Annotated in this window: 57 protein-coding genes and 2 tRNA genes (1 of these 59 cut by a window edge); 33 read left to right on the forward strand and 26 right to left on the reverse strand. The window is 62.4% G+C overall.

All coding sequences use genetic code 11. The features are described 5' to 3' along the window. Positions 1-704: 704 nt before the first annotated feature. From ABFX23_RS04120 to ABFX23_RS04140, 5 genes are all read left to right on the forward strand, one after another. The gene (locus ABFX23_RS04120; RefSeq protein WP_346031852.1) at positions 705-1,004 is read left to right on the forward strand and encodes a hypothetical protein; all 300 of its coding nucleotides are present in this window, start codon (positions 705-707) and stop codon (positions 1,002-1,004) included. A 173-nt stretch (positions 1,005-1,177) separates the two neighbouring features. Further along, positions 1,178-1,456: a hypothetical protein gene (locus ABFX23_RS04125; RefSeq protein ID WP_346031853.1), complete on the forward strand. Its 279-nt coding sequence runs from the start codon at positions 1,178-1,180 to the stop codon at positions 1,454-1,456. Beyond that, positions 1,453-2,412 carry a DUF7146 domain-containing protein gene (locus ABFX23_RS04130; protein ID WP_346031854.1) on the forward strand — a complete coding sequence of 320 codons (960 nt, stop codon included), beginning with the start codon at positions 1,453-1,455 and terminating at the stop codon, positions 2,410-2,412. Before ABFX23_RS04125 ends, ABFX23_RS04130 begins: the two co-directional genes overlap by 4 nt. Further along, the gene (locus ABFX23_RS04135) at positions 2,409-3,938 is read left to right on the forward strand and encodes a YfjI family protein (protein ID WP_346031855.1); all 1,530 of its coding nucleotides are present in this window, start codon (positions 2,409-2,411) and stop codon (positions 3,936-3,938) included. Before ABFX23_RS04130 ends, ABFX23_RS04135 begins: the two co-directional genes overlap by 4 nt. Positions 3,939-4,090: 152 nt before the next feature. Further along, positions 4,091-4,417: a hypothetical protein gene (locus tag ABFX23_RS04140; protein WP_346031856.1), complete on the forward strand. Its 327-nt coding sequence runs from the start codon at positions 4,091-4,093 to the stop codon at positions 4,415-4,417. A 324-nt stretch (positions 4,418-4,741) separates the two neighbouring features. Here ABFX23_RS04140 and ABFX23_RS04145 read toward each other — a convergent pair whose 3' ends face one another. Genes ABFX23_RS04145 through ABFX23_RS04155 form a run of 3 tightly spaced genes read right to left on the reverse strand, consistent with a single transcriptional unit; the run spans position 4,742 to position 5,795 of the window. After that, on the reverse strand, positions 4,742-5,032 hold the full coding sequence (locus ABFX23_RS04145) for a hypothetical protein (RefSeq protein ID WP_346031857.1): 291 nt from the start codon (positions 5,030-5,032) through the stop codon (positions 4,742-4,744). Between the two features lie 2 nt (positions 5,033-5,034). Then, entirely contained in the window at positions 5,035-5,454 is a 420-nt protein-coding gene (locus ABFX23_RS04150) for a twin-arginine translocation signal domain-containing protein (protein WP_346031858.1), read from the reverse strand. Continuing rightward, on the reverse strand, positions 5,451-5,795 hold the full coding sequence (locus ABFX23_RS04155) for a hypothetical protein (RefSeq protein WP_346031859.1): 345 nt from the start codon (positions 5,793-5,795) through the stop codon (positions 5,451-5,453). The genes ABFX23_RS04150 and ABFX23_RS04155 overlap by 4 nt, the downstream gene beginning before the upstream one ends. A 151-nt stretch (positions 5,796-5,946) precedes the next feature. Here ABFX23_RS04155 and ABFX23_RS04160 point away from each other — a divergent pair, with 151 nt between their 5' ends. Genes ABFX23_RS04160 through ABFX23_RS04170 form a run of 3 tightly spaced genes read left to right on the forward strand, consistent with a single transcriptional unit; the run spans position 5,947 to position 6,916 of the window. Further along, positions 5,947-6,165 carry a helix-turn-helix domain-containing protein gene (locus tag ABFX23_RS04160; protein WP_346031860.1) on the forward strand — a complete coding sequence of 73 codons (219 nt, stop codon included), beginning with the start codon at positions 5,947-5,949 and terminating at the stop codon, positions 6,163-6,165. After that, positions 6,165-6,716, forward strand: coding sequence for a hypothetical protein (locus tag ABFX23_RS04165; RefSeq protein WP_346031861.1), 552 nt, complete (start codon positions 6,165-6,167; stop codon positions 6,714-6,716). Before ABFX23_RS04160 ends, ABFX23_RS04165 begins: the two co-directional genes overlap by 1 nt. Beyond that, positions 6,716-6,916, forward strand: a complete 201-nt coding sequence (locus ABFX23_RS04170) for a hypothetical protein (protein ID WP_346031862.1) — start codon at positions 6,716-6,718, stop codon at positions 6,914-6,916. The genes ABFX23_RS04165 and ABFX23_RS04170 overlap by 1 nt, the downstream gene beginning before the upstream one ends. A 217-nt stretch (positions 6,917-7,133) precedes the next feature. Here the strand turns inward: ABFX23_RS04170 and ABFX23_RS04175 are convergent, their stop codons facing one another. Both ABFX23_RS04175 and ABFX23_RS04180 read right to left on the reverse strand, forming a co-directional pair. Next, entirely contained in the window at positions 7,134-7,313 is a 180-nt protein-coding gene (locus tag ABFX23_RS04175; RefSeq protein ID WP_346031863.1) for a hypothetical protein, read from the reverse strand. A gap of 374 nt (positions 7,314-7,687) precedes the next feature. After that, a complete protein-coding gene (locus ABFX23_RS04180) occupies positions 7,688-8,122 on the reverse strand; it encodes a PilZ domain-containing protein (protein WP_346031864.1) in 435 nt (144 codons plus the stop codon). Positions 8,123-8,382: 260 nt separating this feature from the next. On the opposite strand from ABFX23_RS04180, the gene ABFX23_RS17740 reads away from it, so the two are divergent. From ABFX23_RS17740 to ABFX23_RS04210, 7 genes are all read left to right on the forward strand, one after another. Continuing rightward, a complete protein-coding gene (locus tag ABFX23_RS17740) occupies positions 8,383-8,514 on the forward strand; it encodes a plasmid mobilization protein (protein ID WP_428831644.1) in 132 nt (43 codons plus the stop codon). Further along, positions 8,511-8,804: a hypothetical protein gene (locus ABFX23_RS04185; RefSeq protein WP_346031865.1), complete on the forward strand. Its 294-nt coding sequence runs from the start codon at positions 8,511-8,513 to the stop codon at positions 8,802-8,804. Before ABFX23_RS17740 ends, ABFX23_RS04185 begins: the two co-directional genes overlap by 4 nt. Positions 8,805-8,903: 99 nt before the next feature. Continuing rightward, positions 8,904-9,230 (forward strand): hypothetical protein, encoded by a 327-nt coding sequence (locus tag ABFX23_RS04190; protein WP_346031866.1) that lies wholly within the window; start codon positions 8,904-8,906, stop codon positions 9,228-9,230. Further along, positions 9,224-10,201 (forward strand): hypothetical protein, encoded by a 978-nt coding sequence (locus ABFX23_RS04195; protein WP_346031867.1) that lies wholly within the window; start codon positions 9,224-9,226, stop codon positions 10,199-10,201. The genes ABFX23_RS04190 and ABFX23_RS04195 overlap by 7 nt, the downstream gene beginning before the upstream one ends. Further along, positions 10,198-14,721, forward strand: a complete 4,524-nt coding sequence (locus ABFX23_RS04200) for a thermonuclease family protein (protein WP_346031868.1) — start codon at positions 10,198-10,200, stop codon at positions 14,719-14,721. The genes ABFX23_RS04195 and ABFX23_RS04200 overlap by 4 nt, the downstream gene beginning before the upstream one ends. Further along, entirely contained in the window at positions 14,721-15,155 is a 435-nt protein-coding gene (locus tag ABFX23_RS04205; RefSeq protein ID WP_346031869.1) for a hypothetical protein, read from the forward strand. Before ABFX23_RS04200 ends, ABFX23_RS04205 begins: the two co-directional genes overlap by 1 nt. 193 nt (positions 15,156-15,348) lie before the next feature. Continuing rightward, positions 15,349-15,561: a hypothetical protein gene (locus tag ABFX23_RS04210; protein WP_346031870.1), complete on the forward strand. Its 213-nt coding sequence runs from the start codon at positions 15,349-15,351 to the stop codon at positions 15,559-15,561. Between the two features lie 899 nt (positions 15,562-16,460). Here ABFX23_RS04210 and ABFX23_RS04215 read toward each other — a convergent pair. Next, positions 16,461-16,536, reverse strand: a tRNA-Thr gene (locus ABFX23_RS04215). Positions 16,537-16,597: 61 nt separating this feature from the next. Then, positions 16,598-16,671 (reverse strand) — tRNA-Cys (locus ABFX23_RS04220). Positions 16,672-16,805: 134 nt separating this feature from the next. On the opposite strand from ABFX23_RS04220, the gene ABFX23_RS04225 reads away from it, so the two are divergent. After that, complete coding sequence (locus tag ABFX23_RS04225) at positions 16,806-18,287, forward strand: FAD-dependent oxidoreductase (protein WP_346031871.1); 1,482 nt, start codon at positions 16,806-16,808, stop codon at positions 18,285-18,287. A 111-nt stretch (positions 18,288-18,398) separates the two neighbouring features. Beyond that, positions 18,399-18,692 carry a PilZ domain-containing protein gene (locus ABFX23_RS04230; RefSeq protein ID WP_346031872.1) on the forward strand — a complete coding sequence of 98 codons (294 nt, stop codon included), beginning with the start codon at positions 18,399-18,401 and terminating at the stop codon, positions 18,690-18,692. A 10-nt stretch (positions 18,693-18,702) separates the two neighbouring features. Here the strand turns inward: ABFX23_RS04230 and ABFX23_RS04235 are convergent, their stop codons facing one another. From ABFX23_RS04235 to ABFX23_RS04250, 4 genes are all read right to left on the reverse strand, one after another. Further along, positions 18,703-20,364 (reverse strand): dihydroxy-acid dehydratase domain-containing protein, encoded by a 1,662-nt coding sequence (locus ABFX23_RS04235; protein ID WP_346031873.1) that lies wholly within the window; start codon positions 20,362-20,364, stop codon positions 18,703-18,705. Positions 20,365-20,374: 10 nt separating this feature from the next. After that, positions 20,375-21,820 carry an MFS transporter gene (locus ABFX23_RS04240; protein WP_346031874.1) on the reverse strand — a complete coding sequence of 482 codons (1,446 nt, stop codon included), beginning with the start codon at positions 21,818-21,820 and terminating at the stop codon, positions 20,375-20,377. An 86-nt stretch (positions 21,821-21,906) separates the two neighbouring features. Next, complete coding sequence (locus ABFX23_RS04245; protein ID WP_346031875.1) at positions 21,907-22,632, reverse strand: winged helix-turn-helix transcriptional regulator; 726 nt, start codon at positions 22,630-22,632, stop codon at positions 21,907-21,909. A 107-nt stretch (positions 22,633-22,739) separates the two neighbouring features. Continuing rightward, positions 22,740-23,939 carry an LL-diaminopimelate aminotransferase gene (locus tag ABFX23_RS04250; RefSeq protein WP_346031876.1) on the reverse strand — a complete coding sequence of 400 codons (1,200 nt, stop codon included), beginning with the start codon at positions 23,937-23,939 and terminating at the stop codon, positions 22,740-22,742. Positions 23,940-24,086: 147 nt separating this feature from the next. Between ABFX23_RS04250 and ABFX23_RS04255 the strand changes: the two genes are divergently transcribed. The 6 genes from ABFX23_RS04255 to ABFX23_RS04280 all read left to right on the forward strand — a co-directional run bounded on the left by ABFX23_RS04255 (position 24,087) and on the right by ABFX23_RS04280 (position 30,403). Beyond that, positions 24,087-25,952: a PHA/PHB synthase family protein gene (locus ABFX23_RS04255; RefSeq protein WP_346031877.1), complete on the forward strand. Its 1,866-nt coding sequence runs from the start codon at positions 24,087-24,089 to the stop codon at positions 25,950-25,952. Positions 25,953-26,110: 158 nt separating this feature from the next. Continuing rightward, the gene (locus ABFX23_RS04260) at positions 26,111-26,845 is read left to right on the forward strand and encodes a phasin family protein (protein ID WP_346031878.1); all 735 of its coding nucleotides are present in this window, start codon (positions 26,111-26,113) and stop codon (positions 26,843-26,845) included. 177 nt (positions 26,846-27,022) lie between these two features. Continuing rightward, positions 27,023-27,409, forward strand: coding sequence for an ATP-dependent Clp protease adapter ClpS (clpS, locus tag ABFX23_RS04265; RefSeq protein ID WP_346031945.1), 387 nt, complete (start codon positions 27,023-27,025; stop codon positions 27,407-27,409). A 108-nt stretch (positions 27,410-27,517) separates the two neighbouring features. Further along, positions 27,518-28,795, forward strand: a complete 1,278-nt coding sequence (locus tag ABFX23_RS04270) for an LptF/LptG family permease (RefSeq protein WP_428831645.1) — start codon at positions 27,518-27,520, stop codon at positions 28,793-28,795. Then, a complete protein-coding gene (lptG, locus tag ABFX23_RS04275; RefSeq protein ID WP_346031879.1) occupies positions 28,785-29,882 on the forward strand; it encodes an LPS export ABC transporter permease LptG in 1,098 nt (365 codons plus the stop codon). Before ABFX23_RS04270 ends, lptG begins: the two co-directional genes overlap by 11 nt. Continuing rightward, entirely contained in the window at positions 29,879-30,403 is a 525-nt protein-coding gene (locus tag ABFX23_RS04280; RefSeq protein WP_346031880.1) for a GNAT family N-acetyltransferase, read from the forward strand. The genes lptG and ABFX23_RS04280 overlap by 4 nt, the downstream gene beginning before the upstream one ends. Positions 30,404-30,406: 3 nt before the next feature. Here ABFX23_RS04280 and ABFX23_RS04285 read toward each other — a convergent pair whose 3' ends face one another. Next, positions 30,407-31,498: a fatty acid desaturase family protein gene (locus tag ABFX23_RS04285; RefSeq protein WP_346031881.1), complete on the reverse strand. Its 1,092-nt coding sequence runs from the start codon at positions 31,496-31,498 to the stop codon at positions 30,407-30,409. Between the two features lie 149 nt (positions 31,499-31,647). Here ABFX23_RS04285 and ABFX23_RS04290 point away from each other — a divergent pair, with 149 nt between their 5' ends. The 3 genes from ABFX23_RS04290 (at position 31,648) to ABFX23_RS04300 (ending at position 34,518) form a co-directional block, all read left to right on the forward strand. Further along, positions 31,648-32,802, forward strand: a complete 1,155-nt coding sequence (locus ABFX23_RS04290) for an N-acetyltransferase (protein WP_346031882.1) — start codon at positions 31,648-31,650, stop codon at positions 32,800-32,802. Between the two features lie 100 nt (positions 32,803-32,902). Further along, positions 32,903-33,346, forward strand: a complete 444-nt coding sequence (locus tag ABFX23_RS04295; RefSeq protein ID WP_346031883.1) for a response regulator — start codon at positions 32,903-32,905, stop codon at positions 33,344-33,346. 377 nt (positions 33,347-33,723) lie between these two features. Next, a complete protein-coding gene (locus ABFX23_RS04300; protein ID WP_346031884.1) occupies positions 33,724-34,518 on the forward strand; it encodes a response regulator in 795 nt (264 codons plus the stop codon). A 10-nt stretch (positions 34,519-34,528) separates the two neighbouring features. On the opposite strand, the gene ABFX23_RS04305 is transcribed toward ABFX23_RS04300, so the two are convergent. The 10 genes from ABFX23_RS04305 to ABFX23_RS04350 form a co-directional block, all read right to left on the reverse strand. Next, the gene (locus ABFX23_RS04305; protein ID WP_346031885.1) at positions 34,529-35,923 is read right to left on the reverse strand and encodes an MATE family efflux transporter; all 1,395 of its coding nucleotides are present in this window, start codon (positions 35,921-35,923) and stop codon (positions 34,529-34,531) included. Positions 35,924-35,976: 53 nt separating this feature from the next. Next, the gene (locus ABFX23_RS04310; RefSeq protein WP_346031886.1) at positions 35,977-36,978 is read right to left on the reverse strand and encodes an alcohol dehydrogenase catalytic domain-containing protein; all 1,002 of its coding nucleotides are present in this window, start codon (positions 36,976-36,978) and stop codon (positions 35,977-35,979) included. A gap of 5 nt (positions 36,979-36,983) precedes the next feature. Continuing rightward, positions 36,984-37,862, reverse strand: coding sequence for an MBL fold metallo-hydrolase (locus ABFX23_RS04315; protein WP_346031887.1), 879 nt, complete (start codon positions 37,860-37,862; stop codon positions 36,984-36,986). A 46-nt stretch (positions 37,863-37,908) separates the two neighbouring features. Beyond that, positions 37,909-39,027, reverse strand: coding sequence for an NAD(P)-dependent alcohol dehydrogenase (locus ABFX23_RS04320; protein ID WP_346031888.1), 1,119 nt, complete (start codon positions 39,025-39,027; stop codon positions 37,909-37,911). A 51-nt stretch (positions 39,028-39,078) separates the two neighbouring features. After that, on the reverse strand, positions 39,079-39,942 hold the full coding sequence (locus ABFX23_RS04325; RefSeq protein ID WP_346031889.1) for an SDR family NAD(P)-dependent oxidoreductase: 864 nt from the start codon (positions 39,940-39,942) through the stop codon (positions 39,079-39,081). A gap of 52 nt (positions 39,943-39,994) precedes the next feature. Further along, entirely contained in the window at positions 39,995-40,552 is a 558-nt protein-coding gene (locus tag ABFX23_RS04330; protein ID WP_346031890.1) for a 2,4'-dihydroxyacetophenone dioxygenase family protein, read from the reverse strand. 53 nt (positions 40,553-40,605) lie between these two features. Next, on the reverse strand, positions 40,606-41,145 hold the full coding sequence (locus ABFX23_RS04335; protein WP_346031891.1) for a 2,4'-dihydroxyacetophenone dioxygenase family protein: 540 nt from the start codon (positions 41,143-41,145) through the stop codon (positions 40,606-40,608). Positions 41,146-41,220: 75 nt separating this feature from the next. Then, positions 41,221-42,849, reverse strand: coding sequence for a flavin-containing monooxygenase (locus ABFX23_RS04340; protein ID WP_346031892.1), 1,629 nt, complete (start codon positions 42,847-42,849; stop codon positions 41,221-41,223). Continuing rightward, complete coding sequence (locus ABFX23_RS04345; RefSeq protein ID WP_346031893.1) at positions 42,846-43,736, reverse strand: alpha/beta hydrolase fold domain-containing protein; 891 nt, start codon at positions 43,734-43,736, stop codon at positions 42,846-42,848. Before ABFX23_RS04345 ends, ABFX23_RS04340 begins: the two co-directional genes overlap by 4 nt. A gap of 11 nt (positions 43,737-43,747) precedes the next feature. After that, positions 43,748-45,088: an MFS transporter gene (locus ABFX23_RS04350; RefSeq protein ID WP_346031894.1), complete on the reverse strand. Its 1,341-nt coding sequence runs from the start codon at positions 45,086-45,088 to the stop codon at positions 43,748-43,750. Between the two features lie 118 nt (positions 45,089-45,206). On the opposite strand from ABFX23_RS04350, the gene ABFX23_RS04355 reads away from it, so the two are divergent. Beyond that, the gene (locus tag ABFX23_RS04355) at positions 45,207-45,965 is read left to right on the forward strand and encodes a class II aldolase/adducin family protein (RefSeq protein ID WP_346031895.1); all 759 of its coding nucleotides are present in this window, start codon (positions 45,207-45,209) and stop codon (positions 45,963-45,965) included. Between the two features lie 16 nt (positions 45,966-45,981). Beyond that, positions 45,982-46,545, forward strand: a complete 564-nt coding sequence (locus ABFX23_RS04360; RefSeq protein ID WP_346031896.1) for a (2Fe-2S)-binding protein — start codon at positions 45,982-45,984, stop codon at positions 46,543-46,545. A gap of 7 nt (positions 46,546-46,552) precedes the next feature. Here ABFX23_RS04360 and ABFX23_RS04365 read toward each other — a convergent pair whose 3' ends face one another. Continuing rightward, positions 46,553-48,679: a TonB-dependent receptor gene (locus tag ABFX23_RS04365; protein ID WP_346031897.1), complete on the reverse strand. Its 2,127-nt coding sequence runs from the start codon at positions 48,677-48,679 to the stop codon at positions 46,553-46,555. A gap of 131 nt (positions 48,680-48,810) precedes the next feature. On the opposite strand from ABFX23_RS04365, the gene arsC reads away from it, so the two are divergent. Beyond that, a complete protein-coding gene (arsC, locus tag ABFX23_RS04370) occupies positions 48,811-49,155 on the forward strand; it encodes an arsenate reductase (glutaredoxin) (RefSeq protein WP_346031898.1) in 345 nt (114 codons plus the stop codon). 3 nt (positions 49,156-49,158) lie between these two features. Here the strand turns inward: arsC and ABFX23_RS04375 are convergent, their stop codons facing one another. Continuing rightward, a complete protein-coding gene (locus tag ABFX23_RS04375) occupies positions 49,159-50,022 on the reverse strand; it encodes a hypothetical protein (protein WP_346031899.1) in 864 nt (287 codons plus the stop codon). 40 nt (positions 50,023-50,062) lie between these two features. Between ABFX23_RS04375 and lipB the strand changes: the two genes are divergently transcribed. The 3 genes from lipB to ABFX23_RS04390 are packed head-to-tail and all read left to right on the forward strand — an operon-like array spanning position 50,063 to position 51,967. After that, a complete protein-coding gene (gene lipB, locus ABFX23_RS04380) occupies positions 50,063-50,737 on the forward strand; it encodes a lipoyl(octanoyl) transferase LipB (protein ID WP_346031900.1) in 675 nt (224 codons plus the stop codon). Between the two features lie 3 nt (positions 50,738-50,740). Further along, positions 50,741-51,037, forward strand: coding sequence for a hypothetical protein (locus tag ABFX23_RS04385; protein ID WP_346031901.1), 297 nt, complete (start codon positions 50,741-50,743; stop codon positions 51,035-51,037). Between the two features lie 9 nt (positions 51,038-51,046). Then, positions 51,047-51,967: a DMT family transporter gene (locus ABFX23_RS04390; RefSeq protein WP_346031902.1), complete on the forward strand. Its 921-nt coding sequence runs from the start codon at positions 51,047-51,049 to the stop codon at positions 51,965-51,967. A 1-nt stretch (position 51,968) separates the two neighbouring features. Here ABFX23_RS04390 and ABFX23_RS04395 read toward each other — a convergent pair whose 3' ends face one another. Next, positions 51,969-53,303 (reverse strand): DUF2254 domain-containing protein, encoded by a 1,335-nt coding sequence (locus ABFX23_RS04395; RefSeq protein ID WP_346031903.1) that lies wholly within the window; start codon positions 53,301-53,303, stop codon positions 51,969-51,971. A gap of 42 nt (positions 53,304-53,345) precedes the next feature. Continuing rightward, positions 53,346-54,332: a quinolinate synthase NadA gene (gene nadA, locus ABFX23_RS04400; protein WP_346031904.1), complete on the reverse strand. Its 987-nt coding sequence runs from the start codon at positions 54,330-54,332 to the stop codon at positions 53,346-53,348. 213 nt (positions 54,333-54,545) lie between these two features. On the opposite strand from nadA, the gene ABFX23_RS04405 reads away from it, so the two are divergent. Beyond that, positions 54,546-55,990: the 5' portion of a BCCT family transporter gene (locus ABFX23_RS04405; protein WP_346031905.1), read on the forward strand. Its footprint extends 256 nt past the window's final position; only the first 1,445 of its 1,701 coding nucleotides appear in the window; it begins with the start codon at positions 54,546-54,548; its stop codon lies off the right edge, out of view.

The raw sequence follows: 55,990 nt of genomic DNA on the forward strand, positions 1-55,990 counted from the left end.
TCAATCCGAGACGAGGCCCACACTCCGCTGATCTACGCCGCGAGTTGTGCCAAATGTTCTGACGACGGACACTAAGTTCGATCAGGCTATGATTGATTGCGGGGTGAGAGATGCGCAATCTAGGTCCCTCGAGATCCTGCGGCGAGATGGACTTCGCCATTGGGAGAACTCCTATGAGGGAGAAGAAGCCAGAGAAGACCTAGGTTTCAGTCTAGCAACCAACCGCAAACTTTCCGGTGATCCCGATCCCGATGATGTGCCGCGCGGCTATGATCTTGAATTGCGGTCCTATGCTACTCGGGATTACGTGTATGCGGTCGTCTCCCGCTGGGCCTCCTGGTACTATCAGGTCCAGATTAGTCCCCGGCGCGTCCGAGCCTGCTGGGGCGAATACCGGCGTTTCCAGAGAGAAACTTGATTTCTGGCACGGTTCAAATCCCAGCGAATCCCCGCTGATAATCATGCTTCCCGAAGGTCCATTATGGTGATGGGCCGGACGGAGATGCATGGTGAAAAAACTACATACAGAAGAGCAGGAAGCTGCCCGAATTGGGCTTGCCCCGAAAACACTAGCGAACCAGCGGTGCAAAGGCGACGGACCTCCATTTCTCAAGCTTGGCCGCTTGGTCCGTTACGACCCAGAAATGACTGATGCGTGGTTAGCTGAACACGTTCGCAATTCCACATCGGAAGCGGTGTGAATAATGGGCGCTCTCGCAAGGGGAACGCTCCCTGAAAAGCGCAGGGGCCGCAACACGCTTAGCGTGCGCGACCCCCAAATCGAACGCATCCTTGGCGGGCTTGCAATCGAGGCGCAAGATATAGCGTCTGTTCGTCTTTTTGGCAATCAATTGCTGGCCTCGGTCCGTCGCTTCAACGCTGGGCGCGAAGTGATCCAGGGTAATCGCCGGATCAGCAAGCGCGAAGCGGAAAGCATCTGGCGGCAACAGGTGGTTCGCAAGCCGAACGCCTTGGCAGCACGTTGGAATGGAGGGCAGGCATGAACTCTCCCTTCAAGCCAACGCAAGCCGCAATAGAGGCCGCACGGCCAACCGCTGTGCGCTGTGGTCTGACGCACGTTTCCGTTGCCCCTTTCGGTAATGGCTGGTCTGCGGTGTCATGGTCGCCAAAGAGCGGGCCTGATCCCCTCTGTCTGCCGCGACCGTATGACCTGGCCGTGGATCATGCGCGGGCCTTCGTCGCACTGCGTCCCCTTCGCTGTGTCCTCGACCTGCCGGATGGACTGGGCGATCTAGAGGGCCGTGGCCTTATCCACGTAGAGGCGAACGACAAGGCGATTGAAGTCGTCCACGAAAGCGCGAGCGGCAGTAGCTTCGCAATCCTGCACCGCTTCATGCTGGGCAACGAAAAGCGCGCCCTCCTGTTCGCCCTCGATAAGCTGCCGGAATATCCGAACCGCAAGGGTGCCAGCCGCCTTGGGAGGGTGTCGGTATGATGGACTTCAATCAAAGGGTCTATCGTGGCACCCGGCAGCAATTCCAGCCGCTCGACCTCGATGCAATCCGCGCTCAATACCCGCTCCCCGATGTGGTGGTGGGTGCCGGGGCGAAGCTTAGGCGGGCTGGGAGTGAATGGAAGTGCTGCTGTCCGTTACATCACGAACGCACGCCTTCATTCACCATCTACAGTGGCGGCGAACGCTTCTATTGCTTCGGGTGCGGTGCTGGCGGCGACGTGCTGGATTTTGTCCAGGCGTGGCACGGTGTCGGTCTGCGTGAAGCTGCGGCGCTGCTGGGTGAAGGTGAATTGCCCTCGGTGTCGCTTCCACCCCTGCCTGCGAATGACACAAACGACCGTTCGGACGAAGCCTTGGCGATTTGGCGCGCCGCTGGATCTGTCGACGGCACGCCAGCCGAAACCTACTTGCGCTGGCGCGGTATCACGATTGAACCGCCGCCCTCCCTGCGTTTCGCAGTACTTCCTTACGGAAAGAGCGGCCCGGACCTGCCTTGCCTCGTCTGCTGCGTGTCGTCGCCGGAAGGCCCGTTGCAGGGCATTCAAAGGGTCTATCTGGCTCCCAATGGCAGAGGGAAGGCTGACGTTCCGAAAGCCAAGCTATCGCTCGGCCCGGTCGGTGGCGGTGCGATCCGACTGGCCCCCCTCGATGGCGGCGAACTGGTGGCCGTTGCTGGGCCGGAGGAAGGGCTGACGCTGCTGCAATGCCTGTCCCGCCCTGTGTGGGCTGTCACTGGCGATGTGATGCTGCCTAAGCTGCGTTTCCCTGCCGAAGTGCAGCAAGTGGCTATCGGGGGCGACAATGACGCCTCCGGGCGCTCGGCGGTAGCCAAAGCTGCCAGCGCCTTCGCTCAACGTGGCCTTACCGTGCGGACGTTCTTTCCGCGCGAGGGACACAAGGACTTCAATTCAGAACTTATGGAGGCCGCGCAATGACGGCTCAATCAATACAATCGCGCTTCGATGAAGGCGAACGGATCAACATCTGGTCGGTACCAGATATGTCGGTGCTGAACGCTGGGCGTCGGTCGCCTGTGCCGATGCCTACAGGCCTGTTCGGTGAAGCCTTCTCCCTGCTGGCAGATATTGCGGAAGGCACCAGCACGCCGCCCGATTATCCTGCGCTTGCTTTCCTGTCGTCCTGCGCCAGCCTGATCGGCGGAAAACGCCGTGTTCGCCCTTACGCAACATCGCCTTGGTCTGAACCCTGCATCTTGTGGGTCGGCGTGGTTGGTGATCCCAGCTCGCGCAAATCCCCGGCTCTCGATGTGGTGACGGAACCTCTCCGGGCAATCGAGCGTGACCATGCCGAAAGCCACCAGTCCGCAATTCGGAATTGGCAGGAGCGGACAGAGTGCGCGAAGGCTGCAAAGAAGAACTGGCAGGACAAGCTGGCGAAGGCCGTCAAAGATGGCCTGCCTTCGCCGCCGATGCCGGATGATGCAGAGGAACCGCAAGAACCTGTGCGTCGTCGCACGGTCATAATGGACGCAACGCCGGAAGCGGTCGGGGCGATCCTGGAGGGTAATCCGCAAGGAACACTGCATTTCCGTGATGAATTGGCCGGATGGTTCAGTTCCTTCAATCGCTATAGCTCCGGTGGGGATCGGGAGTTCTGGCTAGAAGCCTATGGCGGTCGGCCTTACACGATTGATCGCAAGACTTCTGCCAAGGGGCCGATTATTGTTCCCTTCAACGGAATCACTGTCTGCGGAGGCATACAACCTGCCAAGTTGGCCGATGCGCTGCTGTCGTCCCCTGACGATGGCCTTGTTGCCCGGTTCCTGTGGGCGTGGCCTGACAAGCTGGGCGTGGTGCGTCGTCCCCGGCAAGCTGCCGACATGGGGGCGCTTGAAGGAGTCTATCGTCGTCTCGATGGCCTTTCGTGGGGACAGGATAGCGAAGGAAGGCAATCGCATATCACGCTGCCCCTTTCCGACCATGCGGCCGATATTTTCGAGCGCTGGCAACAGGACAATGCCGCGCTTGATGACGACGCCTCGGCGCTGTTCAAATCCTTTGTCGGGAAAATGGATGGCACGGTTCTGCGGCTGGCGCTGGTGTCCGAGTTGATGGCGTGGGCATGGGATGGCGATGCAGAGCCGCGCGAAGTGTCGGCGGAGTCCCTTATCGCTGCGGCTGAATGGGTGGACGATTACGCCAAGCCAATGTCGGAGCGTGTCTATGGGGACGCGGCATTGCCGAAGGTGGAGCGCAACGCTTCGATCCTCGCCCGCTATATCGTCAAGCGAGGCTTCGATAGGATCAACCTGCGGACATTGAAGCGCGCCCCTCACAAGACAAGCCTTCCCGGCCTTCGGTCTAGCGAAGTGATGAACGCGACCGTGGAATATCTTGTCGATGCTGGGTGGTTGATGCCTGACCTTTCGAGGGATGGAGAGACGCCCGGAAGGCAGCGCCTAGATTATCTCGTCAATCCGGCTGTGCATGGGGCTGCATGATGGGCTGGCGTGAATATGCTGAAAGCGTCCAGCAGGGCCGGGACAATAGGGACAATAGGGACAAAAGCCCCCTTCCGGCACCTATTGTCCCTAACGTCCCTAATGTCCCAAGGGTGGTTGCCGATAGTCTTGCGAGGGATTGGTCTCGGGCGTTGACCCAGGTCGATCCGTGCCAGCCGCGCGGGGGAATTGATCCGGCCCGTTGGAAGCGCCTGCATGAGCAATCGCTGTGGTGGCTCGGTAACTACGGGGAACAGGCTGCGCGTGATGGCTGGGGCACTGGCGATGTGTTCGGGCTGCGCGTCGGCTATGAGCGGCGCGGCGGTCTGATTGACCAATTGGAAAACAGCCGTGCGCTTGTGATGGAAGGCGGGCGGGCAAGTTGGCGAACCTATGGGGTCAGGTTCACGTATGCCGCTGGTGCCTATCCTGACTTACCCGCGTGGTGGAGACTAGCTGCCCGTGATGATAGCCTTTGATCCAATTGAGTTTCCGGAGAAGGTCGATAAAGAGCAATGAGAAGGCGTGCTTTCCACTCGACCCGTAAGGTGCGCCTTCGCCTTCCACTCCCGAGAAATTGGCGGGCGTAAGCGCCTCAGTAACTATTTGAAGTTACGCAGGCTGCGGGGCGTCGATACCCCAGGTTTCCCTGGCTCCCCCTGATCTTCATCGACGCCCCAACCTCTTATCAGATCGGACAATTGGTGGCGCGCCTTTGGGAAGCACCTTCATTCACTGTCGGACAAATAAAAGGGGCCGCAACCATCACTGGCGCGGCCCCTATCGGTGTGGCAAAGTTGGAATTAGCGGCCAGCCCACTCGCCAGCGTCGGATATTTCACAGCCCGGCCCCACATACACCCTGCCGTGCATTGCGAAGGTGTTGGAGCCTGTGTTGCTTTCATCCTCGTCGCATTGCCCGGCTGGGTCGTCGTCTTCCATGTCCTCCGCTGGGGCGTCCAACTGGTCCAGGTGGTCAATCAGTCTTTCCGCGAGAGATTCCAGCGCATCGCGGGAAAGGTGCGGGATAGCCTGACCGATAAGGGTGAGAGGGGGGAGGGCTTGCGCCCCTCCCGCGTTTGGTTGTGTCGCCATGTTCACGCCTCCAGCGAACGGAGTGCGGCGAGCAACAGGCGGACATTCCAATCAAAGTCCGGGTCGTCCTGCTCGAAGGCGGCAAGGTTGCGTGTAGCAATCAGCTCGTCCTGCCGAAGCGTTTCCAGCGAGTGAGCCAGTGCAATCCAAAGCTGGATGGCTGCTCCATCCTTCGTTGCTGCCTTGGCTCTGCGTATGTCTTCCTCTGCCTTATCGACTAACTGCCACAGGCGATTTTCCTCCCGGGTGTCCCACTCGTCATAGGAAACCGGAAGCACATTGATTGCGGTGCGGGCTGCAACCCAGCGTTCCCATGCTTCGAGAATGCCTGCGTCTGCATCTGCCGCAATAGCTTTGCCGGGGATGGTAAGGGAGGCCGCTGCGACGGCGCTCCCGGTGATGAAGTTACGGCGGTCAGTCATGCTCGCACTCCCGGAAATGCTGCGGTCTGCGCATCGCAAACCAATTGCTCGACAATCTGGGGTGCCAGCCACCAACCTTGCACGATTTCCTCATCCCGAAAGACGCGAAGCTTGATGAGCAATTCGCGGCTGTCCTTGGCGGGGTGAAGCAGGAAGGCGTTCAGGGCGTCGCAATTAGCTTGGCAAAGCTGATCGCTTACCTCCTGCGGCAGGTCGTTACCCACGTTGTCAGGGGCATAGAGCGCCATATCCCATTTAGCTTTGGCGTGCTTCAATGCGGCGAAGAGGATATCGAACTCGTCGGGATTGGTTGCGGTCTCGTCTTTGGGTAGGGTGTCCATAGTCGTGCCCTCGCTAGTAGGGTTTCGATTAGCGGCGGGTGGAAAGGTAGTAGCTTCCGCTCGCCGCGCCTCGGCCTCATGCCTTGGCTGATAGTTTTCTAACAGCCGTACAGATTGACAGTCAAGCCCCTCTGTTATATTTCTATCACCTATGAATGGAAAGCAATGCAAGATGGCGCGGGTCGGCCTTGGCCTATCGCCGCAGGAATTGGCTTCGCGGGCGGGTGTTCACTACATCACGTTGCGGCGGCTTGAGGCTGGCGAAAGTGTTTCGGAAGACACGCGCGATAAGATTGAAGGGGCGTTGTCCGATGCTGGTGCGACCTTCTCCAAGCGCGGCGGCAGAATCGGCGCGACGGTGCCTGAATAATGGCGCTCCCCGATGATTACACCGATACCCTTGCCAAGCTGGGCGAGGCGTTTGCTGCATACGAAACTGCGACCGGTGTGCGGGCAGTTCTAGTTGGTGGCGCGGCGGCTGCTGTTTTGACAGATGGAGAGTTCATGTCGGCGGACTTCGACGTTCTGGCCGCGAACGATATTGCGTTCACCGAGGCGATGGAGGGCGCGGGTTTCGAGCATGACAAACTGGCCGGTCATGGTGATGGTGGCTGGTTCCATCCTTCCCAGCCGCGATACGTTGTGGAGCAGGTCTCTGGACGCTATTTTGATGGTCGAGGCGATAAAGGTCGTTGCCTACAGATGCGGGTTCGTGAAGGCTCTACGGTGGTGCTTCCAGCCGTGGAGGACATTATTGCGGATCGTCTGGGGCAGCATGAAGTTTCGCAAGGTGATGCGTCCATGTTGGAGCAAGCGAGGGCGCTCTATACGATTGCGCAGGATTTAGATGTTAAGTATCTGGTGCGCCGAATTTTGGAAGAGTCTGGCAATCCGGCCCTTTTGGGACTATCTAGAGACTGATGAAGACGCTTGAACTCAACAGCTACCTTGCAGGCGTAAAGGCGCGCAAGGCTGCGCTCGGCCTCGATGAAGGGGCGGAGGCTGTTGACGCGCGCCGCAACAAGGGCGGGCGACGTAGCGCCTCCAAGCGCGCGCTCCTCCGTAAGGCCGAGAAGCGGGCGAAGGCGGCTAAGGTCGCTCCTGTTCCTAGCTATTATTGATGCAATTCGGGGATGGCTTGACGCCTGTTTGGGCGCTGGTTGGCATCCTTGGAGCGATAACAACTGTGGCATGGTTGCGCGCTGCATCTGCGCTTGAAAAACACGGTTTTCAATCCGCTCACACCAATATCACGCTGCGCAATGCCGCTGCGGGCACTGCCCTTACACTCGGTCTCGCCAGCTTCCTTTTGATCGTGCCTCCGCTCGCGCTTTTGTTTTAGCGCCCGTCTTGCTCTCGTAAGGCCAGGACAATTTCAGGGCACAGGTTGCGCAACTCGATCAGCGCAAGATACGCCTCGCCTCTCACCTGAAATAGACCGTTATGAACCCCGGCCTCGGGGAAAGCCTTGCACCTGTCGAAAGCGTTTTGGACGCGGTGGGCTAGGTCTTTGCTCATGCCCCGCCATGAACGAACAGGGAACGAATGCGCAAGCGGAAATTCTTGGCTGCGGGGGTGGGGCGCCGATGAAGAACAGGGGAACCAGGTGGACCTGGGGGATCGACGCCCCAGAACCGTAATGCCGCGATTCGATTAACAAATCTTTGAAACAAATCGGTTTCGGGCGCAATCGGCGCTAGGCATACAGGATCACCGCTGAAAGCATCACCACATGCACTGCAAGTGTTATCGCAAACCCTCTATCCATTCTGCAACTCCGACTTTTGCGCTCTGGAGTAGCGGCAACTCGTGAACAAAAAGGTTTCGCGGTAGAGAGGTCCTGAGAGGTAAGGTTTTCTGCGGGGGAATGATATCGCGGACAGCCTATGCGATCATCGTAGGCTGTGCTCCGTGCGGATATTCTCCAGCACGGCGGGATGAAGCGGGTTCTCGAATTTGAGGCCCACAAAATTCTGACGCCGCCACCTGATAACGGCTCCAATGGGTCCAACGGTTCCAATCTTGATTGTCACTATTGACCCCGGTTTTGCATGGGAGAGGTCTTCCACTCTGCATCCGCGCGTCGAGAGGTCGAAAATAGTCACTTCGCGGCTGCCATGAGAGCCATACATCCGTCCGATCAAGGTCACATCGAACCTTGGTTCGTCTCGCTCCGCCTGCGCACCGTCCTGTTGAACTGAGGCGTGCTCCGCATTGGGGGATAGAGCTGACTGAGCCTCGGACACCGGTGGTTTTTTGTGAGGATGAAGCTCGTTGAACAATTTTTCCGCGACCACCCAGAAATTTTGCTCGCTGCCAAGGTTCACGGCTGGACGCCCATTCAACCAACACGCCCATACCTCTCCGTCTCTGGATACAAGGAAAGGGTCGTCGTTCATCGGGCAAGGCAACCTAAGCTAGCAAGTTTGGGGCGAAGCTGTGAAATAGCACCACGAGCCCCAAGTTCTACCCCCAGTACGCGAAAGCCATTCACGGAGGTCCCTAAAACCTCAAGCGAGGTTGACTTTTTCGTTTCGATGTGTTACTGACGCGGCACCTATCGTCGTGATGACAGAAAGGCCGACACATGAACACGGAACACATCACGTTCCGGGCAAGTCCCGTCCTCGCTGCCGCCCTTTATTCGCGGGCGCAGGAGGCGGGTTGCTCCGTCTCCGAATATCTCCGCAGCATGGCGCGTGATCGGGTGGGGCTTTGACCGCCACCGCATCCTTGCGGCCCGAACCTTCGCTCGGTGAAATACTGGGCGAGGCGCTTCGCACTGCGCCATTAGTCGATGACTTCACCTTTCGCGGGGCACAGGTGCTTGCCCGCGATCTGGCCGAGCGGCTGGGCGTCCTCGAAGGCGACGTTTTCAACGCGCTCTGCACCATCCCCGACAGCATGCTTCCGCTGCTTCGCTCCCCTGATGGCTGGGCAGTGCTGGCCAGCTTCATCGCTGCCGACTTCGGCACGGCGTTGAACAGTTTTGCTCCCTCGATCCATTAGGAGAGCACCGTGCCTAAAGAACCTACTGCGTTCGGACTGCTCGCCATGGCCGCTAGAGGCGACCTCCAAGCACAGCGAGAACTTGCCCACCGTGCCGCATTGGAAGCCGTCAATCCCGATAGCAAAGCCGATCCCATGGTTTGCCTGATTGAAGCGGCCTTGTTCGCCAGGATGGCCGCTGCTCATGGCGAGACGCAAGACCAAGGTCATTTCATATCGATTACCTCGATGATGTGCATGCTGGAGGGAGAAGATTCCACATGCGCGCCGGTCGCGGAAGCTATCGCGCGCCTCGCAATCGCGGCTGATGCTGGCAGTGATTACGCCTCGGACATGCTGCCAGGGCTTGCCGAGCAAATGACACCTGAACTGATGGCGCAAGCGAAGGAATTGCAGCGCCAGATTACTGGAGAGAACCAATGCTGAGCGCGTCCAAGCTTCCTAAAAAGAACCTACTTGCAGCGCCCCCCGTGCCTGCCGTTGGCCGGGGCTTGTTACCCAATCCGATGGCGATGCAGAAGCAACCGCTCGGTCTGTTCGGCAATGTTTCGCACTCGATTGGCGATGAGGCGCGGAACATGCCAGCATCGACTAAGCCCCCAGAAGGGGCAATGGCAATCTCTGCTCCAGCAAGTCGGCCTGTCCCCAATCAGCAAGGCGGTTTTGACTACGAGGCTGCGCGAGCTAGGTTGATGCCGCAACAGCGTGAACCCAGCGACCTCCAACGGATTGCCTCAATCCTGATGCCAGCCCTTGCCTCACTTGCAGGCGATCAAGAAGGCGCGCAACGCATCATCGACAACATGCAATATCAGCGCAGACTGCGTGCCGAACAGGAACGGTATGCAGAGAACACGCTATTGGGATGGGAGCGCGACGATTACGAAGCGCAGCGCGATGCTGACCTACGAGCTTCTTCGCCGTTTACTATCGGGCGGGATCGGCTGCGCTTTGATCCACAGACCAACAGCACCACAACCATCTACGACGGCTCTGAAGACTTCGAACTCTATGCGCAGGAACTAGGCCTTGAACCGGGGACGCCCGAGTATTTCAAAGCTGTGGAAGATTACGTTCTGCGCTCTTCGGGGCCGTCTGCTCACGAACGCGACATGAGCCTGGATGATCACCGCACAGGCAACGACCGCTCGCTAGAAGCCTACAGATATGGCAATCGCCTTGGACTGGAGGGCGTGCGTCAGAACAATCGACTCCAGCTTCGCAACACGCCTCAAGCCCGCTCCGCGCCTACCCGCTCGGGTGGTCGTTCGCGCAGTACTTCCAGCGGGGCACGCGGCTTTGGCCGTGCGGTGGTGCGTGCTGGTGAACCTACTGCGACCGGTGCGAACGGCGAGACGCTCGTTGTCCGTGGCGGTGAGTGGGTGCCAGCCGAGTGAGCGGCCGCCTGCCTCCATTGCCGGTCGGTGCAAAACTGAATGGCGGTCTGCCGCCGTTACCTAGCGGTGCTAAGCTTAACACGGGCGGCATTGGCTTCGACCGCGCTGCACGCTCTCGCCCTGTGTTGGGCGAGCCTGTAGATGGCGACACAATCCGCAGGGATGGGGGCAATGTGCGTTTATGGGGCATCGACGCGCCGGAACTCGATCAACCGGGTTGGACGCCGCAAGGTGAGCGTGTGCCTGTCGGGGAGGTGTCGCGCGATGCCTTGGCGGCATATCTGGCGCAGGGCACGCCACTCATGGGCGATACCGCTATGGAGTCCTGGGGACGTCCAGTTGCTCCGGTGACGGTCGATGGCAGGGACGTAGGCCAAGACATGCTTCGCTTTGGCAACGCTTTTGCTGCGCCAGATTACCTGTCGGCGGACCCGGAACGCCGCTTCGACTATGTAGGCGCAGAGCGGCTGGCACGGCTCAATCGGCTGGGTGTGCATGGCGTGCAGACGCCGGACCCTGCCGAATATCGGGCGATGAATGCAGAGGAACGCCGCTATCTTGAAGGCGAGAGCACACGGCGCGAGCTGCTTCCCGAACAGCAGGTGCGTGGGCATTCGTGGTTCAATGAAACGCCTTTCGAGGGGCTGACGCCGGAAGGGCGGGACCAATGGCTAGGCATCCTGCGCAGCGGCTCGGCAGCCGAGATTGCGGCCACCGCGCGCGAACTCGGTTTTACCATCGATGAAGACCGCAACCGCGATTGGGTGGCGTGGCGCGACAAGGAACGTGCGGAAGGCCGGGAACCTCCCATTGGTGACAGGGTGCTTTACGAGCGCGAGGCTCCGCGCCCCCTGATTGATGGCGGTGGCGGTATGACGGGCGCTGGCGTGCGCAGCTTCGTGGACGGCTTCGTTCTTGAGGGGCTGGGCGAGGCTGGCGCTGTAGTTGATACGCTAGGCGGCACTGGGGGGCGGGAAAACATCTTCAACAGTGATCGCCGCTTTGCCGACATTTGGCACAATAACAATGATCAGAACGCCGCAATCCTAGGCTATGACGAGGCGAGCTATCCGGGTACCTCGATGGCGACCGGGATCGCTGGCGGGCTGACTTCGGGCTTTGTCCTCCCATACTCTCAAGGTCTGCGTGCCCGGAACCTAGCAACCTATGGCGGTGCCTATGGGGCCGGGGCTGGCTTCCTCGGCACAGACGGGACGCTTGCGGACCGGCTGACGGGCGCAGCTATTGGGACTGCGGTGGGCGCTGTTGCTGACCCTGCTCTAGCTAAGGGCCTCGATCTGGCTGCGCCGTTCGTCGCGCGTGGTGCTCGTTCTGTTTCGGATCGGGTGACAGGTCGCCGGGTAGCTGAAGGAACCGGAAGCGAAGCGGCGAACAACAACGCCCCTGACTTTGTGCAGTCTGACCTGCCCCCGCTGCCCCCCGGTGCAACTCTCAACGTTCGTCCGATGGCAATGGATGGGGATGCGCTGCCTAGCGTTCAGAGTGACATTCCGCGGCCCCAACGCCTCGACCAGCCGCTAGATGATTCTGCGCGCCGGGAGATTGCAGAGATGGTCAATCCCCGCGACGTTCTGCCAATCCCCTCCAATCGCGTCGATGGGGTAGAAGAAGCGGCGCAGGTGGATGCGGGCCGCTATGTCGAAGCCACGGCACCGGATGAACGCGGGGCGCTTGAGCGTCGCACGGTGCGTAACATCATGGGCCGCGATGTGCCGAAGGTTGGTCCGATTGATCTTGTCGGATGGCAGCGCCTGCGTGGTGGGCTGCGCGATGAAAACGGCGAACTCGCCAGCTTGGGAATCTTGAATAACGCGCCGCGCCGGGGGATGGATTTCGTCGGGCAGGAAATGCGCTTCGGACCGATGCTGGCCGACGATGGCATGACGCTTGATGATGCTGCGTTCGCCGCTTGGGAAGAAGGCTATTTCCCGGAACTGGCAGAGCGGCCCGATGTGAACACGTTCCTGGAGGCGCTTGGGGAAACCTATAACGGCGGCTCCGGCCGCCGCTTCCACGTTGACGACTTCCCGGAACTGGATGCCTACTATGGCAGGCAGACCGAACGCCTAGACCTCGAACGGCAGCAGGCGGAAAGCAATGTGCCGATTTATTCGGACAGAAGTGTTGCGGCTGGGGGCGATCAGCCTTTTCCGCCTGTTGAAGCCTATGAGGAATGGCCGTCCGATGCGATTGAGCGCGTGGGCAATATCGACGTTACGCGCCTCGATACACCGCAGGACATTCGCCGCGCTCTGAAGACTTCCCACAATGCGTTGGGCGGCTTTGATGCTGCGACACGCGGGCGGATTACCCAAGCCGAAACAGAACGCCTGGCATCCGAACTGAACATGACGGCGGACCAACTGCTCAAGCGGCGCAAAGGGCAGGCGTTCAATGCAGAGGAAGCCTTGGCCGCGCGTCGTATCTTGGCGAAGTCTGGCAACGAGCTGGTGAACGCTGCACGCCGCATACGGCAGATGGGCGATGAACCCGGCAGCGAGGCGTTGGCAGAGTTTCGTCACAAGTGGATGCGGCACGTAGCGATTCAGGAACAAGTGGCCGGCATGACTGCGGAAGCGGGGCGTGTGCTGCAACAATTCCGGCAGGCAGCGAACAGCCGGGAAGTGCGCGGCGATGTGCTGGACGCTCTTGTTCGTGGCGGTGGCGGATCGGATCGTCTGACAGAAGCGGCGGACCTCATTCTTGAGGCGGCGGAAACGTCACCGGGCAAATTCAACGCCTTTGTCGAGCAGGCAGCGAAGCCCAAATGGCGCGACAAAATTTCAGAGCTCTACATCAATATGCTGCTCTCCAATCCGCCTACGCACGTGGTCAACATGGTGAGCAACACGCTCACCTCTATGGCGCAGATTCCCGAATATGCGACCGGGGCGGCTATCGGTGCTGCGCGCCGCGCTGTGATGGGGGATCGGGCGAAAGAGTCAATCCGGGCAAGCGAAGTCGGGGCGCGTTCGATCGGTCTAATTCAGGGGGCCAAGGAAGGGGCCCGCTTGTTTGCGCGCGCCCTTCGCTCTGGTGAGCCTGACGACTTTTCGAGCAAGGTGGAAGGCGACCAATACAACGCTATCAGGGGACTGAAGGGCGAAGTGATCCGGGTGCCTACGCGCCTGCTCACGGCGGAAGATCAGTTCTTCAAAGGCGTTGCGCGCCGAATGGAATTGAACGGGCAGGCCGCACGCATTGCCAGCCGTGAGGGCTTAAAGGGCGATGCGTGGGACGCACGCGTTGCCGAATTGAGCGCGAACCCGACCGATGAAATGCTGCAACGTTCGTTGGATTACGGGAAATATCTCACGTTCCAGACCAAGCTGGGCGAGTTCGGTTCGTCGGTGTCTCGCATTACCGCGACCAACCTTCCGGCGAAGGTGATTGTCCCCTTTGTCCGCACGCCTATCAATCTGCTTAAGTTTGCAACGGAACGCTCCATTGCCGCGCCGCTGCTGAAAGAATGGCGGGCAGACTTCCGGGCAGGTGGTGAGCGCCGGGACTTGGCCGTTGCAAAGATGCTGCTCGGCACTGGCTTTGCCGCTGTCATGTATGAAGCGGCGCTTGATGGCCGAATTACTGGAGCCGCGCCGCCTGACCCTGCGAAAGCTCGGTTGATGTATGCGGACGGCTGGCAACCCTACTCGATCCGGGTAGGCGACCGCTGGATTTCCTATTCTCGCCTAGATCCATTCTCCACCACGATAGGCGTCGCAGCGGACATGGCGACGCTGCCGGAGAACCTGACAGAACGGCAACAGGACGATAAGGCGACAATGCTGGTGGCCTCGATCATGGGGAACCTTGCCAGCAAGACTTGGCTGTCTGGTGTGTCTGCTTTCGTCGAAGGCTTGAGCGATCCGGGTCGGTATGCCGACAATTGGTTGCAGCGCACGGCTGGGGCCTTTGCCGTCCCCGCTGGTGTCGCTGGTGTGGCGAGAGTGATCGATCCGGTATCGCGTGAGCGTGAAACAGTAGGCGATGCAATACAGGCCCGCGTGCCGGGTATGTCCAGCGATCTCATGCCGCGCCGCGATGTGTTCGGGGAGCCTATCGAATTTGACAGCCTCGGCCCGGACATGGTGTCGCCGTTCTGGCAATCGCAGGCGCAGGACGATCCTGTTGTTTCGGAAATGCTGCGCATCGGAAAGAGCGTTAGCGCGCCCGGTCGGCAATACACTGAAGACGGCGAAAGGGTGGACTACACGCCGCAGGAATATGACCGCTACTCGGAGATTGCAGGTCGCCTGACCTATAACGCCCTGCTCGGTGAGATCGCCTCGCCGCAATGGGAACACATGACGGACAAGCAGCGCCACAAGGCTGCTAGCGACGCGATCCGGGAAGCAAGGGCAACGGCGCGGGGTGTGCTGGACGATATGTCCTATTCCTTGCCTGAACGCGGGGAGATTCCTTCAGACCTCCCAGCCTTGCCGCCCGGTGCCAGGATGAACGGTTTGCCACCTCTCCCAGCTGGGGCGAGGTTGAACTGATGGCGAAGGCACCGAAAAATAGCGGGCGGAAAACGGACGGGACATTTGCTCCGGGCAATGCGCTGGGCGGGCGCAAGCCGGGTTCGCTAAACAAGACGACGATGGCGGTTCGGGAACTGCTGGACGGGGAAGCCGAGAGCCTAACGCGCAAGGCTATCGACCTCGCTCTAACGGGCGACGGGCCTGCGCTGCGCCTGTGTCTGGATCGTATCGCGCCGCCACGGAAGGACACGCCAATCGAGTTTAAACTTCCGCCCATTGAGACAATCGAGGACGCGGCGAAGGCGTCGGCTGCGCTGCTGGCTGCGGTCGCTGCCGGGGAAGTGACCCCCGATGAAGCCGGACGCGTCATGGCCTTGCTGACAGCGCACAAGCAGCTTGTGGAGAGCGGGGAACTGGAAGCGCGCATTGCAGCACTTGAGGCCAAGCAATGAGATTGAAGGGTCGTGTCGAAAAGCTGGAGCAGGTGCGACCTCACGCTGCCCTGTCTCAATCTGCACGCCGCTGGCTGGGCATTACACTCACGCCAGCCGAGAATGCGCAAGCGGATCGGGAGGAAACGGAAGCCTTGCCCTTCGATCCCGTGGCGGTGGCAAATGATCCCAACCTATCAGCGGAGGTAAAGGCATGGCTTCTACAAGCATGAGCAAGCGGGTCGCCGCACTGGAAGGCGCTCGGGGCGTCTTTCGCGGTCCTGCGATCTGGGTGCTGCGCCAAGCAGGCGAAACTACGGCGGAAGCAATCGCTCGCTATGAGGCAGAGCACGGGCCGCGCCTGCCCGGCCAGTTGGTCATAATCTGGCAGCCGGTAAGCCCAAGGCCCGAGCAATGCGCAGCTTGAGAAACCGGGTGCAAGCATTGGAAGACCCGCTAGGTGGGAAAAGGCTGCCTGCGTGGAAAGACGCCAATTTCAAGCCGTGGAACCGCGTCATTCAGCATCTAGGCCAGACAGAGGCGGAAGCAGTCGCAGCATATGAAGCCGAGAGCGGGCTGATGGGCGACGACAACCGAATCCTTCGAGTGATTATCAGGAAGTCGGGTAGTCGCCGCAATGCCTAACGTCCCTATTGTCCCTTTTGTCCCGCCTGCCTTTCTTGAGGGCGACGACGATCTGGCGGAAGGCTGGACTGATTGGGATGGGGGGACTGGCAAGAGCTTCAAAGCCCGCTGCTATAGAAAAACCCCACCAAGCTATTCGGACCAAAGTGCAGATCCGTGGGCTTTGCAGCTTACCCACTTCCGGAACCTTCACCTCCATCGAGAGCCAATTGGGTCGGGAGGGGAAAGGGATTGCCTTCGGTACAAAGTGATAGAGTGCGGGGATAGAAGCTATCCGCTTCTTACTTATCTGATTTCCGATCAGGAAAAGTACTACTCTGGACAGGATTACCTAAAGTCATTCTTTGATATCTATACGAAGATTTCAAATTTCGCGAAGCGCGTCGCCCGTTCCGCTCACATCAGTTGCGATTATCCAAAAGTCACATTCCCCAAGGCGGGGGAGCGATAATAGACTTACCGGCCGTTCAAGAGTGCCAATATCGTGGGTCGCAGCGACACCCGACGGAACCTCCAATTACTTCAGTGGTCGGCATTTGGCCTGTTGAGGGGCTTTTGGAATGTCGAAACATCCAGTTCGAGTTTCGGAAAGTGCTCTTCGTGCTATCTATGTGATTGCTAGCGCCGATTAGGGCCTATACGCAAAATGCGCGAATAGCGCTCAAACCCGCGGAAATGCTGTGGTGCCGCTTACAGGACTCGAACCTGTGACCCCATCATTACGAATGATGTGCTCTACCAACTGAGCTAAAGCGGCGATCCAGCGCTGCCCCTTAGTGCCGCCATCGCCGTTGGGCAACGGGGAACTGCGGGGAAGGTGGAGGCCCGAGCCGGAATCGAACCGGCGTGCAAGGATTTGCAGTCCTCTGCGTAACCACTCCGCCATCGGGCCGGAGCCGCGGCAAGTAGCGAGTCGTTTCCCCATGTGCAACGGTTTCTTGGCGAATACGGTCCAGCGTCGGTCTGGACGAAGTCAACAAGTGTAGTCTAGGCACAGCCTCACGTTCCAGATGGAAGGATTAGCCCGTGGCCGACGACAAGCCGAAAATGCAGCGGATCGAGGGGCACAAGGAAGAACGCTTCCTCGGCTCCGACGTCTTTTCCAGCGACAGCCGTAACCTGCCCCCGCCCAACGGGAGCGGAACGGTGCGGGAAGACGCTCGTGACATCGACATCTATCACAAGTGCGACGTGGCTGTGATTGGCGGCGGCCCGGCCGGCTGCGCTGCGGCCTGGGCTGCGGCCAAGGCGGGGGCGGACGTGTGCCTGCTGGAGCGGTACAATTGCCTCGGCGGGCTTTCCACGGGCGGCCTCGTCATGTGGATCGACCGCATGACCGATTGGCAGGGCAACCACGTAATCCAGGGCTATGCCCGCCACTTCATCGACCGCATGCCGCCCGAAGGCGTGGCGGGGCCTCCGCGAGAGGATTGGGGCAGCGCCGATCCAGTCAAGGCTGGATACTGGGGGCAGCGAACCACGGCTTTCCACGGCATCGTGCAATGGGCACCCACGCTGGATCCCGAACGGATGAAGCTCAACAACCAGGAAATGCTGCTGGAGGCGGGCGTCCGCATTGTCTTCCACGCCTGGGCTGCGCGTCCGCTGGTGGAGGACGGGAAGGCCAAGGGTGCGATCTTCGAAAGCAAGATGGGTCGCCACGCGCTGATGGCGAAAGTGGTGATCGACACCACCGGCGATGGGGACATGTTCGCCCGCGCCGGCGCCGAGTACGAGGACGATATCGAGGAAGGCGATGTCCACCACTCGATGAACACCGGGTGGGTGCTGGGCGGAGTGGACATGGACCGCTGGATCGACTGGAAAGTCCACCATCCCGACGAGCTTCGCCAATTCATGGAGCGTGGGCGCGAGGAGCTGGGCTACTTCCAGACGCCATATGTCAGCTGGCGGCCCGATATCGCACTGTTCCTTGGTCCCCGCCAGAGCGGGCTTTCCGCGCTGGATGTGGACGATCAGACCGAAGTGGAAATTCGCAGCCACCGGCTGATGGAGGGGCACTGCCAGTTCTTCCGCCGCCACGCGCCGGGCTTCGAGAACGTCTATTCCCTGCAAAGCGCCAGCCAACTGGGCGTGCGCCACACGCGGCGGCTGGCAGGTGTGGGCAAGGTGTTGCGCAGTCACTGGGCGGAGTCCGACCCACTGCCCGACGAGATCGGTGTTTCACCGTCGCTCAGCCCCAAGTTCCCCGTGGTCTCGGTCGGCTATGGCTCGCTCGTACCGCGCACCCTTGACGGCCTCCTGGTGGGCGGACGGCACATCAGTTGCGATGCCAACAGCCACGGCTTCATGCGCGAAATCCCGCAATGCTGGCTGACCGGGCAGGCGGCTGGCGTGGGTGCAGCCCTGGCGGCAGACCAGGGGGTGCAACCGCGCGAGGTAGATGTGGATGCCATTCGCAAGGTGCTGCGCCAGCAGGGCGCCCATCTGCATGACGATGACGCAGTGGCTGCCATGCGGCATTCCGAGAGTGTCCCGGCGCAATAAGGCCCCGCTGCGAACCCTTAGAAAAATGTCCGCTTTCCTGCCGGTCACGGTAACGTTCCGGTAAACAGCTTCCGCCTAGTCTTGCCGTTCACACGAAGAGACGGATTTCAGATGGCGGCAGGATTGATGGAGCGTAACGGGGCGAAGGTGGTGCTTGTGAAAGTGCGCGCGCGAACCGGCGGCTCCGTCGACCTGGAGGTTCTGGATGTATCCGCCGGTGGCTGCATGGTAGACTTTCGCGGGTCCGCCGCCCGTCCTGGCGAGCGCGTGCTTGTAACCCTTCCCGGCCTTTCCGCCCTGCCGGCAGAACTAGTCTGGGCGGAGGACGGAAAAGCCGGAATCGCCTTCGAAGCTCCGCTGCACGAAACGGTGCTGGAGCGGCTGAGGGGCCTGCTGGGCGCCTAGCCGGAGCGCGTCACTTCTTCTCCGGCACCAGTACGCCGCCCGTTCGCATGGGGCGCACGCTCTCGCGAAAATTGCTGAGGTAGCCGGACGCCTCGATGCGTATGCCGGGCCCGGTGCGCCTGGCTAGTTCCTCGGGTAGCACATCGAGATCGAGGCTTCGGTCCTTCACCGATACGCGCACGGTATCACCATCGCGCACGAGGCCGATCGGCGCGCCGTCCTCTGCTGCTTCGGGCGAAACCTCGGCCACTGTCAGGCCCTTCAGGCACAGGCCGGAAAGCTGCCCGTCGGTCACGAACGCGGTGGTCTTGGCAAGACCGGCCGCATCCAGCGCGAAGAGAATGAGCGATGCGCCGCCGCCCATGGCGGGGCCTCCTCTCAGGCCCTGATTTCGGGCGATAACGACATCGCCGTCCTTGATATCCCCCGCCTCGATCGCGGCCATGCACTCCTTCGTATCTTCGAACACGCGTGCGGTGCCGGTGAATTCTTCCGGCCTGCTGCCATCGCGGATGCCGAGGCGCACGACGGCCGTATCGGCCATGGTTCCCGACAGGATGGCGATGGTTGGACCTTCGCTGAACGGCTGATCGAGCGGCTGGATGATGTCCGGCCCTTCGATTTCGTAATCGGCCAGATTCTCGCCAAGTGTCTTGCCCGTGCAGGTGAGCGCTTCGGGACAGATGCGAGGCTCCAGGCGTTTCAGGACGGCCCGCGCCCCGCCTGCATCCTCGAACTGCTCGATCCGCACGTCGCCAGTGGGCCGGACGGGGGAGAGCAAGGGCACGTCGCTGAATTCTTCCATGAGGGCAAAAACGTCGACGCCGTTCTCTGCCTCGATGGCCGTTGCCTGCAGGTGTTTGATCGCGTTGATCGACCCACCAACCGCCAGCAGGGTGGCGACGGCGTTGCGGAAAGCCTCGGGCGTAAGGATCTGGCGGGGGCGCAGGTCTTCCCATACCATCTCCACGATCCGCCTTCCGGCGGCGCGAGCGTTCGCCTGCATCTTGGGGCTGTTACCGCGAACAGGAGCATTGCCTGGCAGGCACATGCCCAGCGCTTCGACGACCGAATGCATGGTGTTCGCCGTCGCCATCCCGGCGCATACGCCGGGTCCGCGGATGGCGTTCTCGGCCATGTCGGGGATGGGGAATTTGGGCTCCTTGCCAAAGATTGCGCCGACCTGGCCGGACCACACGTCTTCCACGTCCACCGGCTCGCCGTCGATCTCGCCCGCCTGCTGGTAGCCGCCGATCACCAGGATCGTGGGAATGTTCAGCCGCGCGGCCGCCATCAGGTGGCCCGGCGGCGTCTTGTCGCAACTGGTCAGGCAGATCATCCCGTCCAGCATCGCGGCTTCCACCTGCACCTCGATATCGTTGGCGATGATGTCCCGCCCGGCAAGAATGTAGCTGCCCGATTTGTTGGCGCCGGTGATGAAATCCGACGGGGCTGCCGTGCGCACCTCGAACGGGACGCCGCCTGCGGCGCGGATTTCCTCCTTCACCATCTTCGCAATGCCATCGAGGTGGGCGTAGCAGATCGCAAGCTCGCTGCTGGAATTCACCACCGCGATCTTGGGCTTCTCCATGTCCTCTTTCGACAGGCCCAGCGCCTTCCAGTTGGCGCGGCGACCGGGATTGTTGGCATCGAGGCTACGCAATTTGACCATTGATCGGTTCCTATTCGGCAGGTTGTGCAGTTGCGGAGGATTGGGACTGTTGCAGGCTGCGCGCGAAGTAAGCCAGGAGCAGGATGCAGACGACGATCCCGGCAAGGCATCCGGCGGTGAAGATATAGCCTTCGCGCGCGCCTCGTGCTCCTTGCAGGAAGCCAGCGGTCGCGCCGATCCACGGGGCTGCGACGGCGCCGAACTTTGCCATGAAGCTGGCCCAGCCGCCGCCGAAGCTGCGCACTGCGCTGGGGTAATAAATACTGGTGATGGAGATAACGGCGGCGTGGCCGGCGCCCACGAAGATCGCGCCAATCAGCAGCAGCGCGGCCAGCGACGGGCCGCCCGAGACGAAACCGAAGCCAACCAGCAGCACGAGCGGGATGCCGATCAACGGCGCGATGGCAATCCAGCCGGGGCCCCGCTTTTCTGTCAGGGCCAGTAGCAGCACGCCGCCGATCGCCCCCACCATGCCGCTGGCCGCGGCCAGCCATGCGGCATCCGTACGGGCTATGCCCAGCGCCTCCATGAACAGCACGCCATAGGCATTCTTCAGGTAGATCGCGATGCTGGAGAAGAAGTAGGCAAGCCAGATCAGAGGCGTGACGATAAAGAGCGCACCAACGAACAGCTCGCGGAACTTGAGGATGGGGTTCTCGCTTGTGGTAGCCTTGCGTTCGTCGCTGAGTTCGAAGCGCTCGTAAGCCTGCGCTTCGAAAGCGGGGTCCAGCCGCGAGAGCATGGGGACGATCTGCGCGCGCGGCCGTTCCTTCGCCACCATCCAGCGGGTGCTTTCCGGCAGCATGAAGATCAACATGATCGAGAAAACCCCGGTCATTGCGCCGCAGACCCAGAAGATGCCTTCCCAGCCGAGGTAGGGCGCCGTCCAGTTGGCGATGGGCGCGGCGGAAGAGGCACCGAAGCTGAAGCCCAGCATGATAATCGTGACCGAGGTCGATCGCATGGCCTTGGGCATGGATTCGATGCTCAGTGCCCAGACGGGTGCAAGCAGGCCGCCGATGGCAAGGCCGGAGATGAAGCGCAGCACGATCAGCATTTCCGGCGTGGACGCGAAACCCACCAGCGTGGTGAGGATTGCGCTGGCCACGGTGCAGGTGATGATCACGGGACGCCGCCCGAAAACGTCACCGAGATAGGCGCCGAACAATGATCCCACCATCTGCCCGACGAAGGCCGCCATGGTGACGTAGGCGGTCATGTCGTCGCTGATACCCCATTCGTCCCGGATATAGGGCAGGGCGTAGGGCAGAGCGGTGAAATCCTGCCCGTCGAAGAAGGTGACGAGGCTGCACAGGATCAGGATTCGCAGTTGGAAGCCGTTGAACGGCAGCGTAACGCTGCGCCCGCCAAGCGAGAACCGCGTGCGGCGCACCTCGCCAAGGAAGCTCGCCACGTCCAGAGTGCGTCCACCGCCATTTTCGGGCGTGCTCGCCATTGCAATCTTCTCCCCAAGATTGATTTTGTCCGGGGCAGCCTAAACTGCAAGTGAGCCGCGCGCCAGCCCCCGATTTGCCTAGATTCTCAGGCGTCTTCTTCCGCCCAGCCAAGATCGCGCAGATAATCGTCCAGCGCATCCGCCTGCGGGACACGCGGCGCGAGCATGAAGGGCTGCGGTTTGGTGAGGCGATAACCGCCTTCGGGCGCGGTCTGCACGTAGTCGTCGCATTCCGCGCTCGCCAGTTTCGCGCGCAGGCGCGAAACATGCACTTCCACGCTGTTCGTCTCCGGTTCGTGATTGAGCCGCCACACGTCGGCGATCAGTTGCCTGCGCGTCACCCGCTCGCCCGGCGCGTCGGCCAGTCTCCACAGGACGCCGAATTCGCGCGGGTGAAGGCCCAGCCAGCGGTTGCCCTGTCTCGCATCTCGATGGAACAGGTCCAGCGTCAGCGATCCCACATCGCGCCAGCGGGGCAACATGCCGAACATCTCGGCCACGCGGCGTGATCGGGCTGCCAGTTCATGCAGACCGGTGTCCGCCGATAAGGCTTCCGCACATCCCAGCGATATCAGCGCCGCGCGTTCGGAGGGGTTTTCCACCCCCAGCAGGATCAGCCGCCAGGCGGGCCGGTCCGACCTGGCGAGAGCATGACGCTGCGAGGGGGACAGCTTGCGGGTGTCGCAAACGAGGACGTGACGGCATTCTGCGCGCCGTTTTCCGCGCCCGCCGCAAAGGGTCCAACCGATTCGGCGCAAGTCCCACTGCGACGGAGGCACCGCCTCGCCCGCGATCCAGCCGAAATTGGCCATTGTTGCCCTATCCTACCAGCCTGCGATGCAAGGCAGCAGCATCGGCCACCGAAGGCAATTGCGTGTCAGCCCGCAGTCGCTGTCCGCAGTCACGCCCCCCGTGCGCGTCAATTCCCCGAAGTGTTGACGCCCATTTCCTGGAAATAGCGTTTCACATTGCGTGCCGCCTGGCGCAGGCGCTGTTCGTTCTCGACCATCGCGATACGAACGTAGCCTTCACCGTCCTCACCATAGCCCACACCAGGCGCCACGGCGACTTCCGCCTTGGTGAGCAGTTGCTTGGAAAATTCCAGGCTGCCCATGTCCTTCAAGGCTGGCGGCAGGGGAGCCCAAGCAAACATGCTGGCAGGCGGCGCGGGGATTTCCCATCCGGCGCGGCCGAAGGCTTCCACCATCACGTCGCGCCGCTTGTGATACATCTCGCGGTTCTTCTCCACGAAGTCCTGCGGACCGTTCAGCGCGGCGCAGGCCGCGGCCTGGATCGGCGTGAACGCACCGTAGTCGATATAGCTCTTCACGCGGGCGAGCGCGGAGATCAGTGTCTGGTTGCCGACCGCAAAACCGATCCTCCAGCCGGCCATTCCGAAGGTTTTGGAAAGGCTGGTGAATTCCACTGCCACGTCCTTCGCGCCCGGCACCTGAAGGATGGAAGGCGTCGGCTTGCCGTCGTAGTAGAGTTCGGAATAGGCGAGGTCAGACAGGATCCAGACCTTGTGGAATTTCGCCCAGTCGACGAGCTTCTTGTAGAAATCGAGATCGACCACTTCCGCCGTCGGGTTCGACGGGAAATTCACCACCAGGATGGTCGGGCGCGGAACGGTGAAATTCATCGCCGCTTCCAGCGCCTCCCAGTATTTCTCGTCCGGCGTGGTCGGTACCGACCGGATCGAGGCGCCGGCGATAATGAAGCCGAACGTATGGATTGGGTAGCTGGGGTTGGGCGCAAGAATGGTGTCGCCCGGCGCGGTGATGGCGGTGGCGAGGCTGGCGAGTCCTTCCTTGGAGCCTAGCGTCACGACCACTTCGTTGTCGGGATCGAGTTCAACGCCGAAGCGCCGCTCGTAGTAATTTGCCTGGGCCTTGCGCAGTCCGGGGATGCCCTTGGACTGGGAATAGCCGTGGGCATCGGGATTCTGGGCCACCTCGCACAGCTTGTCGATCACGTGCTGCGGCGGCGGCTGGTCCGGGTTGCCCATTCCCAGGTCGATGATGTCGCGCCCCTCCGCACGCGCGGCCGCTCGCATCGCGTTGACTTCGGCGATGACATAGGGCGGGAGGCGCTTCATGCGGTAGAATTGCTGGTCCATCTGTTCCTTCTCTTGGGTTCAACCGGGTTTCTGTGGGGCCTATCTGGCGCAAAGGTGTTGCAAGCGCAACGCAGCAAAGTGCCTGGCGTTGCAATGAGGGCGCTTCCCCTCCCAATTTCTCATAATTACCCTTACAAGGGCCCCGACATGGCAAAAGATCCAAAAAGCGGCGAGGAAGCTGCCGATATTTTCACCGAGATGCTGCGGGCGCAGGGCGAAGCTGCCCGGCAGATGATGCAGACTTTCGCGCCGCAGGCCGCCCATTCCGTGCCGGACGAAACGGCCATCGATGCAATGGGCGAGGCGATGATGGAGTTCCAGAAGACCTGGCTGCAATTCTGCCTGCCGCCCGAACAACGGGGCGCTCCGCTGCTGAGCGATCCGGCGAGCTGGATGGAAGCACTGCGGAAATGGTCCGCTGCCAACCCGCTGCTGGATGCCGAAGCGCAGCAGAAGCTGTGGACCGACGGGTTGCAGCTCTGGAATGATGTGCTGTCGCAGTATTCTAAGGAGGAGGATGGCGAAGACGGTGCGCAGCTGCCTTTCAAGGATAGACGGTTCGCCGATCCGAAGTGGCGCGAGCAGCCGGTCTTTGCGCTGATCCACCAGACCTACCTGCTGTTCGCGGAACGGCTTTCGAAAAGCGTGGACACGGCGGAGGGGCTTTCGGAGGAAGATCGGGAGAACCTGCGCTTTGCGACCAAGGGCGTGCTCGACGCCATGAGCCCGGCCAACTATCCCATGATGAACCCCGTGGTGCTGGAGCGCACCATGGAAACCCAGGGCGAAAACCTGGTGCGCGGCTTGGAACGCCTGACACAGGACCTAGAGCGGGGCCAGCTGACCCATACGGACACCAGCAAGTTCGTGGTGGGCGAGAATATCGCCACGACGCCCGGCAAGGTGATCCACGAGACCGAGCTGTTCCAGGTCATCCACTACACGCCCACCACCGACGAGGTGCTGGAAGTGCCGCTGTTGATCTTCCCACCGTGGATCAACCGGTTCTACATCCTCGACCTGAACGAGAAGAAGAGCTTCGTTCGCTGGGCGTTGGACCAGGGCATTTCGGTTTTCATGGTAAGCTGGAAATCGGCGGATGAGAGCCTCACCCACATCGACTGGGATGACTATATCCTCGCTCAGATCGAGGCGATCGACTTCGTTCGCGAAAGGATGAAAGTGCCGAGCGTGCATACGATCGGCTATTGCGTGGCCGGGACGACGTTGGCGGCGACGCTTGCCGTGCTGGCGCGCCGGGGCGAGGCCGACAAGGTTAAGAGCGCCACATTCTTTACCGCGCAGGTGGATTTCCGGCACGCGGGCGAGCTCAAGCTGTTTGTGGACGAGGGCAAGCTGGAATTCATCCGGCAGGCCAGCAAGGGGGGCTACCTCGACGGGCGATACCTGGCGGCGACGTTCAACATGCTGCGTGGCAGCGACCTCATCTGGAACTACGTGGTCAACCACTACCTGCTGGGAGAGGACTATCCGGCCTTCGACCTGCTGTTTTGGAACGGCGATGTCACCAACCTCCCGGCAAAGTGGCACGCGGCGTACCTGCGCGACCTCTATCGCGACAACCTGTTGGTGGAACCCGATGCGCTTGGCGCGGACGGCACTTCGATAGACCTGCGGCGCATCGCGTGCCCCACCTACATCCAGGCCGGGCGTGAGGACCATATCGCTCCGCCGGAAAGCGTGTTCGAGGCGCTGAAGCATTTTTCCGGCCCCAACCGCTTCGTGCTGGCGGGCAGCGGTCACATCGCGGGTGTCGTCAATCCGCCCGCTGCGAACAAGTACCAGTACTGGACCAACGACGGCGAGTTTTCCTCGCTCGAAGAATTCATCGGAGGCGCGACCGAGCATCCCGGTAGCTGGTGGCCGGACTGGGCGCAGTGGCTTGCTTCTCTGAACGACACCCGGGTGAAGGCAACGGGCCGGCGCAAGCCGGGCAGCAAGGCCAATCCCGCAATCGAGGACGCACCGGGGCGCTACGTCAAGATGCGCTAGGTCGGATCGGGCACCCGGAGGCGCCCGATTCTGCGCCGTTGTGCACTGCAACATATTTCCTTGACTTCGCGCTTGCGAAGGGCTATTTGTGCATTGCAACAAGAGGTCGCGGTAGTCCGTGATCTCGAACGAATGTGATGAGACACAAGCGAGGATTTATGGCCGAGTCAGCGTCCACGACCGAAGACACAGCCGAAAAGGCGCCCGCCGCCGCTGCCAAGCCGGCAGCGGTCGAGGGGAAGACGGCTGCCCCCGCCAAGAAGGCTCCGGTTGCTGCCAAGAAGGCAGCACCGAAGAAGCGCGCCGCCAAGAAGGCGGCGCCCAAGAAAGCCGCTCCGGTAAAGAAGCCGGTGGCGAAGAAGACCCCCGCTCCCAAGGCCCGGACTAAGGCCGCTGCGAGCGCCAAGTCCGAACCCACAGTTACCCAGCTCAAGGAAAAAATCATGGCAACCCCGAACTTCGATTACAGCAAGCAGATCACCGAAACGATGACCGAAGCGGTCAACGAAATGCAGGCCCGCACCCAGGCCGCCTATGACAAGAGCGCCGAAGCCATGGGCGAGATGACCGATTTCGCCAAGGGCAACGTCGAAGCGATGGTCGAGACCGGCAAGGTCTTCACCGAATCGCTGCAGGGCATGGGCCAGACCATGGCCGACGAAGCCAAGCTGGCTTACGAAACCGCCACTGCCGATATCAAGGACATGGCCAGCATCAAGAGCCCGACCGAGCTGTTCCAGCTGCAGGGCAAGATCATGCGCCGTAACTTCGACGCGATGGTCGCCATGTCGTCCAAGACGACCGACGCGACCATGAAGATGGCCAACGACGTCGCCGCTCCGCTGTCGGCGCGCATGAACGTGGCCGCCGAAAAGATGTCGAAGGTCGCCTGACGGCTCTCACAGGTTACCGATCGCCGAAACCTCTCCTCTCCCACGGCGATCAGTTGACGGGCCGGGCAGCGACGCTGTCCGGCCCGAATGCTGTCTGGGGCCGAAGACCCGGCAATGCCGCGAAATTCTAACGCCGGACTTGCAGCCAGCACATTCGATACGATATTCGCGCAGGAAATGACCCGCACCGATCCCCTTCCGAGCGCCCATGGCTGGGCCGTTGTCGCCGCCGACGAGGATGGCGACGAAGGCGGCGTTGGCGACGGCGAGGGCCAGGTCGGCGTTGCCACCAAGACTCGCGCAAAGCCGAAAAAGCCCAGCCAGTACAAGGTGCTGATGCTGAACGACGACTATACCCCGATGGAGTTCGTCGTGATGGTTCTGAAGCGCTTTTTCCGCATGGACCTGGAGCAGGCGACCCGCGTCATGCTGCACGTCCACCAGCGAGGTGTGGGCGTTTGCGGCATCTTTCCCTACGAGGTGGCGGAAACCAAGGTGAACCAGGTGATGGATTTCGCGCGCGAGAACCAGCACCCGTTGCAATGCACGCTGGAAAAGGCCTGAGCAACCGCTCGCCCCCGGCCAAAGCCTGTACAATTCAACACATGACCCCGGCAGGTTTTCTCGCTAAGGCGCGGAAACCCTAATCCTTTCGCAGCGTCAAACTGGCACGTGTCCCGCTTTATCACCGCTACAGACCGCTACATCTTCCGGCTCGTCATCGTGCCGATGATCGGCGTATTCGTGCTGGCGGCCAGCCTGCTGTTGCTGGAAAAGATGCTGCGCCTGTTCGATTTTGTCAGCGTGGAAGGCGGACCGATCAGCATCGTATTCGAGATGCTGCTTAACCTCGTGCCGGAATATGCCGGGCTCGCCATTCCGTTGGGACTGTTGCTTGGTATCCTGTTCGCCTTCCGCAAGCTGGCCATTTCCAGCGAGCTGGACGTGATGCGCGCGGTGGGCTGGTCCTACACCCGGCTGCTGCGCGTCCCGTTCCTCATCACCTTCGCCCTCGTCGCGCTGAATTTCGCCATCGTCGGCTTCATCCAGCCGCAGGCGCGCTTTGCTTACGAGGAAATGGAGTTCGAGCTTCGCTCCGGCGCGCTGGGCGCATCGATCAAGGTGGGCGAGTTCAACACGATCGAGGACCGCATGGCCCTGCGGATCGAGGAAAGCGAGGACGAAGGACGCCAGCTGATGGGCATCTTCGCTCGCGTGGCGGACGATGCCGGACAGGTGCTTTCCATCTCCGCGCGCGAGGGGCGCTTCCTTGCCAATCGGGAAGATCGCAACACCATCATCCTGCGGCTGGTGGACGGGGTGATCGTGCACGACGTGGCTGAGGGTAGTCCGCGCGTCCTCAGCTTCAGCCGGCACGACCTGCCGATAGACCTGCCCGCCATAGAGGAATTCCGCGCCCGCGGAGAGGACGAGCGCGAGTATGTCCTGCCCGAACTGCTGGAAATCGGCTGGAGCCCTGACAGCACGGCAGAGGAACGCGTCGGCAGCCAGGCGAACTTCAACTACCGGATGGTCGAAGTCGTGATGATGCTGATGCTGCCGTTCCTCGCCGTGGCGTTGGCCGTGCCGCCCAAGCGCAGCACATCGGCACTGGGCGTGTTCCTTTCCATCGTGATCGTGGTCGCCTATCACAAGATCAACCAGTACGGATCCGAGGTGGCGGAAATCGGCCGGATCGACCCCTTCCTTGCCTTGTGGGGGCCCTTCGCCGTGCTCTTCGTGCTCATCAGCTGGATGTATTACCAGGTCGCCTTCGTTCCCGGTGGTCAGGCCATCGGGTTCCTCGAGAGCTTCTATTCCAAGATCGCCCGCCGCCTCAAGAAGCTAATCGGGCGCGACAAGTTGCGGGGACTGGTGCCCGAAGAGGACCTGCACGGCCAGCAGGACGGGGACATGCAACGGCAGGAGGCTGCGTCAGGTGCTGCTTGATTTCTTCCCCTCGCGCACACTGACGATCTACCTGGCGAAGATGTTCGCCGTGCGCATCGTGGCGGTGCTCGCCATGCTGGTGCTGGTGCTGCTGGCACTCGACATGCTGGGCAAGACGGGGGACATCCTCGCCGTGCCGGGGAACGGGGATGCCGAAGTATGGCTCTACGCCAGCTTGCGCGCACCGCAGCTCGTCGCGCGGTTCCTGCCCTACTCGGTGCTATTGGCCACGATCATCACGCTGGCCGGGCTGAACCAGAATTCCGAAGTGATCTCGATGAAGGCCGCCGGTCTCTCGGCGCACCAGATCCTCGCGCCGCTGCTGCTGATCGGCATGGTAGTGGCGGTCATTTCCTTCGCCTTCAACGAACGCATCGTCACCCGCGCTACGGCTACGCTGAAAGTGTGGGAAGACGTGGAATACGCCGCCATCCCCGAGGACCGGGAAGCGCGCAGCAACGTCTATTTCAACGATGGCAACGACGTGTTGATGGGCAGCACGCTTTCGGGCCGGGGTGCCGACACGGTGATGACCGATGTCACGTTCTACGAGCGGGACGATGGCGGCATGATCACCCGTCAGATCACGGCCGATCGCGCCACGTTCGCGTCTCCCGGTTGGTTGCTGGAGGATGCTTCCGCATTCACCGTGGCGAGCGCGCAGACGCAGGCGATCGACAGCATCACCGTCGCGCCCGGCGTGGAGATCGCGCAGGTCGAACTGCGCCGCGTCGATCCGGATGCACAGCCGCTTGCCAGCCTTTCCGAAAGTATCGAGGCGTTGCAGGGCGCCGGTCGCCGGACGGGCGAACTGGAAGCCAAGTGGTGGCACAAGATTTCCGGACCGCTTTCTGCCGTCCTCATGCCGCTGCTGGGCGCGGTAGCCGGTTTCGGCCTGGCGCGTTCCGGCAAGCTGTTCGCCCGCGCAGTGATCGGCATGGCGCTGGGCTTTGCCTACTTCGTGGTCGACAACGCGGCACTCGCGATGGGCAGTTTTGGCGGCTACCCGCCGCTCTTGGCGGCATGGGCGCCGTTCTTTCTGTTCCTGCTGGTGGGTGAGACTGTCCTGGTCCGCACCGAGGAATGACCGCTGCCGACTGGTCCCTGCGCCTTGCGCGCCCCGAAGATGCCGAACAATTTACGGAAGTCGAGGAAGACGCCGCGCGCCTGTTCCTCACAGAGCCGTTGCTGGAGGATATCACCATGCCCGCTCCGCGCTCGGCGCAGGAGTATCGCGCCATTATTGCCCAGCGCCAGAGCCTGTCCGTCACCAGCGAAGGCAACGTCGTGGGTTTCGCCGCCGCGCGGCCTGCCGGACGCGAATTGCACCTTCACGAACTGAGCGTCGCCCGCGCATTCCAGCGGCGCGGGATAGGTGCCACCCTATTGCGCGCCTTGCAGATCGACGCGCGTAACGCAGGCTTCCGGGCCATCACGCTGCACACCTTCCGCGATATCGCCTTTCATGCGCCGTTCTATGCTCGGCATGGCTTCACGGTGGTTGATGTACTGGACGATCATCCGCGCCTCGCTGCCGGGCTGGAGGCCGCAGCAGAAGCGGGCCTTCCACCCGAGCGGCGGTGCGCGATGATTTGCGAACTGGACTAGGGTCTAGCCTTCGCGCCGACCCATCGTGCTGCGCGCGATGCGTCCGACAAGCGGGATCATCCCCGGATGGCTCGCCTCGGCAAAGGTGGAAGTATCGCCCAGCTTAGCCGAGATGCGCTTATGCGCCTCGTGCAGCGAGTGGTAGGGCATGGACGGTACGAGGTGGTGCAGCGCGTGATAGCGCAGGCCTACCGGCGCCCAGATGCCTGCGATAAAGCTGGGCACGTTGACGCTGTCGAGATACTGCGCGGTCACGGTCATCGCCTCGCCGTCGTTCTCCCACAGGTGCGCCACCAGCGTGCGAAGCTGATTGAACACAGCGACGGCGGCAGTGATGGCCGCAGCGATCAGCAGCGGGCGCCAGCCCAGCCAGAATGGCGTGGAGATCAGGAACATCGCCCACAGGCTTGCGCCGACCTGCTGGAACAGGAACCAGCCGCGTTCCTTGTCTTCTGCCGGGCGGCGACGGAACGAGGGATTGATCGAAAGCGCAGAAAGTCGTTCCCACGCAAAGCGGCGCAGGGGCGGCACGATCAGGCCGATGGGCGCGATGATGCCCCAGCGCACGATCAGCGCGATGGGCGCGAGCGCGGCGACCAGCACGAACAGCGGCAGGCTCCACGGCTTCATCAGCGCCAGCGGCATGTATTCCGGGTCCTCGATCGTGCCGTACTTGGTGCGCGCGTGGTGCAGCGTGTGCACGTTCTCGTACATCAGGCTGGGCGTGAGCAGCGGAATGCCTACCAGCAGGTTCCACCCGGTGCGAAAGCCCGGCAGGGCGTCGCGGTGCAGGTGGCTGATCTCGTGAATGAACAGCAGCGCCCGGTAGAGCGCGAAGACCGATACGATTCCCAGCGCGACGGCGAGCCAGGTGCTTTCCACCAGGATGGCACCGGCCATGGTGGCGTAGCCAACCAGGGCGGAGACGATCATGTCCGGCCAGTAGATTTCCGGGCGAGCCGTGTTGATGTCGCGCGTAAGTTCGGCAGCGGCGCGCAGCATCGCCTTGTCGTCGGGGATCTGGGCGTGCACGCGCCTGCGCTGCACGGGGGCAGCGGCGCTGTCTTGCTCGGGAATGTTGCTCGTCGCTTCCATGGGGCGGCTCTATACTGCAAATTGTCGATAAGGGCGATGGCCGGGGTCTATGCTCCGACGCAGGTGGCCAAGGTCTCTTGAGCCAGATTACTTGACAGGGCCTTAATGCATATCAAGAGCGAACGCGATATGAACGAAAGGCCAAGTGTGTGAGCCAGAAGATAGATATTGCCCCGGTTTCCGGCAAGGGCGACCTCGATGCATTCATCGAAATTGCTTTTGAGCTGAACAAGGGTGATCCCAACTGGGTTCCGCCGCTGCGCATGGAAGTGCGCGAATTGCTCGATCCGAAGAAGAACCCGTTTTTCGAACACGCCAAGGTACAGCTGTTCCTGGCTCGGCGCGGAGGGGAGGTGGTTGGCCGCATTTCCGCGCATTACGACGAACTTGCGCTGGCGCAGCCGCCCGAGCAGGGCAGCGGCCCGGGAACGGGCAACTGGGGCCTGATGGAGGCCGCCGACGAAGCCGTGATGGCCGCGCTGATCGCCCGCGCGGAAGAGTGGCTGCGCGAGCAGGGCATGACACGGGTGCTGGCGCCGATGAGCCTTTCTGTCTGGGACGAACCGGGCCTCCTCACGAAGGGACACGATCATCCGCCGATGATCATGATGGGTCATCACAACGCGGCGTACCAGGGCTGGGTCGAGGCCCAGGGTTACGAGACGGCGAAGCGGCTGCTGACCTACGATCTGAGGATCGAGGACGGCTTCCCGCCGCTGATCGACCGGATCGTGGCATCGGGCGAAAAATCCAGCCGCATCCATGTGCGCATGGTCGATACCAAGAATTTCGAGGATGATGCCGCGATCTGCATGGATATCCTCAATTCCGCCTGGTCCACCAACTGGGGCTACGTCCCCTTTACCGAGGCGGAGAAGGTCTATGCCTCCAACAAGCTGAAACCGCTGACGAAGCAGGGCGCGAACATGATCGCTTTCGTCGACGGGGAGCCCGCCGCTTTCATGCTGTCGTGGCCCGATATCAACCTGAAGCTCAAGGACTACGGCGGCAAGCTCTTCCCGTTCAACTGGCTCAAGCTGCTGTGGTGGCTGCGCAATCCCGACTCTCTGAACTGGCGCGTGCCGCTGATGGGCGTGATCCCGAAATATCAGAACAGCCGAATGGCCAGCCAGCTGGCTTTCATGATGATCGAGTACATCCGCCGCTATTCGGTGGGCCGGTTCGATGCCGAGAGGGCAGAGGTCGGCTGGATCCTGGAGGACAACCAGGGGATGGTCGCCATTGCCGATGCCATCGGGGCGAAGGTCAATCGCGAATACCGGCTCTACCACAAGGACCTTTGATCCCGTCTGTTTGCTGACGGGGAACTTGGCGAGGTGACGCGGCGTTGCCTCGACAAGGTCGCATCCGAAATCCGGATCGCCAGCACCCCCTCGGAGGCCAATGAGCAAGACTGCCGTATCCAGCACCCGTTCCGGCAAGCCGCGCAAGCTACCAAAGCTTGGTCGCGTGCTGCTGGTGGAAGACGATGCCATCCTCGCGATGTCGCTGGAGGATGCGCTGCTGCGTGGCGGAGCCGAGGAAGTGATCATCTGCCACACCATGCAATCGACGATGGAGCAGCTGGAAGACGGCGGGAAGCTCGATGCCATCGTGCTGGACGTGCACCTGGCCGACCGCGACGATGGCTGGGCGCTTGCAGAACTGGTCGACCTGCTTGGCCCAAAGCGGCCCTGGATTGCCTTTTCCACCGGCTCGCCCGGCGACATTCCCAAGGAAATCGCCCAGATGGGCCCGGTATTCGAGAAGCCGTACGATCCCGACCAGTTGGTCGAGGTGATGGCGGCCGGGCGCAAGCGCGGCCTGTTCTCCCGCCTGCTGCGCTGAGCGGCACTCCGACAACGCCGAGTCAGCCCACTGCGCGCCATAGGCAGGCGCAGCGCGTGAGCTATTGTCTTGTCTTTCGTGAGAATGACGAAAAAAAGGCCCCCGATCTGTGATCGGAGGCCTCTTGGGATCGTATCACCAGCCGCTTGGACGGGAGGGGGGTCTCGGCGGTGACATGGACTAAATGACCGCCGCGAAAAGCGGTTCCCCGCGCCTCCAAAAAAAATCGAAAAAATGTTTGAGCGGGTTTGAAAAACGAATTCCGACTGTCATTGAGCGCGGGTCATTCACGGGTGGAATATCGCGTTGAAGGTGCCACTTGGAACCCAAGCGCATCGAGCGCGTTCACGTGACACCTACAATCGGGAAGGGTTTCTATGAGTATTGGTGCCGAAGTTGCTGCACACCTGCCGTTTCTCCGCCGCTACGCGCGCGCTCTCACGGGCTCGCAGTCGACCGGCGATGCGTTTGTCCAGGCCACGCTGGAGGCTGCCCTCGCGGACGAAAGCGTTGCCGACAGCCTGCGTGGCGGACGCGTTCCTCTTTACAAGACATTCAACAAGGTCTGGTCCAGCGCCTACATGGAAGTGGAAAGCGCCGAATCCGTGGGCAGCACCCACGAAATCGCCGCGCAGGACCAGCTGAAGCGGATCACGCCGGTCAACCGCCAGGCGCTGCTGCTCACCACGGTCGAGGATTTCTCGACCGAGGAGGCGGCCGAGATCATGGACATGAGCGCGGACGACGTCGAGGAACTGGTTCGCGAGGCTATCGCCGAGATCGAGCGCGAGAGCGCGACGAGCGTTCTCATCATCGAGGACGAGCCGCTGATCTCCATGCAGCTGGAAGACCTGGTAAAGTCGCTCGGCCACGAGATCTGCGGCACGGCGGCAACCCGCACGCAGGCGCAGGACGTGGTGGCCGACAAGACGCCGGGCCTCGTGCTTGCCGACATCCAGCTGGCCGACGGTTCCTCGGGCCTCGATGCGGTGGACGATATTCTCGCCATCCAGTCGGTGCCGGTGATCTTCATCACCGCCTACCCGGAACGCCTGCTCACGGGCGACCGTCCGGAGCCGACCTACCTCATCACCAAGCCTTTCCAGGAAGACACGGTGCGCGCGGCGATCAGCCAGGCGCTGTTCTTCGGATCCAGCCGCCCGCTGGACTAAAGGCTCTGCTTCAAGCGTCCCCGGCGGCTTTTTCGCCGGGGCGCTTCCACAACACCCACCACGCGATCGCTGCGGCGGCAAGGCCGCCCAGCAGGTTCGCCGCCAGTTCCGCCAGATAGACGGCCTCGGTGCCGAGCGCGCCGCGCAGCAGCCAGGCGAACGGCACCATCACCAGCATCACACGGCTGATCGAGAGGGCTAGCGCGTTGCTGGCCCTGTCTATCGCGTTGAGCGCACCGTTGACCACGATCAGCACGCCGTATCCGGCATACCCCCAGACAGAGATCGCGAGATAGGCGCTCGTCGCTTCTAGCGTTTGCGCCTCGTCGCTGAAGAGTTCGGCGAACCACTCCCTCGACGTGTAGAGAACGAGCGCTGCGGCCAGCCCGTAACCCATGCAGAACAGCCCTGCCTGCACCAGCGCGCGGCGTGCCCTGCCGTACTGGCGCGCGCCCCAGTTCTGGCCGACGATTGCGCCGATGGAACCGGACAGCGCCAGCAACGGCACCACGGCGAAACTTTGCAGGCGGCCACCCGCCCCGAACCCTGCGACGGCAGCCGTGCCCTCCGCCGCCAGCAGAGAGGTGAGGATTGCAAGCCCTGCCGGGTTGATCGAATTGGTGAAGGCCGCAGGCCCGGCGACGCGGGTGAGCGCCTTGAGCTGCACACCGATGCGGCAGTTCTTCACAGCCGATGGGCGGAATGGCAGGTCGTGCCGTTCCAGCAGCCAGAAAGCCGCGACGATGCCGACGATCCAGCCCCCGATGGTGGCATAGGCCGCGCCCGCAACGCCGAAGCCCTCGATCCCGAAGGCACCGGTGATCAGGATCGGGTCGAGTATCCAGTTGGCGATGGAGTAGATCACAAGCACGGCCGTGTTGCTCTTGGCCGCGCCTTGCCCGCGCAGCACGCCGTTCGCGCCCATCATGGTCATCATCAGGACGAAACCGAAGGCGTAGGGCTTCAGGTACTGATCGATCAGCGGCAGTATTTCGGCGTCCGCCTGCATCAGCTGGAACAGCGGCTGGCGCAGCACGAACAGCAGGAGGCCAAGCGTAATCCCGGCGGCCAAGCCCAGCATCAGGCCGAGGTTCGCGCGGGCCAAGGCCCGCTCGTCATCGCCTTCACCCAGCGCGCGGCTGACCACGGAATTGATCCCCACCATCACGCCTACGCCGAGGCTCTGGAGCGCGGTGATGACCGGGAAAATGAAGCTGATCGCCGCCAGCTCGTTCGCCCCGAGCTGGCCGATGAAATAGGCATCGATCACGCCGACGGACATGATCGCGGCGACGCCGACGATGGCAGGCGTGGTTTGCTTGACGAGATGACCGGCAATGGAGCCGCGCACCAGCTTCGCGCGCGGATTTTCCGGTGCGTCGAGGTTTTCTGCTTCGCTCGCCATGGGCCCCTAAGTGGTAGTCAGCCGTCCAGCGGCAACATGGCCCTAAGCCCCCCTCAGGGCGCGATCAACACCTTGCACTGATCGGTGCGCTTCTTCAGGCTCTCGAAAACGTCCGGGGTTTCCGACAGGCTGATGGTGTCCGTCACCAGCAGGCGCGGGGCGAGGGCGCCCGCATCGAGCGCGGCAAGCGCGGCTTCGTATTCCGGCACGGTGAAGAATGCGCTCGTCACCAGCTTCACCTGCTTCGACAGCATCACGAAAGTGTTGAGCGTGTCGGGCTTCGTGCACAGCCCCAGCAGCACGATGGTGCCGTCGGGGCGGACCTGCTGCACCGACTGGTCGATCAGGCCGGGGATGCCGACACATTCGAAAACGATATCGGCCTCTCCGCCCAGACCCTGCTTCGCGCTTTCGACGGGGCTTTCGGGATCGACCACGAAGACGTCCGCGCCCATTTCAAGCGCGCGGCCCTGCTGGAAAGTGGCAATGTCCTGCACCGCCACTTTTCCTGCACCGAAGCGCTTCGCCCAGAAGGCGACGGCAAGGCCGATGGGACCGGCGCCCAGAACCAGCACCCTGTCGCCCGTTTTCATTCCCGAGAGGTTGATACCGTGCAGCGCCACGGCCAGCGGCTCGATGATCGCGCCGTCGGCCAGCGTTAGGTCGCTCGGCAAAGGCACGCACTGGTTGGGGCGGGTGACGGCGTATTGCGCGTAGCCGCCGCCCTGCAGGCCGAATTTCTCGCACCATTGCACGGTGCCCTTGCGGCAATGTTCGCATTCGCCACAGCTCATCAGCGGGATCACGGAAACGAGGTCGCCGACCTTGTGGCCCTTTGTATCCTTGCCCAGCGCAACCACTTCGCCCGCGAATTCGTGGCCGAGGATATCGCCGTGCTTGCAGCCGTAAGCGGCGTCCTCGGTCATGTGCAGATCACTGCCGCAGATGCCGCAGCGGCCCACCTCGACCACCAGTTCGCCTTCGCCGGGCGTGGGATCGGGCACGTCCTCGAAGGCGAGCGGCTGGTGCAGTTCCTGGAAGGTAACGGCTTTCATCGTGTCTATTCGGTCCAGATCGGTTGTTCGCCCATGGCGACTTCGGTGGAATTGACGAGGATGAAATCATCCAGCACGTCAATCGTGGTGGGGAAGGCCGCGCGCACCTTCGCCTGCAGGTCGTCGGAATCGGCGGCATCGGCAACCAGCCCCGGCCACGCGTCGAGATAGCGGTAGGTGAACGCAATCCCGCTGATGTCGTCTGGCAGGCCGGGCCTCGCGTGACCGGCAACGACGATCTCGGGCTGCAATTCTTCCAGCGCGTCCATGCTTGCGCGCCAGGCGGCAACGGCCTCTTGGTCATGCTCGCCCAGCCACAGGTGAACTTCGTTGAAGACGAGGTCTCCCGGCAGCAGGGCGCGGATTTCCGGCACCCACAAAGCGGTGGAATTGCGATGGTCGCCCTGCATCGGGCCGAGCACGCGCAGTTCGTGGCCCTCCAGCATTATCGTGTCACTCGACAGCGCGTGGGGCGCACTGGGATAGGCGGGGCCGTTCTCGGCCAGCATAGGGCTCCAGCGTTCCACCTTGAACGGCAGGGAGCGCCAGATATCGGCCACCACCGTCTCGTGTGCGACGATCTCTGCTTCAGGGAAGGCTTCCTCCAGCACCTCCATCGCGAAGAAGTGATCGGGATGGTCGTGGGTAACGAAAATGTGCGTGAGGTTCTTGCCGCTATCCAGCACCATCGCCGCCACGCGGTGCGCGTCGGCGAGAGTGAAGGGCGGGTCGACCAGTACGGCGTCCCGCTCCCCCATGATGAGCGCGGAATTGACGTGCAGCGAGCCCGCACTGGTGCGCAGGACTTCCACCCGCAGCGGCGGCTCGTCGTGATCGTCCGCAAGGGCGGGGGAAGCAAAGGCCAGCGCCAGGCCGGCAACCATTTATTTCAGCATTTCTTCCCTCCCCTTTTTGCTGCCTTTCCTTCGGTTACTCCGCCGAGATGCGCAGCACAGGCTTCACCACGCTGCCGTCCTCGCTGGCGTGGATCGCCTCGTTGATCTGGTCGAAATCGAAATAGCCGATCAGCTTCTCGAACGGGAACTGGCCTTTCACGTGGTAGTCCAGCAGTTCGTTGAGGAACGGGCCGACATCGCTGTCACCGCCGAGGATGCCCATCACGCGGCGGCCGCCGCCCATGAACTCGGCTTCGTTGAAGGTGAGGTTGTCGGACGGGTCGGACGCGCCGACGATACCGCAGATGCCCATCGGGGCCAGCAGGCCCCATGCCTCCTGGATCAGCGTGTTGATGCCGGTCGTGTCGAAGGCGTAGCCAAGGCCCTGCGGCACCAGCTCGCGGATCTTGTCCATCGCGCCGTCCTTGCCGTTGAAGGCGTGGGTCGCGCCCAGTTCCTTCGCCAGTTCCAGCCGCTTGTCGTTCACGTCGACGGCGATGATGGGGTTCGCACCTGCGATCTTGGCCGCCATGATCGCTGCCATGCCTACCGTGCCCGCACCGAAGACGGCGATCGGCATGCCCTTGCGCACTTTCATCGAGCGCAGCACCGCACCCGCGCCGGTCATCAGGCCGCAACCGATGGGGGCGATGCGCTCCAGCGGGATATCGGCGGCACTTTCGGCGATCTTCACCGTGTTCGCCTCGTGCGCGATGGCATGGGTGGCGAAGCTGGACTGGCCGAAGAAATTCGCGTTCATCGGCTCGCCGTCCTTGAACATCACGGGCGAGCCATCGGCGCGCTTGCCGCTCCAGTTGTGCGGAAAGAAATTGTAGCAATAGGTCGGCGCGTCGATGGAGCAGCTGGGGCATTCGCCGCAGGAATTGAAGCTCATCACCACGCGGTCGCCCGGCTTGGCGACCGTAACCGCGCTGCCCACCTCTTCCACGATGCCGGCGCCCTCGTGGCCCAGCACGACGGGATGGGGGACGGGGAGCTGCTCGTCCCGCACGGCCATGTCGGTATGGCACACACCGCAAGCGACCACGCGAATGCGCAGTTCGTCAGGGCGCAGATTGTCCAGTTCCACGTCCTCGATCTTGAAGGGTTCGGAATTGCCACGGCAGATGGCGGCGCGTGCGGAGGTGGTCATCGTTTCTCCAGAAATTTACACATTGTCAAATGCACTCGTAACGAGCGCCGGCTAGTCGTTCAATGGCTTGATCGGGCCAAGCTGCATGCCTCCATCGATCATCACGTGGGCGCCCGTCATGTAGCTGCCCGCGTCGCTCGCCAGCAGCAGGGCGAGCGGCTTGATCTGGTAGGTTTCTGCCATGCGGCCCACGGGCACCAGCTTGTCCCAGGCCTCTTTTGCCTTGGGGTTCTTCTTCACCCAGCCATCGCCGATGTTGGTGACGAAGGGGCCGGGCGCGATGGCGTTCACGCGGATGCCGAATGCGGCGAGTTCGTAGGCGGAGTGACGCATGAAATGCTTCACGCCGGCCTTTGCCGCCATGTAGGGCACGCCGACGATGGCCTCGTTCACTTCCGCCGCGTTGGAAGACGTGATGACGATGGAACCGCCCCGGCGATAGCCGTTGGCCTCGTTCGCCTTCATCACCCGCGCGGCCTCGCGCACGGTGTGGAACACGCCCGTCAGGTTGATGGCGATGGACTTGTCCCACTTGTCCTTGGAATAGACGTCGATCTGGCCATCGGGATGGCGCTTGTCCTCCGGGCTCCAGAACCCGTCGCCCACGTCGAGGCCGGCATTGGCAAAGGCAATGTCGCAGCCGCCGTAGGCTTTCACGTGATGGTCGAAAGCGCGGGCCACCTGTTCGAGGTCGGACACGTCGACGGTGTCCCAGCGCACCTCGTATCCCTCGTGCGATAGCCGGTCCGCCTCGCGCGCGGCACCCTCGGCATCGATATCGGTGATCGTCACCTTTGCGCCCGCCTCGGCCATGGCTTCGGCATAGGCGAGGCCGATGCCGCTGGCAGCGCCCGTCACGAGCGCCGAACGGCCCTTGATGTCGAACTGGTCGAGCGTTCCGGGGGTATCAGACATGGTATTCCTCTCTCGTCAGCCCCGAACCGACGATCCGGGGAAATTGTCCTGATTACAGATACAACTGACGGTTGATCGGTATGCCCTGTTCCTTGCAGTAGCTTTCGTAGTGGTTGATGAACCACCACACGTCCAGCGTCTCCACGTGTTCGCCGTTCTCGTCGTAGAACTCGTTGGCGCCCTGCATCCAGAAAAACGCCTTCATGCCGTCGGGCTCGTCGGTAACGAGGGTGTGTGCGTGGCCGGGGAATTCGGTGATGAAATCGCCCGGACGGCAGACCCAGTCGTATTCGAGGTAGCGAAAGCTGCCTTCCAGCCCGATCGCCCACACCATGCCGCGGTGCTTGTGCGTGCCGATCACGCCCTTTTCCTTGATCCACAGCACGTTGGCGTAGACGTTGTTGCGGATGTCGAATGCCAGGTGCCGGATGGCGGCATTGTCGCCGAAAGGCACCCACGGGCTTTCCGCCTCGTCGGTGGAGACATAGGTGCCATCGCGCACATAGGTGTCGATCACGTGCTTGTAGGTTTCGGGCACATTGACGATCTTGAATGCGCCGGCTTCGGCAGCGGTCTTCGCGCCGAGTTTGGGTTTTTCCTGGGTTGCCATATCAATCCTCGTGCGGGGAATTGTGCGCCGCCCGGCGAAGGCGGCGCATTCAATCAGACGTAGAGCTTTTCGTTGATGGGAATGCCCTGCTCTCGGCAGTACTCTTCGTAGTGGTTCATCATCCACCACACGTCCGCCGTCTCGATAAGATTGGCGTTGTCGTCGTAGAACTCGATCGGACCCTGCATCCAGCCGAACAGCTTGCAGCCGTCGGGGTGTTCGGTGACGAGCGTGTGCGATTCGCCCGGAACTTCCAGAATCAGTCCGCCCTTCGTCGCCACCCAGTCGTACTCGAGATATCGCACCGTGCCCTCCAGGCAGACCATCACGATCGTGCCGCGATGCAGGTGCGTGCCGATGACGCCCGGGCCTTTCATCCAGAGGATGTTGGAGAAAATGCCCTGCCGTACATCGAAGGCAAGGTGCTTGATCGCAGCACTATCGCCGAAGGGAACCCAGGGGCTGTCGACATCGGTTTCCGCGTCGATGTAACGGCCGCCGGGGCTGACCCGGTCGACAAGGTGCTTGTAGGCGTAGCCTACATCGACGATTTCGCCCTTGGTGGAAGGCGGTGCTTTCATTTGGGTGGCCATTGGTACTCTCCTTCGATTGTCCGGTCCCGCTTTGTCGGGACTCGCGTTGTTCGTATCTTATCCTAACGGACGTTATTAAGCGACCGCGTCTTTCTGCTGCATTTCGTCAGTTCCGCGCAGTACGAAACCTTCGTAACCATTGGCGGCGATCTCCTCGCACTTTGCACGGTAGGCACCCACGCCGCCGACGTAGGGCATGAACACCTGCCGCCCGTCCTTCGTTTGGCCCTGATACCAGCTGTTGGCGCGGGGGAAGAGGGTGGAATGAGCGACTTCGTGTGCGTGCTCCATCCATGCGGTTTCGGCCTCGGTCGTGGCCTCGATCACCGGCTGTCCGGCATCGCGCATGTCGACCATGCAGCGCGCCACCCATTCCACGTGCTGTTCGATGGAGACGACCACGTTTGACAGGACCGACGGGCTGCCGGGGCCGGTGATGGTGAACATGTTGGGAAAGCCCTCGACAGCAAGGCCGAGGTAGGCGCGCGGGCCGTTGTCCCATTCATCGCGGATGGAGCGTCCATCGCGGCCGCGAATGTCGATCGCCTTGATCGCGCCCACGCAGGCGTCAAAGCCCGTGGCCAGGATGATGACATCGGCAGGATACTCGCCCTTGTCGGTTCTCACCGAATGGGCGGTGACGGTGACGACAGGCTCTTCGCGCACGTCCACCAGCGCCACGTTGTCGCGGTTCATCGCTTCGTAGAAATTGACCTCGGTGCACAGGCGGCGCGATCCAATCGGGTAGCCGTGCGGGGTCAGCTTTCGCGCTTTTTCCGGGTTGTCGACCAGCTCGGCGATCTTGCGCCGGGCGAAATCGGCGGCGTAGCTGTTCGATTCCTCGTCGAACAACAGGTCTTCGTATGCTTGCAACAGGCCGGTGGTGCCTGCCTTCCAAGCCTTTTCCAGCCGCTCCTCGCGCGCCTCGGCATCGTCGGCCTTGGCGCTGCCTTCCCATGCGCCGTGGAACCAGCCGAGCGGAGATGTGCGTGCCCTCTCCCGTAGTTCGGGATACCGGGGCAGCAGGTCTTCGAGATAGTCCTCCGGCAGCGGGTGGTTGCCCGCAGGCACGGCGAAGTTGGGGGTCCGCTGGAAGACGGTGAGCTGTTTCGCGGCCTTGGCCACCTCGCCCACCACCTGGATGCCGGTGGAGCCAGTGCCGAAATGGCAGACGTTCTTCCCCGCCAGGTCCGCGCCGTCGTCCCACATGGCCGAGTGCAGCACCTGCCCCTCGAAGTTCTCGAGGCCGGGAATGTCGGGCTGTTTGGGTTCGGACAGGGCACCGGTCGCGAGGATCAGGAATTGCACGTCGAAGGCATCGCCGCCGTCGGTTTCGACCAGCCAGCGGCCTTTTCCCTCGTCCCAGCGTGCCGAGGTGACGAGCGTTTCCAGCGCAATGTCGCGCATAAGATCGAACCGCTCGGCCACGTGTTCCAGGTAACGCAGGATTTCCGGCTGGGCGGCGTAGCGTTCGCTCCAGCGCCATTCGGCCTCCAGTTCGGCATCGAAGCTGTAGCTGTATTCGATGCTGGGAATGTCGCAGCGCGCGCCGGGATAGCGGTTCCAGAACCATGTGCCGCCAACGCCGCTGCCTTTCTCCACCACCTGCGCGGTGAAACCGTCCTGCCGCAGCTTGTGCAGCATGTAGAGGCCTGCGAACCCTGCTCCGACGATCAGCGCGTCGAGGGTCCGCGCCTCGCTCACGATGCGTGCCCCGCAAGGAAGGCGCCCGCATCGTCCAGCGCGGCTTTCGCCTGCGGAAGCATGAAGTGAAAGGCGTGGAACACGTGGGGAAGGCCGGGATGGACCTCCAGCCGCACCATGGTGCCAGCGGCAGCGGCGCTGGCGGCGATCGCCAGCGCATCGTCCAGCAGGATCTCTATCGAGCCGACCTGCACCAGCAGCGGCGGCAGGCCGGAAAGGTCTGCCTTGGCAGGCGAGGCAAGCGGATCGGAGGCAGGGCTGCCGCCGAGATAGCGGTGCGCGCACACATCGAGACCGTGCTTTGTCAAAGAGGGGTCTTCGGCCGCCTTGCTGGTCAGCGAGCTTGCCGTACAGGTGGCATCGGCCCACGGCGAGATCAGCAACGCAGCGGCGGGCAGGGCATCGCCTTCGTCGCGCAATTTCAGCAGAGCGGCAAGCGCCAGCCCTCCGCCTGCGGAATCACCGGCAAGAACGATATTGGCCGGCTTGGTCCCGCCCGCCACCAGCGCACGGTAGGCGGCCACGGCATCGTCCACAGCGGCAGGGAAGGGGTGTTCCGGCGCTAGGCGATAGTCGAGCACCATCGCGGGCATTCCGGCGGCGCGGGAAACCTCTCCCGCAAGGCCGCGATAACCCTGCGCGCTGCCCACCACGTAGCCGCCGCCGTGCAGGTAGAGGATGGCCTTGCCCGTATCGCTGCCGGGCGTAGCCACCCGCAGGGCGGACACGCCGTCGAGATCGACCTGTTCGATGGCGAGGTCGTCCGCAACCGGCATGGTGGCGAACAGCGCCTCGTAATCGGGGCGCAGGGTGGCGGGATCGGCGGCAAGGTCCGGTCCGCCTGCGCGAAGCCCGGCGATCAGTTCGGCAAGTACGGGATCGGACATTGTCGCTTACCTTACGCTGGCTGAGCCACTTCGCCGCGGCGGCGCAGGGCGGCGGGTGCGGTTTCCTTCAGGCCCATCGCGACAAAGCCGCTGACCACGGCCAGCCCCATGAGGACATAGAGGAAGGTTTCCGGGCCATACGCGTCGTTGAGCACGCCCGCGAGCGGCGGACCGAGAACGCCGCCCAGTACCTCGCAACTGCCCATCGCCAGACCCAGCACGGTGGCGTGGTGGATCGGCTTGAAGCTTTCGGACGGGATCGTCGCCATGAAGATCGGGAAGACACCGTTCACCATCCAGCCGATGAAGAAGATCGGGATCAGCACCGTGGCATAACCGGAAAGCCCCAGGAGGCCGCTGCCGGCGAATGCCGCAGGGTCGAGGTAGATCACGCCGAGCGGCCCGATCAGCGAGAGGAAGGGCAGGAACACCATAACCGGTTTGCGGCCGATCTTGTCGGAAATGCCCGCGACAACGAAGCTGTAGATCGCCGCGGCGATGCCCAATGAGCCGACCAGCCAGCTCATCGAGAATGCGTCCATCCCGCGCGTCTGGACGAGGAAGTTGGGCATGAAGGCCCAGGTGATGACGAAGTGCGCGACCAGCAGTACGCCCACGACCACGCAGATCCACATATTGCGGACCTTCAGCGCTTCGAGGAAACCGATGCTGGAATGGTGATCGCCAGCCTCGCCCACTTGCGCGGTGACTTCGGCGGCAGGTTCCGGCTCGCGCAGCATGAACCAGATCATCGCTGCGGAGACGAGACCGGGCAGGGCGGCGAGGTAGAATGCCTCGCGCCAGCTGAACGCCGTGGCAAAGGCCACCAGCACCACCGGTGCTGCAAAGCTGCCCAATAGGTTGGAGCCAAGGTTCTGCGCCACGCCCTGCGCCAGACCACGTCGTTCCGGGTTCACTTCCGATGCCACCATTGCATGGCTGATCGGCATCACGCCGCCTTCCGCCGCGCCCATCAACAGGCGGGCTGCGAACAGGAACAGGAAGCTGGTGGCAAGGCCGGAAAGGAAGCTGCACAGCGAGAACGCAATGGTGGCGATAACCAGCAGGATCTTGCGCTTGCCGAGGCTATCCGACAGGCGCCCCACGAAGAACGCCGCGATCGCCCAGCTGAAGGAGAGGCCCCCTGCCAAGAGGCCGATCTCGGTCTGCGACAATTGCAGGTCTGGCTGCACGAAAGGCATCAGCGCGTTGAGCGCCTGCCTGTCGAAGAAGACGATCCCGAAATTCAGGCTGAGCAGCAGGACCAGCAATGTCTGATAGGCGGGTGAATTTGTAACCCAGTTGCCTGTTTGCTGCTCTGCGCCCAGCGAATGTGCCTGCTGCGTGGCCATTTTTGTAACAATCCTCTCCCGTGCCGCTTTTGCGCGGCTTGCCTTGGGGTTTGCCAAGACCTGTGACAAAGTCAATCTAGCGGTGCTATGGGAGCGCACGAATAAAGGGAGAAAAGCGATGGCCACGCAGTTGAAGCCGCAGATGGATTGCAGCCCCGAAGAATGGCAGGCGCGACTGGACCTTGCTGCCGCCTATCGTATCTTCGCGCACCTCGGCTGGTGCGAGAGCATCTACAACCACATCACCCTGCGCGTTCCGGGCACCGAAAACCACTTCCTCATCAACCCCTACGGCCTGCTGTGGGAAGAAGTGACGGCATCCAACCTCGTCAAGATCGACGAGGACGGCAACAAGGTGGGCGACAATCCGTACCCTGTGAACCTGGCCGGTTTCACCCAGCACAGCGTGTTCCATAAAAACCTGCCGCACGCCCATGCCATCGTGCACACGCACACGCCCGATACCATGGCCGTCTGCTCCACCGAGGGCGGTTTGCAGGCGAGCAATTTCTATTCGTGCTTTTTCGAGGGCGCCATCGGCTATCACGACTTCGAAGGCATTACGGTCCGTTCGGAGGAAGGCGAGCGTCTGGTGCGCAACGCCGGGAACAATCAGATCCTGATGCTGAAGAACCACGGCCCCGTCGTGATGGGACGCACGATCTACGAGATGTTCCTGCTTTACTACATGCTCCAGCGTGCGTGCGAGGTGCAGGTGAAGACATCGGCCATGGGCGCACCGATCATCGTGCCCCCCGAAGTGGTCGAACAGCACCAGCGCGACCGCGACAAACAGTTGACGGACGACTTCGGCAAGCTGGACTTCCAGGCCTGGACGCGCAAGATCGACACGATTGATCCCAGCTGGCGCAACTGACGAGTAAACCCTCCCCATGACAGCCATGACGGTGAACGAGCGTCCGGTCGATTTCGACATGGACCCCGACACCCCGCTGCTGCACGCTCTGCGCGATGCGGCCAACCTGACGGGCACCAAATATGGCTGCGGCGTAGGGGACTGCGGCGCCTGCATGGTGCTGGTGGACGGGGAAGCGCTGCGCAGTTGCCTCGTCACCATCGGCGAGGCCGAGGGCCGCTTCATCACCACGATCGAGGGCTTGTCGCGAGATCGTTCGCACCCGGTGCAGCAGGCGCTGGTGGCGGAACAGGCGATCCAGTGCGGGTTCTGCACGCCGGGCATTGCCATTGCGGCGGCCAGCCTGCTGCGCAGCAACCCGGACCCGACCGAGGCGCAGATCAGGGAAGCGATCCCGAACCTGTGCCGTTGCGGTGTCTATCCGCGCCTCGTCCGTGCCGTGCAGCGCGCGGGCCGCGTGGTACGCAGGCGCGAAACGATCAGCGCCGCGCCTGCACCGGGCATAGACCCTGCAGACGCGGCGCGTGCCGTTCCGGGAATGCGGGGGGAGGTTCCCGCGCCGGAAGAGAATACGGACTAGGCCCGGATCAGAACCGCAGCCTTGCCCCCAGGGAGGCGTTCAGCGGAGCGCCCGGCTGGATGTTGTTGTCGCCGTGGGCGGAGGGGTAGTATTCCTCGTTGAACAGGTTCTCGACATTCAGCTGCAGTGACAGCGTGTCGGTCGCCTCGAAGAACACCGCTGCGTCCACGCGCGTGTAGCTGGGCAGCACCACGTCGTTGCTCATGCTGGCGAACTGCTCGGAGAGGTGGGTAAGACCTGCGCCGAAGCCGATCCGGTCCGTCACGTCGTAGCGCGCCCACGCCGTAACCTGGTGCTCGGGCACCTGTTGCAGGGTCGTGCCTGCCGCGGCGCCCGTGGTGGTCGAGGTGATCTCGCCATCGAGGTAGGCATAGCCGAGGCTCAGGGAAAGGCCGCTGACAGGCTCGCCCGTCAGGCCGAGTTCGAAGCCTTCGACTTCGCTCTCACCTGCCAGGATTACCAGCCCGGGGTTGGCCGGATCGGGCGCGGTGGTGTTGGAGCGCGTGAGGCGGAAGATCGCCGCCGTCAGTAGCAGTTCGGGATGCGGCGCATACTTCACGCCTGCCTCGATGTTCTCGAAGGTTTCCGGCTCCAGCGATTCGGACTGTTGGCTCAGCACCGTGAACTGGTTGCCCGATTGCGGCAGGAAGCTCTCTGCGTAGCTGGCGTAGATCGAGAGGTTGTCCTGCGGTTTCAGGATCGCGCCGAACCGGGGGCTCCAGCGTTCGTCCACGCGGGCGCCGTCGAAACTGGCGATCAGGTCCGTGCTCTCGAGGTCGAAGCGGTCGTAGCGCACGCCTGCCACCAGTTGCAGGATGCCGATATCGAGCTGTTCCTGGGCGTAGAACGACAAGGTGGTGAGCTCGCTGGTGCTGGCGCGCTGCGGCTCCAGCGTGAAGGCGAAATCCTGGGCGGTCTGGTCCAGCGAAACGGTGATGCTGGTGTCGGCCCCGTTGTTGAACAGGGCGCGGTTGCGCACGGCATCGGTGTCCTGCGTGCCGGCCTCGACGCCGAGCAGCAGGGTGTGGCCGAGAGAGCCGGTGTCGAACTGGCCGACGAGGTTTACCTGGCCGATGAGGTTCTGCCGGTCCGTGCCGCTTTCGTAGCCCGAAAGGGTCGCCGTCGTCGGCGTGGTGCCGCCGCCGGTGCCGACGCCCGAGGGAACGATGTTGGAGTAGAACTTCGCGTAATCGGCGAACATCAGGCTGGCATTGAGGCTCCACGCGCCACTGAAGTCATGCTCAAGCCGGGTGCGTGCCACGTGCACTTCGACATCGCTGAAATTGTAATCGGGGTCGCCGAAGAAAGTCTCGTCATAGCCACGCAGCGGGCCGCCGTCGAAGCTGGGCAGGCCGCGGTCAACCACGCGCTCGTCGTTGTCATAAGTGTAGTAGGCGTAAAGGCGCGTATCGGGGCCGAGGTTGGCCGTGACCGTGGGCGAAATGCCGAAGAAGCGGCCATCGTATACGTCGCGGTGATTGTCGAATTCCTCGTAAGTGCCCGTCAGGCGCACGGCGAGGCTCTCGCTGGCAGGAAGGTTGGCATCGCCGGTGAAGGCGAAGGCGCCGAAAGTGTCTACCTGCGCGCCGACGCTGTATTCGGGCATGCCGAACTCGGCGGTCTTGGAAACGCGGTTGATCGCGCCGCCGCCCGCGCCGCGACCGAAGATCAGCGCGTTGGCGCCTTTGAGCACTTCCACGCGCTCCACGTTATACAGCGGGCGGTAGTACTCGGCATCGTCACGCAGACCGTCGATGTAGAAGTCGGCAGTGGTTTCCTGCCCGCGAATGAACACCTCGTCGCGGTGGCCTTCGCCGGTTTCCAGGCTGACGCCGGGAACGAAGCGCAGGGCATCGTTAAGGGTGGTAACGCCCTGGTCTTCCAGCTGGTCCGCCGTGATCACGGTGACGGCCTGCGGCACGTCGATGATCGGCGTCGGCGTCTTGGTGCCGGTGCTGCCGTCCTCGTTCACATAGGTATCGCGCTCACCGGTCACGATGATGTTGCTGGGCAGATAGTCGCGCTGCGCCTCTGCCTCTGCGGCCACATTGGCCAGGGCAGGGGCGGGGAGAGCGGCGACACTGGCAAGCAGGGCGAAGCGGGCGGCGGTAGTACGGATAACGAATTCCCTCACGACTCTATTGAGATTGATTTGCAAGAGCGGCCTCTATTGAGAATGATTATCAGTGACAACAGCAAATGTGGCGTTGGCCCGAAAAAGTTTGCGCGCTAGGGCGTCCAGGCAACGCAAACGAGAGGAGCCCCATGAAAGCGACCATCTGGCACAACCCGAAATGCAGCAAATCGCGCGCCACGCTGGCGATCCTGCAGGAGCGCGAGGGAGTCGAGGTCGAAGTGGTCGAATACCTGAAGAACCCGCCAGCGCGCGAGAAGCTGGCGCGACTCTATGCCGATGCGGGGATGTCCCCCGCCGAGGGGCTGCGGCTCAGCGGCACCGATGCAAAAGAGCGCGGCCTGCCTGATGCCGATGCGGATACCATACTGGACGCGATGACAGCCGATCCGAAGCTGATCGAACGCCCGCTGGTGGAAACGGAGAAAGGCGTGCGCCTGTGCCGCCCGGTGGAGAAGGTCGAGGAAATCCTCTGACTGCTATTCGAAGGTCTTGCTCACCGGCTCGCCATCAGTGCCGGTCAGCTGGCGGTGAATGGCCGCCAGCACCAGCAGCATGACGGTGGAGAAAGCCATGCTCATCAGCCCGCTGCCGATGGCCATGGCGAACAGACCGATCTCCTCTCCCATCACGCTGAACAGGCTCAGCACCATGCTGACGACCAGCCACAGCACCATCACGCAGATGACGAGCAGGGCGTAGAAGGCCAGCAGGCGGAAGGAATTGCCTTTGGTCAGTTGCCACGAACGGGCCAGCGCGCTGATCGGGTTCATCACCTTCTCGATCGCGATGACGGGAGAAATGAGCGAGAACTTGATCCAGATGTAGACGGCAAGGATCATCCCGACGAAGGCCAGCAGCGCAGCAACGCCAATGCCGATGAGGCCGCCGATCGCCATCAGCAGGAATGGCACCGCCACCATGATGAGGCCGAACAGAATCTGCGCCACCAGGTAGGGCACCAGGGCCTTCACGCCGAAACCCAGCGCCTCGCCCACGGTGGGACGGGAGCTATCGGTCAGCAGCGCCAGCAGCCCCATCACGCCGACCGCCTGCACCAGGCCGAAGACGATGTAGATCCACCAGCTTTGGCTGAAATAGTCGCCAAAGACTGCCATCATCTCCTCGGGGCTGGGCTGGTCCCCAAGCGCCTCCATCTGCATCATCAGGGCGTCTTGGGAGGGCAGCACCAGCGTGGCGATGACATTGGGCAGAAAGAAGAAGACCGCGGCCACGATCAGCACCACGTCCTTGTTGGCGGAAAGCAGCGCCATCGCCTCGTTCCAGGCACGTCCAAGGTCCAGTTTCGTCGCCATATTGTCCTCTGTTTCGCGAATGCCCACTTGATAAGCGCCTTCGCACCCGCCACGCAATCGCCAAACCATGACTGACAACAGCAATCTTCCCGATCCTGCAATCGAATGGCGCCGGTCGCTTGGCCAGGTGCCCTATCGCGAGGCGCTGGCCGAGCAGGAGGCGCGCAACGCTGCGCTGGCAGCGGGCGAGGGGCAGGAACTGGTGTGGATGCTGGAACACCCGCCGGTCTACACCGCCGGAACCAGCGCAGATGTGGCCGAACTCGTCGATCCGCGGTTCGATGTGGTCGATACGGGGCGCGGCGGGCGTTATACCTATCACGGCCCCGGCCAGCGGGTGACATACGTGCTGCTCGACCTGAAGAAGCGCACGAAGGACGTGCGCCAGTTCGTACACGCGCTGGAGAGCTGGGTGATTGCCACGCTCGCCGATTTCGATGTGGAAGCCTTCGCCGTGCCCGAACGGGTGGGAATCTGGACGCACGATGCCAGCGGTGCGGAGGCCAAGATCGGCGCCATCGGCGTGCGCGTGCGGCGCTGGGTGACCATGCACGGGTTCGCCGTAAACCTGTCGCCCGACCTCAGCCATTTTTCCGGCATCGTGCCCTGCGGCATTTCCGAATACGGCGTCACCAGCATGGAGATGCTTGGAAAGACTGTTGCGCCCGAGGAATGGGATGAGGCATTGCTGGCGCGCGCCGGGCAGTTCCTCGGCGCCATTTCGCAACCGGAGACCGCGTAAGCCATGACCACCATCCGCACACTGGCCCTTGCCGCGCCGCTGCTGCTTGCCCTCTCGGCCTGCGGGGATGATCCGGCGGTCGACGTGGAAAACGACGGGCGCGAGGCATCGGGCGAAGTGCTGGAAGGCACGATCAGCGACGAGATGCTGCCGCTCGACCAGGTCCGCTCGCAGGCGCCGCTGGCAGAGTCCGACGCACGCGACGAGGGCGGCGCGGTTCCCGCGACTCCTCAGCCTGCTGCCGAAGAGACGCAGGCCCCCGAAAGCGAAGAGCCGGAACCGGCCGACGAGGCCGAGTAGGCTCCTCCCATGACCGGTCCCGAAACCGGTGACGAACAGTCGCTGCGCGCGCGCGTGCTGGCCCTCGCGGCTTTGCTGCTGGGCAATGTGGCGCTGGCCTGCGGACCTTGGCTGGTGCGGCTGGCGGATACCGGTCCTGTCAGCGCGGGCTTCTGGCGCGTGGCTCTGGCGCTGCCGTTTCTTTTCCTGCTTGCGGCCTTCAGCGGTGAGCAGCTCGGCGGCATCCCGCGCAAGGCCATTCTGCTGGTGCTGGCAGGCGGGGCGTTCTTCGGCCTTGATATCGCCAGCTGGCACGTCGGCATCGGGGATACCCGACTGGCGAACGCGGTGCTGTTCGGCAATGCGGGCAGCGTGATCCTGATGGTCTGGGGCTTCGTGGTGCTGCGCCGCCTGCCCATCGGGCGCGAGTGGCAGGCGATTATCGCGGCCTTCGCCGGGTCCGCCGTGCTGCTGGGTCGATCGCTGGAATTGTCGACTGCGAACTTCGTGGGCGATCTGTTCTGCCTGCTCGCAGGCCTGCTCTATGCCGGATACCTGCTGCTGTTGCAGGACGCGCGCAAAAGCTTCGGAAGCTGGAGCGTGCTTGCCCTTTCCAGCAGCGCCAGCGTCGCCGTGCTGTTCATGGTCGCGCAGTTATCAGGCGAGCCGTTCTGGCCAACCGACTGGACGCCGGTGCTGGTGCTGGCCTTTTCCAGCCAGCTACTGGGACAGGGGCTGCTCGTCTATTCGCTGAAAGCATTCTCGCCGCTGGTGATCGGTATTGCCTTGCTCACCCAGCCTGCGGTCGCCGCGCTGATCGGGTGGCTGGCGTTCGACGAAGTGCTGGTTCCGCTCGACCTGCTGGGCATCGTGCTGGTAGGCAGTGCGCTGGTGTTGGCAAGGGTCGCCGGGCCGAGGAAGCCGCCGCGTCCACGCGTCAATCCGGTGTAGTTCAGGCCTGCTTGAAATCCATCATCACCGCATCGAAACGGTCCTCCACCTCGCGGCGATCCGGCCCTTCGAGTGCGAGCCGCGCCTGTTCGCGCAACTGGGCAGCCTCTCCCAGCAGCAGTTCGCGCCGCTTTTCGCCTTCTATGGTGAGGGCTGCGTTACGCAATGTGTCAAGCATGATCTTCGACGCGATCGGGCTGGTCGCCACCGCGCTGCGGATCGCACCGAAGCCGCGCTGGACGAAATGTCTGAAATCGTCCGCCACCGGATGGATCGGGCAATCTTCCGCATCCCCCTCGCAAATGTCCTTCACCAGCCGCCGCTTGCCGAGGTCCGCCGTGGCCGCGCCCAGCCAGTGCAGGGCAGTAACGGCGGTGAAGGGATCGTTGATGCCCGGTGACAAGGCGCGCAGGCCGATTTCCACCAGCTCGTCGATCAGGAATTCCGGATCCTGCTCCGGCGTGCGGCTGGACCCTTGCGTGAAACATTCCCGCAGTTCCTCCATGCACCCCTCGTGGCAGGAGCCATTGGCGATTTCGAGGATGGGCAAGCCCTTGTGCACGAAGTCCCCGGTGCGGACCATTAGCGTGATCTCGCATTCGCATTCGCGCGCCAGCTTTTCCATGTCGCCGAAGTCGATGAGCTGGATGTAGCCTGCCTTCTCCGCCCGCAGCGGGCGGCCGCGCGGCCGATTGTCCGGTGCATCGCGGTCGCCGTCGTCAGGGTAGGTCTTGGCCACCGCTTTCATCAGCCGCTTCCCGATATCCTTGATCACGTTGTTGATGCGGATGCTGGAAGGCACGTGGTTGAGGAAGAACACCAGCACCGCCACCGATACGATCATCAGGATGAAGGCCAGGAGCAACGAGAGTTGCGGGACGAAGCCGGGGAACGAGCTTGCCGCGTCGACTGGATTGGTGGGCGGTTCGTCTGCCGCGCGCACGGTGCGCAGCACGGTAAGCGCGAACACGAAGGTGCCGATGAAGGTGGCCAGCGAAAGCTGGTTCCCCTTGTCCTCCATGAAATTGATCAGCAGGCGCGGGCCGTAGGTGCCGCTGGCATAGCTGACCGCGACGATGGTGATGGAAAACACGGTGGAGGCGACCGCGATCATCGAGCCCGCGATGACCTGCAGCATCGTGGAGGCGCCTTCGGGCCGGGCGGGATCCAGCCAGGCGATTTTCCAGGCGAAATTGTTCAGCCAGTCGGCATAGCCACTGCGATCCAGCCAGAGGGAGACGAAGGCCAGCAACAGCGCCGACACCGCGAACAGGGCCGGGTAGAACCAGTAATTGGCGTTGAGCCTACGCCAAGCCCACAGGATTTCGGCTTTCATGACAGGGGTAACGCGCGAAACAAAGGGCGGTGCCCCACCCGGCTACACTCGCCCCAGGTCGCCCTTGCCGATCGTGCCGCTGGCCATTTCCAGCATCTTGTCGAGGCTGGCCTTGGCCTTCAGGCGAAGTTCCTCCTCGATCTCGATGCGCGGCTCCAGGTCGCGCAGGCGAAGGTAGAGCTTCTCCATCGTGTTGAGCGCCATGTAGGGGCAGATGTTGCAGTTGCAGTTGCCGTCCGCACCCGGCGCGCCGAGGAAGGTCTTTTCGGGCAGCGCCTTTTCCATCTGGTGGATGATGTGCGGCTCCGTTGCCACGATCAGCGTGTCGCCCTCGAACGTCTTGGCGAATTGCAGGATCGAGCTGGTGGAGCCGACGTGGTCCGCATGGTCGATGATGTGCGGCGGGCATTCCGGGTGCGCGGCGATGGGCGCATCGGGGTGCTCTGCCTTCAGCTTCATCAGTTCGCGCTCGCTGAACGCCTCGTGCACGATGCACACGCCCGGCCACAGCAGCATGTCGCGGTCGAACTTGCGGTTGAGATAGCCGCCCAGGTGACGGTCCGGCCCGAAGATGATCGGCTGGTCTTCCGGGATCTGCTCCAGGATCGTCTCGGCGGAAGAGGACGTGACGATCACGTCCGACAGGGCTTTCACCTCGGTCGAGCAGTTGATGTAGGTGAGGGCGATGTGATCGGGGTGCTTGGCGCGGAAAGCGGCGAACTTCTCCGGCGGGCAGGAGTCCTCCAGCGAGCAACCCGCTTCCATGTCGGGCAGCACCACGATCTTCTCGGGGCTGAGGATTTTCGCGGTGTCGGCCATGAACTTGACGCCGCAAAAGGCGATCACGTCGGCATCGGTTTCCGCCGCTTTCTTCGAAAGCTCCAGCGAGTCCCCGACGAAGTCGGCCAGGTCCTGCAATTCGGGCTTCTGGTAGTAGTGGGCGAGGATGACGGCGTTGCGTTCCTTGCGCAGGCGATCGATCTCTTCGCGCAAGTCTATGCCTGCCGGGATTGCTGTCTGGTCGGTCATCTCTCTGGCCCCATTTAGATTGGCGTTTGATCAGGCATATAGATGCCATGGCGAAATTTGCGAGGGGATTGCCCGGCACAAGTGCCCGGCTCGTCCGTTTGCAATAGCAGGCCAGTTCCCTATGCTTGCAGCAATTTCCGGCATCGGCGGCCCTGGCATGCGCATTCTGCGCCGGGCCGTCAGCGTGGCGAGCGAAACAGGAGATACCAGATAGTGACCGAACAGGTACCGACAGCGAACACGGGCGACGCTCCGATAAACCCTCCGCTGGTGGATTTGCCGATCAGGACGCACAATCGCGGTTTCTACGACGGCTTCAGCCGATCGGTCACCATCCCTTCCAAAGTCATCGTCTCGCTCATCATCATGTGGGCAATCTTTTTCCCCGTCAGCGCGAACGAGACGTTGAGCGCGGCCAACAGCACCATCATCGCCACTTTTTCCGGCTGGTATGTCTATGTCACCGCGGCGGTAATGCTGACCGCCCTGGTACTGGCGGCGCTTCCCCAATCGGGAAGCCTGCGGATCGGCAGCCCCGGCGAGGAGCCCGAGTTCGGCAAGTTCAGCTGGTTCGCCATGCTTTTCGGCGCTGGCATCGGCATCGGGATGCTCACCTATTCGACGGGCGAGCCGCTGGCGCACTTCCAGAACAACCCGGACATCATTCGCGGCACCGTAGAGCCGCTGTCTGCCGAGGCCGTGCGCCCCGCCTACATCTACACCTTCCTGCACTGGGGGCTGGCACCCTGGGCCATCTACGGCCTGGTGGGTCTGGCCATCGGTTATGTTTCCTATCGCCGCAACCTGCCGCTGACGATTCGGTCCGCGCTCGCCCCGCTGTTCGGCAAGACGATGTCGGGGAAGCCTGGACACCTCGTGGATATCGTCGCCGTGGTCGCCACGATCCTGGGTGTCGCGACCACCATGGGGCTTGGCGTGGAGCAGTTCGTGGCAGGACTCAACCGGTTGGGCCTGGGTGACTGGCTGGTGGACGCGGAAGGCAGTTCGACCCCTGCCGCCATCATCGTTTCGCTGGTCCTGCTTGTCGGTGCTTCCACCATCAGCGCGCTTTCCGGAGTGGGCAAGGGGATCAAGTGGCTCTCCAACATCAACATGGGCCTGTCGTTCGCGCTGCTTGCGTTGTTCGCGGTGGTCGGCGCGGGACTGCTGAGCCTCGAGCTGCTCGGCGTCGGTCTCTACGACTACATTCGCACGCTGCCCCAGAATGCGCTCACGCTGTTCTCGGGCGGTACGGAAACGGGTGACGAACTGGTGCAGTGGCAACTCGACTGGAGCGTGTTCTACTGGGCGTGGTGGATCGCCTTCGCGCCGTTCGTCGGCATGTTCATCGCCCGCATTTCGCGCGGACGCACTGTGCGCGAATACGTGCTGGGCGTGCTGCTCGTCCCCTCGCTGATGTGCTTTGTATGGATGACGCTGGTCGGCGGCACCGCCATCGACCTTGAACTGAGCGGCGTGGCTGACGGGACCATCGTGAACGCCGGTATTTCAGATCAGCTCTACGCCACGCTCGCAGTGCTGCTCGACCCCGGTTTTGCCTGGGTCGTGTCAGGCCTCGTGGTGCTGCTCTTGATGACTTACCTTATCACCAGCGCCGACAGTGCGATCCTGATCGTCAACACGATCAACGGTGCAGG

It is taken from the genome of Erythrobacter westpacificensis, assembly GCF_039542285.1.
Taxonomy (GTDB): domain Bacteria; phylum Pseudomonadota; class Alphaproteobacteria; order Sphingomonadales; family Sphingomonadaceae; genus Alteraurantiacibacter; species Alteraurantiacibacter westpacificensis.

Coding starts and splice junctions, on each gene's coding strand:
- ABFX23_RS04120 (WP_346031852.1), top strand. CDS start 705: ATGGGCGCTCTCGCAAGGGGAACGCTCCCTGAAAAGCGCAGGGGCCGC.
- ABFX23_RS04130 (WP_346031854.1), top strand. CDS start 1,453: ATGATGGACTTCAATCAAAGGGTCTATCGTGGCACCCGGCAGCAATTC.
- ABFX23_RS04135 (WP_346031855.1), top strand. CDS start 2,409: ATGACGGCTCAATCAATACAATCGCGCTTCGATGAAGGCGAACGGATC.
- ABFX23_RS04145 (WP_346031857.1), bottom strand. CDS start 5,032: ATGGCGACACAACCAAACGCGGGAGGGGCGCAAGCCCTCCCCCCTCTC.
- ABFX23_RS04150 (WP_346031858.1), bottom strand. CDS start 5,454: ATGACTGACCGCCGTAACTTCATCACCGGGAGCGCCGTCGCAGCGGCC.
- ABFX23_RS04155 (WP_346031859.1), bottom strand. CDS start 5,795: ATGGACACCCTACCCAAAGACGAGACCGCAACCAATCCCGACGAGTTC.
- ABFX23_RS04160 (WP_346031860.1), top strand. CDS start 5,947: ATGAATGGAAAGCAATGCAAGATGGCGCGGGTCGGCCTTGGCCTATCG.
- ABFX23_RS04165 (WP_346031861.1), top strand. CDS start 6,165: ATGGCGCTCCCCGATGATTACACCGATACCCTTGCCAAGCTGGGCGAG.
- ABFX23_RS04170 (WP_346031862.1), top strand. CDS start 6,716: ATGAAGACGCTTGAACTCAACAGCTACCTTGCAGGCGTAAAGGCGCGC.
- ABFX23_RS04175 (WP_346031863.1), bottom strand. CDS start 7,313: ATGAGCAAAGACCTAGCCCACCGCGTCCAAAACGCTTTCGACAGGTGC.
- ABFX23_RS17740 (WP_428831644.1), top strand. CDS start 8,383: ATGAACACGGAACACATCACGTTCCGGGCAAGTCCCGTCCTCGCTGCC.
- ABFX23_RS04195 (WP_346031867.1), top strand. CDS start 9,224: ATGCTGAGCGCGTCCAAGCTTCCTAAAAAGAACCTACTTGCAGCGCCC.
- ABFX23_RS04205 (WP_346031869.1), top strand. CDS start 14,721: ATGGCGAAGGCACCGAAAAATAGCGGGCGGAAAACGGACGGGACATTT.
- ABFX23_RS04210 (WP_346031870.1), top strand. CDS start 15,349: ATGGCTTCTACAAGCATGAGCAAGCGGGTCGCCGCACTGGAAGGCGCT.
- ABFX23_RS04230 (WP_346031872.1), top strand. CDS start 18,399: ATGGCGGCAGGATTGATGGAGCGTAACGGGGCGAAGGTGGTGCTTGTG.
- ABFX23_RS04235 (WP_346031873.1), bottom strand. CDS start 20,364: ATGGTCAAATTGCGTAGCCTCGATGCCAACAATCCCGGTCGCCGCGCC.
- ABFX23_RS04240 (WP_346031874.1), bottom strand. CDS start 21,820: ATGGCGAGCACGCCCGAAAATGGCGGTGGACGCACTCTGGACGTGGCG.
- ABFX23_RS04245 (WP_346031875.1), bottom strand. CDS start 22,632: ATGGCCAATTTCGGCTGGATCGCGGGCGAGGCGGTGCCTCCGTCGCAG.
- ABFX23_RS04250 (WP_346031876.1), bottom strand. CDS start 23,939: ATGGACCAGCAATTCTACCGCATGAAGCGCCTCCCGCCCTATGTCATC.
- ABFX23_RS04255 (WP_346031877.1), top strand. CDS start 24,087: ATGGCAAAAGATCCAAAAAGCGGCGAGGAAGCTGCCGATATTTTCACC.
- ABFX23_RS04260 (WP_346031878.1), top strand. CDS start 26,111: ATGGCCGAGTCAGCGTCCACGACCGAAGACACAGCCGAAAAGGCGCCC.
- clpS (WP_346031945.1), top strand. CDS start 27,023: ATGACCCGCACCGATCCCCTTCCGAGCGCCCATGGCTGGGCCGTTGTC.
- ABFX23_RS04280 (WP_346031880.1), top strand. CDS start 29,879: ATGACCGCTGCCGACTGGTCCCTGCGCCTTGCGCGCCCCGAAGATGCC.
- ABFX23_RS04285 (WP_346031881.1), bottom strand. CDS start 31,498: ATGGAAGCGACGAGCAACATTCCCGAGCAAGACAGCGCCGCTGCCCCC.
- ABFX23_RS04295 (WP_346031883.1), top strand. CDS start 32,903: ATGAGCAAGACTGCCGTATCCAGCACCCGTTCCGGCAAGCCGCGCAAG.
- ABFX23_RS04300 (WP_346031884.1), top strand. CDS start 33,724: ATGAGTATTGGTGCCGAAGTTGCTGCACACCTGCCGTTTCTCCGCCGC.
- ABFX23_RS04305 (WP_346031885.1), bottom strand. CDS start 35,923: ATGGCGAGCGAAGCAGAAAACCTCGACGCACCGGAAAATCCGCGCGCG.
- ABFX23_RS04310 (WP_346031886.1), bottom strand. CDS start 36,978: ATGAAAGCCGTTACCTTCCAGGAACTGCACCAGCCGCTCGCCTTCGAG.
- ABFX23_RS04315 (WP_346031887.1), bottom strand. CDS start 37,862: ATGGTTGCCGGCCTGGCGCTGGCCTTTGCTTCCCCCGCCCTTGCGGAC.
- ABFX23_RS04320 (WP_346031888.1), bottom strand. CDS start 39,027: ATGACCACCTCCGCACGCGCCGCCATCTGCCGTGGCAATTCCGAACCC.
- ABFX23_RS04325 (WP_346031889.1), bottom strand. CDS start 39,942: ATGTCTGATACCCCCGGAACGCTCGACCAGTTCGACATCAAGGGCCGT.
- ABFX23_RS04330 (WP_346031890.1), bottom strand. CDS start 40,552: ATGGCAACCCAGGAAAAACCCAAACTCGGCGCGAAGACCGCTGCCGAA.
- ABFX23_RS04335 (WP_346031891.1), bottom strand. CDS start 41,145: ATGGCCACCCAAATGAAAGCACCGCCTTCCACCAAGGGCGAAATCGTC.
- ABFX23_RS04345 (WP_346031893.1), bottom strand. CDS start 43,736: ATGTCCGATCCCGTACTTGCCGAACTGATCGCCGGGCTTCGCGCAGGC.
- ABFX23_RS04350 (WP_346031894.1), bottom strand. CDS start 45,088: ATGGCCACGCAGCAGGCACATTCGCTGGGCGCAGAGCAGCAAACAGGC.
- ABFX23_RS04355 (WP_346031895.1), top strand. CDS start 45,207: ATGGCCACGCAGTTGAAGCCGCAGATGGATTGCAGCCCCGAAGAATGG.
- ABFX23_RS04360 (WP_346031896.1), top strand. CDS start 45,982: ATGACAGCCATGACGGTGAACGAGCGTCCGGTCGATTTCGACATGGAC.
- arsC (WP_346031898.1), top strand. CDS start 48,811: ATGAAAGCGACCATCTGGCACAACCCGAAATGCAGCAAATCGCGCGCC.
- lipB (WP_346031900.1), top strand. CDS start 50,063: ATGACTGACAACAGCAATCTTCCCGATCCTGCAATCGAATGGCGCCGG.
- ABFX23_RS04385 (WP_346031901.1), top strand. CDS start 50,741: ATGACCACCATCCGCACACTGGCCCTTGCCGCGCCGCTGCTGCTTGCC.
- ABFX23_RS04390 (WP_346031902.1), top strand. CDS start 51,047: ATGACCGGTCCCGAAACCGGTGACGAACAGTCGCTGCGCGCGCGCGTG.
- ABFX23_RS04395 (WP_346031903.1), bottom strand. CDS start 53,303: ATGAAAGCCGAAATCCTGTGGGCTTGGCGTAGGCTCAACGCCAATTAC.
- nadA (WP_346031904.1), bottom strand. CDS start 54,332: ATGACCGACCAGACAGCAATCCCGGCAGGCATAGACTTGCGCGAAGAG.